The sequence below is a fragment of the Vibrio sp. Y29_XK_CS5 genome (assembly GCF_024181835.1).
GTDB lineage: Bacteria > Pseudomonadota > Gammaproteobacteria > Enterobacterales > Vibrionaceae > Vibrio > Vibrio harveyi.
On the sequence record NZ_JAMZAM010000001.1, the window covers coordinates 2,114,595 to 2,172,265 of the forward strand.

The following is a 57,671-nucleotide window of genomic DNA, read 5'->3' on the forward strand; positions in this document are numbered from 1 at the left end:
GGCTTACCAAGAGTTTATGTCGAGTAAGCTTGGGACGTTGCCTGGTGTGATACAAACTCGTAGTGAAGTGGTCATTGAAGAACACAAGACGGGCTTTGGGGTGAATCCCGAGCTGCTTGGTTAAATTGCACAAAGTGTGCGAAACACAGATACAAAAAAGGAGCCAATTGGGCTCCTTTTGAGTTCTTAACGCGAGTTAATCAGCATTAGTGATTAGATGGCTCTTAGGCACTGACGAAGGTTGTCAGTACGCCGATCAGACCACCAAATACCCCGCCCCAAACGACGAGCCAGCCAAGGTGTTCTTTAATCATCTTCTGTACGATCTCTTTTACCAGCGCTGGCGTCAATTCACTTAGGCGCTGATCGATGATGCTTTCAATATTCTGTTTGATTTCATCCATCATTGCTGGTGACTCTAACTGCTCTTTGAGTGCTTCTTTGATGCTGTCGCTCTTGCTCAGTTCGATGATGGACTCTTGCATCTTCTCAACAAATGGCTGACGCATTGGTTGTAGCGCTTCTGCGCCACCAAACATCGCGAGCATGCCGCCAAATTGAGAACCTTCAATGACTTCCACTAGAGAATCAAAGGCTGGGTTTAAGTCGACTTTCTCGATCACTGGTTCTAGGTTGATGTTTACGCCGCCAGCCATTTCCTTGTTTAGGAAACGATCGATGTTCGCTTCGGTAAAAAATTGCTCCATCATCAAGTTTTTGATTGCCAATTTAAACTCTTCGAAACGAGCTGGAATGACACCTGAACCGTACAAGCCGGGTACTTTTTCAAACAGCATGTGAATCGCTAACCAGTTGGTGATAGCGCCAGAAAAAGCGAATAGACCCGCGTACCAAAGGTAATCATTTTGAATGTGGTATCCCGCGCCCATCATGGCGATCGCGAGGATATTAGTCAGCAAACTTTTGTTCATAGTGACCGATTATGTATGAATTGATGAAGTAATAAGTGGGCATGATTCTATACCTAACTGGTAGAGAGATGCTAGGTTGAGCTTGATTGGGTCTGCTTTTAGGCGGGATGAAATAGGTTAGCGCTAAAAAAACAAAACCCGACATTCACTGCCGGGTCACTGCTTTTTCTTAGAAATTCTAAGTGTACTTTTATTGTGTTTTTAGAAGCGGAAGACCTTACAACAAAGTTGGCATTTCCAGCGCTCTGAGTAGCCGAATAATTTGTCTGCCCAACTTGGTTTTACTTGTACGATCTGCATTGAACCACATTTACACATAAGCTAATTACCTTATTATTAGATTAATAACTAAGCCATCAATTGAGTATAGCTGTTTCTCAAAAAGTGAAATTACAAATGAATCCAGCTTGCTACTCTGCGTTGTGTCCACTACTAACGATTACGCAACGGGACGCCATACTACCAGAAAAAGTGTGACTTTCACCCACAAAATTGTTTTACATCTGAGAAAATTAAGTGATCGTCATCACCATTTGTGTGGGGTGTCTTCTTGGGGAAGCGGCTCGACATAGCAAAATCGAATGAAAAAACGGCGCTTATTGCGCCGTTTTAGTTTGGTGATTTACTGCAATTTAAGAACGTTAACCCTCGAGCTCTTCCCCAAGGAAGCCACCTGTTTGGTGCGCCCAAAGCTGAGCGTAAATGCCGTTGTTGGCAATAAGCTCTTTGTGTGTGCCTTGTTCGACGATGTTGCCTTTATCAAGCACAATCAAGCGATCCATTTGCGCAATGGTCGACAAACGGTGCGCGATGGCGATAACGGTTTTGCCTTGCATCAGCTCGTTCAAGCTTTCTTGAATGGCGGCTTCCACTTCTGAATCCAGTGCTGAAGTCGCTTCATCCAGTACCAGCAAAGGTGCGTCTTTTAGCAGTACACGTGAAATCGCAATACGCTGGCGTTGACCACCAGACAGTTTCACACCGCGCTCACCCACTTGTGCGTCGTAACCCACGTTGCCGAACGGGTCGGTTAGGGTTTCGATAAACTCGTGTGCGTGCGCTTGCTTAGTCGCTTTAATCAGGTCTTCTTCAGTCGCATCTGGGTTGCCATACAAGATATTGTCGCGGATTGAGCGGTGTAGCAAAGACGTATCTTGCGTCACCATACCAATATTCGAGCGCAGCGAATCTTGCGTGACGCTCGAGATTTCCTGCCCATCAATCTTGATGCAACCTTCTTCTACATCGTGGAAGCGCAATAGCAAGTTCACTAAGGTGGATTTACCTGCGCCAGATCGTCCAACTAAGCCCACTTTCTCACCCGGTTTGATATTAAGGTCGAGGTTGTTTATCACGCCCTTTTTCTCACCATAATGGAAGCTCACGTTATCGAAGTGAATGCCGCCTTGAGACACTTGCAGATCTTTCGCATCGGCTTTGTCTTTGATGTCGATAGGTTTAGATAGCGTCTTCATGCCATCTACGACAGTACCCAAGTTTTCGAATAGGGCACCGACTTCCCACATGATCCACATCGACATACCATTGATACGCAGGGCTAAGCTGATAGCAATTGCAATAGCACCAACGCTAATCGCGCTATCCAACCACAAGTAAATCGATAGCGCAGCCACCGAGAACACCAATAGATAGTTGGAGATCTCTACCGCTACGTCGAAGCCAGTCACCAAGCGCATTTGGCGATAGACGGTATGCAAGAAGCCTTTCATGCCTTCTTCGGCGTACTCGGTCTCTCGTTTACTGTGCGAGAACAGCTTCACAGTTTGAATGTTGGTATAGCTGTCGACAATGCGCCCTGTCATGGTGGAGCGTGCATCGGCTTGCTCAGTCGCCACGGCCTTTAGTTTCGGAACAAAGTGGACCTGAATCGCGATGTATGCCATTAGCCACACCAACATTGGGATCATCAAGCGCCAGTCAGCCGCCGCCAGCATCACGATAATACTGGTGAAGTAAACCAAGACATAAACAAACACGTCCATCGTCTTCATGACGGTTTCTCGCACCGCCAAAGAGGTTTGCATCACCTTGGTGGCGACACGCCCTGCAAAATCATCCTGATAGAAGTTCAGGCTTTGATTTAGCAAGTAACGGTGCGCAAGCCAACGTACCGACATTGGGTAGTTACCCAGCAGGGTTTGGTGAATCAGCAGTGAGTAAACCACGACCAAAATCGGCATGACAATCAGCAATAAAGAGCCGTAGAAAATAAGGTCTGCTTTGTTGTCTTGTAAAAAGGTTTCTGGATTGCTGGTGGATAGCCAATCAACCAACTGACCCATGGCACCAAACAGAGATACTTCTACGATCGCCACAATCGTCGACATGATCGACATGATGATCAGCGGTTTCTCAAAGCCGCGCGTGTAATGGCGCAAGAAGGCGTAAATCCCAGTTGGGGGTTGGTCAGGCTGTGATTTGGGGAACGGCTCGGTAAAGCCTTCAAATCGTTTAAACATAACTCATCCTAAAGTTAAAGCATTGCCACGTCAGAGGGTGAATCCGTCAATTCTTCCTGCCTTGGACGAGGCAGAAATCCTGAACGTGGAGATAAGACATATTGTGGTCTGCTAGCCAGAAAAGCAGACGTATTTGCGTATGTGTGAGAGGCGAAAAAATAGTCTAACCGATTGCCTTTTAAATGTAACTAGTTGGTTATAAAGAATTCGCTAGTGCATTATTCTTGGGATGACCATTCACGCGTCACAAAACAGTAAATCGGCAAAGTGACAATAAAAAGTCGGGTTAATCCGGTCTTATACCAAAATATTTACTTTTGGTTGATGGATTTATTATTAAAAACAGCAAAACTTCGGTTAACAATAAATTTACAATCTCATCATTCTAGTGAAAAGGAATATATTGGATGCTATTACACGAATCAGTGCCTCAGAATGCACATGGAAAAGAAGAAAGCACGCAAAGTGCTCTGCGTCATACCGCAAATTGCGTTGTGATGGTGCCACCTAAAGAGTTTCGTTTTAACGAAGAAACTGCGCAAGACAACGAGTTTCAACACCAAGTTTCGCTAACTCAAGAAGAAGTCTCACGTAACACCATGGCTGAATTTTCCGCGATGGTTGAAACCTTGCGTAAAGAAGGCGTGCAAGTGGTTGAGTTTGACTACCCTCAATCTGACACAGCCACGCCAGATGCGGTTTTCCCTAATAACTGGTTTAGCACCACTCCAGAGGGCACTTTGTATACCTTCCCGATGGCATGTGAAAACCGTCAGCATGAAGTTCGCCCAGATGCGCTGGTCGCCGCATTAGCAAAAGCGGGTCGTGAAGTGCATCAACAAGATTCATTAACCGAATACCTCGGAGAAGAAGCCTACCTAGAAAGCACAGGCGTGATGGTGTTCGACCACTTCAACAAAACCGTTTATGCCGCGCTTTCACAGCGTTGTGATCGTCTGGTGTTAGAAGATTATGCCAAGCGCATTGGTTACGACCGCGTGATTTCTTTCCAAACCCGTTTGCCTTCTGGCGCGCCGATTTACCACACCAACGTAATGATGGCGGTGGGAGAGCAGTTCTGTGTGATTTGTGATGAGGTGATCCCTGAGTTTGAGCGTCGCTTTGTGCTTAAATCATTGGCGAAAGATAAGCAGGTGATCTCGATTTCTCTTGAGCAGATGAACCAGTTCTGCGGCAACATCCTTCAGCTGGAAACGGTACGCGGCGATAAGGTTATTGCTATGTCTCAATCGGCTTACGATGCGTTCTCACCAGCACAAAAAAATCAACTGGCGACTCACGGTAAATTGCTGCCATTCGACGTTTCTACCATCGAATCGATTGGCGGTGGTTCTGTACGTTGCATGTTAGGCGAAGTGTTCCTACCAAGCCGCAAAGCCGTGCTGTAAGCCATTTCTAAATTTCCCCCAAAAAGCACCATGTTGAAAGATGTGGTGCTTTTTTATTGATGGGCTCCAGCGGATTTACGACATTACCTTGTGTAGAGCGGCATTGGCGAGTGAAGTCGTTTTATGCACTCTGGCAATAAAAAGCTCGGCACATGCTAACGCATCACTTGCTGCGCTGTGGTTGTAGTAAGCAGGGAATCCAAGGTTCTCCCTGAGGTCATCAAGCTGAAAGCTGGCAGGGCTATGAACAAGGTTTGATGATAAGAATCGTCGTTCGAGCTCCATCGTATCGATAAAGTAAAAGGGAAGTTTAACGATGCCAAACTTTTTGCTGAGGTAGCGCAACAGGAAGCCTTTCTCAATGAATGCTCCATGAGCTAACACCACTTTTCCTGCCAAGGCTTCAAAGAGTTTATTCATCGCTGCATCGATAGTGAGCCCTTGGCTGAGGTGCTTGGGGGTTAATTGGTTCACGCTGGCACTTTTAGCGGTGATGTATTGCCCGTGTGAAATAAAAAGCTCGTCAACGGTCGACAGTTCGATCTGTTGAAAACTGAATGGCACTAAACCAATAGACAAAATCTGGTCGTGTTTAAAATCGAGTCCACTTGTCTCGAAGTCAATAGCGACATATTTAAGCTGTTGAAGTGGTGACGTGACAGAGGGTAATGGAGTGCTGAGATAGGTTCCCCAACCGCCAATCCATTCACCTTGCTCTTCGATATGTTGTCGAAGTGTCTCGATGTTCTCCAAGTGGAACTTGTGTTTTAGACTCGTCAACATGGCTTATTGGTTTCCCTTTACAAACCTAAGCTTTGCGACGTCTTGCAAATTACCGATGATTTTAAACGCTTCTTTGAGGTGCTTCCTTTCAAAACTGCTGAATTGATCGGGGGCGATGTGGTTATCGGGTATATGCCCGTTTTGTATAGCATGCAATTGATGGCGGAAGCGAACTTGGCTGATGAATCGCAGCGCTTCAATAATGCTCTCGCAGGCATCTTCAGAAATGGCTTTATGAGTCATAGCATAACGAAATCGCTCCTCTGTGCCAGCAAGCTTGCATCCTACCGAGAGGCTGAAAATTCGCGCTAAATCTACGATGAGATTCAAGGCGTACTTTTTGATGTTTAAGGTATTGCTGTGCTCCCCACCTTTCTCTACCACCAAGTTATTAAAGATGCTCAGTGGTGGTGAAATGTTAATGGCATCTCGCGTCAAGCATGGCAAGAAGCTCGAATTGTGTTGAATACAATCGTTGAGGTGATCTTGTAACTCCTCGACTAACTCATAAGAGCCATAGATGGCGCGGGTCTCTAGGAACACACTGATATTCAATAATTGATTGTACTCCGGGCTAGAAACCCATTTATTGTAATAGTGCTTCCAACGTTGCAGAGGCTGACACCACCGAGGAGATGCCGCCATATATTTACCATCGCAAAGTGGGTAGCCACAAGCCGCTAGAGCGTTGCAAACTCGCATCGCAAGGTGGGCAAAGTACAGTTGGTGCTCTTGGAATTTGTCATCTTCAACGACGATGGCATTGTCTTGGTCAGATAAGAGATGCACTTCATTACGCGCATGAGAACCTGCCACCATCCAAGCATACTTACAAGGCGCAGGACCAAGTACCTTTTCCGTTAGTTCAATGATTCTGCGAGTAAACGCATCCATGATCATCGACATGATTTTGCCTTGTAGGTTTGAGGAGGTGCCGTTTTCAACCAGCGCCTGAAAAATCGATTCTTTCTCGTCGCGCAGCTTGGCAAGAGCTTCGATAGAATCAGCGTAGCGAATCTTCTCAATCAAAAACAACGATTGGGTACGGTGGTTGTGTACTAAGTGGGTGGTCGTAAGCAGTCCGCATACTTGCCCTTTTGATATGACAGGCAGGCTCCGGATATTGTGCTCTAGCATGAGTGAAATGGCTTCAATGATCCGCTCGTCTTCATCGATCACGGTTACAGGAGAGGTCATGATTTGGTGAACTGGCGTCGTGAGTTGGAGCCCTTTCGCCACCACTTTCATGGTCATGTCTCGATCGGTAATGACTCCCACCAATTCACCGCTTTTTTCTACGACAGCACAAGAGCTTTTAGGACGAGAACACATTCGTTCTGCTACGTCTTGGATTGGGGTGAGATAGTCCACAGACGTAATGTTTTCACTCGCGATGTCTTTTACAGTTCTGAAGAATAAACTTTTGTTTTCCTTGTGTTGCGAGTGATTGACAGCACTGTTTAGACGTTTTGGTGCTTGTGGATCAAAGCAATCTGTCGTTGCGCTTGCGCTGCTCATCACCTTACGCACAGCTTCGTAGGGGATGGAGTAAAGCAATGTGCTGTCTAGTGCGTAGACCTGATAACGTTGTGATTGAAGGGAAGAATCTTGAAAGAAGGTAAACCCAAACTGGTCATTTTCTCCCAATCGAGCCAACAAACCTCCTGTCGAGTCTTTTTGCTCAATTGCACCTGAGCGAATGAAGTACAAGTGCGCCGACTGACTTAGAGTTTCTTCGTCGATGGTTTCTCCCTTAGCTAGGTAACTAACCACTACGAGATCGGCGAGCTGCTCAACGATCTCTGTGGGGAGCTTATCAAAAGGGTCGAGCTTCTCTAAGAAGTGCAGGATATTGAGTGTTGCGGAGGTTTTCATAAGGACAGCTTCTGGTTGTTATAGGAGGCTCGACTTGAGCCTCCTGTCGATATTATTAAGTGACATCGCCTTTCGGCTTTACCTCGAATTCATCGGTTACTTAGCATGGCGTAAATTCAACTGTGCATCGAACAGTGATGCTGGTTCAACCGCCGTACCGATAGACTCCAAATGTGCTTGCTTAAGGCTTTCATCGGGTACTTCGGAGTAGTTCGCAGTGCCGTTTTCGATCATGGTATTGATGTACTTGGCTTGTGGTGCAACAGAGAATTCTGAGCCCGTCATCCCGATGATGTAAGGCATAATCACACGACCGTAAATGCCATCATCCTTCATAAACATAAATTCATTTGCGCTTACGCCAGTGTTGACTGGATTCCAGAAAGTGAGCCCTTTTAGATGGTTTGGTTGGTTGCCAGAACTCGCGCCCCAGCGACCATAAATCCATCCGCCCTTCATGTTATCGAATAGGTTGTGCATGGACTGCTCACCGTGCAAATCAATAGAGGAGTCAGCGGCGTATTGGCTGTTTTTGTACACATTGGCAATCGAGTATTTCGATACGCCAGGCGCATGCCAAGCGTGAGAGTTGTCGGTAATGTTTTCAATTAAGTTGTAGTTGCCGTACATGATAGTGAAAGCAAGGTGTCCCGGCGTTCCGGACAGCGTGACGTCATCAACCGTCACATTGTAGGTATTCCATAGCACGCCTCCTTGGTTGAAATCGCGTAGTTCAATGTTTCTTACCCAGCTGTCATGAACTCGATTAAGTGCTAACAAGCTATAACCACTGTCGTGCAAGGCACTTTCATGATGGACAAATTCTTCGTGCCAGTTGCCTGAAATCGTCATGTTCTCAATCCCGACGTTTTCATAAGAGGTGACTTTTTTCACTTGCCAAGCGTCGGCTTGATCGAGCGTATGTGCAACTGGGGTAGAGAATGTCAGAACATTGCCATCAATAGCTGCAATGGTATGTTTCTCGCGTTTATCGAGCCCTTTAACCAGATTTGCCCAAACTGGCGTGTCTGGTGCTGAGGCTTTGTACTCGATGAGGTACGGTGAGATTGCATCGTTGATTGCTGGCTCGCGTTGAATCAAAGCAGAAATTTGAATACTGTCGCCGACAGAAAAACCTGCACTACTGTCTACCTGAACAGAAAAGCTTGAGCCGCCTTCAAGCGTTTGTGAAAGCTCAATAGTTGCGGCTGTGGTTTCGGTGTCGCTTCTTGCTCCGAGTTGAAACATGTGTGGCGTCGTCCATTTTTTGGATGGATTTTCTGGCTGCAAATAGGTGTCCATTTTGAGCACGGTTTTACCAACGCCATCGCCTTTCACCACAACATTATCCAGATCGACGAAAATCGGCTGCTTGTTCTTAATATCATCCACGTTATCTGGATCGATGAGGGCATCATCTGCGGCATTATTGATGATGTAAGTGCCTTCAGGAAAATAAAGCACAGCGATTTTTGACTCAGCGGGATTCGTCGTACGGCTTTGTTTCATCGCTTCAATAGTGGCTTTTATCGCAGCTTTATCGCTGATTGAATCATTCGGTATTGCCCCAAAATCTTGGACATTAAACACATGGTATAGAGCATCCGTTTCTGTTGGGGCGGGTGCCGGTAATGGCGTATCGCTGAATTTATAACCAGCAAAGGAGTAGTCTTGAAGAATGCGCTCTTCAGGTAGTGTTGTTGAGGTATCCAACAGACCTGATGCTGAATCTCGGCTGGCAACAAAATCCGTCCAGTATTGGCTGGTGTTTTCGACACTCGATTCGCTATTACAAGCGACAAGCAGCAAAGCGACAGAGAGAGTTCCTATTTTGTATCTCATGGAATCATTTCCTTGTTATTGGGGGTACACGTTTTTTATGCGTTGTTTTAATGCTGGAATGGCGTGCTGGTAGAAAGCGCGCAATCCTGAGCAGAGGTAATTTTGCGGAGAAGATTCTTTGTTTGAACGCACCCTGTCTTTAGGGCAACCGCCAAAACAGAACTTAAGGTATGGGCATTGCTGGCATTGTTGAGAAAGTGAGTGGGTCTTATCGAGACCAAAAGATTGTTGTTTTGGGTCGCATGCCATTTGCGCCAAGTGTGTATTTTTGACATTACCTAAGCGGTGGCTATCTTCGATGTAGTGATCGCAACTGTAGACGGAGCCTTCCTGCATTATCGCAAGAGCACGACCACAATATTGGCTTGTCACACAGGATGAAGAGGGATGATTCAGTAGAACGGCGAGGCAGTCCTCAACGGTTGGAATGTAAACCTGACCAATATCGTTTTTCAGCCATTCATCAAAGACGGTTGTCATGAATTCGCCCCAACCTTGTGGGGAAACAGAATAAGGTTCTTTAGTGGTGACAAGGCATGAAGAGCGCATTTCTAGCTCGGCTTTATCCACGATCGGGATAAATTGCATTTGTTTGGTTTTCACTTCATCACGCAGGAAGCGATAAATCTCTAGTGCAGAGTGTGTGCTTTGGTGAGTCACACAAGTGAGGGTCGCAAAAGGGATGTGGTATTTATGAAGCAAAGCCGCCGCATTGAGCACCTTTTTATGTGTGCCTCTACCTGAGCGTGTGTGGCGATAATGATCATGAACCTCTTGGGTTCCGTCGATGCTTAACCCTACGAAGAAACGATGAGTTTTAAGAAACTTACACCACGGCTTGTTGAGCAACATTCCGTTGGTTTGCAAATCGTTATGAATGGTTTTACCAAGTGGGTTGTGTTTTTTTTGCAGCTTGATGATGGTTTCAAAGTAGTCGAGACCGAGCAGTGTTGGTTCACCACCTTGCCAACTAAAAACCACTTGTTCGGTGGGTTGAGCTTCAATGTATTGCTTAATGTAGAGTTCTAATGTTTCGAGCGGCATTGAGTTCGCAGTCACTTCTTTCAGCATTTCTTCACGACCGAGAAAATAGCAATAGTCACACTGAATATTGCAGGTAGATCCTGTCGGCTTTGCCATGATGTGAAAAGGGTAAGATGACTGCATTCCGCGTTTCCTTTATTTCTAGACTTATTGTTGTTTCACAGAAAAAGACCTGCTCCCGAAGGAGCAGGCTTTGTCTTATTTGAACCAGCCTTCAACTTGAATACCGACTTGGAATTCGGTGTCGTTGTTATCACCGAATGCATGATCGTCTTCATAGTCTTGGAAGTAAGTCGCGAATACGCGCAGTTCAGGGCGAGCCCAGAAGCTCTTAGATGGCGACCAAGTTTGAGCAAGTGTTACCTTGCTAGCTGATTGAGGGGTGTCATCGGCAGTCGTCGCATCGAAGTAGCCTAGCTCGAGTACGGTTTTATTGTTGTCGTCCCAGCTGTATTCAGGGCGAATAACCGCTGAAAAAGTCGTTTGTGTTGTGGTCTGGTTGATCTCGATATCGTCAATTGAAGAGGTCCAGAACAGAGAGTGAGCAAGTACAACGTCGTCGGTCAGTTTCAACAAGCCATAGTTCATTACTCGGTAAGCGGACGCATCTTTTTGCACTTCTGCGAAGTAGTTTTTACCTGCATGGTCGTTAAACAGCGCTTTGGAGAAGCCGTTGGTACCGTATTGGAAAACCGTATTGTTCTTACCCCATTTACCGCCGTAGGTAACCAAGCCAGTAGCCATCACACCATCTTCGGTTTGCAACGTAAATTCATCCGACTCATTTGGCATACCGTAGTCAAGACCGACTTCCAGCTCAGCGTTTTCCCATAGTTTGATGCCTTTATAGCGAATGTCGAAAATGTTGACGTTGAGCTTGTTGTTCTTTGTGCCTGGATCATCAAAGTTTTGGCCTTTACGATCTGAGCGGATGGCAGAGACAGACAGCAGACCGTCACCAACAGGAATGTAATCAATACCGCCACCAGTACCAGACACATTCCAGTAGTAGGTATCAATGATGTGGTTATCGTGACGTTGGTTGTAGCGCTTACCTGCCCATACAGTAGATTCTGGTAGAGAAGGTATCAGTCCTTTCACCGCTACGTTTACTTCTTTGAACATGAAGTCAGTATCGCTGTCATCCATGGCTTCCCAATCGTTTGAACCATCTGACTGGTAAACAAAACGAGATTGGAAATAGACATCGTATTGATCGGTTTTCGCAAGCTGGGTCCCCAAGCCTAAGCCCAGATAAATGTCATCTTCGTTGCCGAGGCGACCAAGTTTCTGTTTGTTGTAAGACACCATCGCACCATTGCTTGAGCTAGAACCTGCACCTGCACGAAAATATCCAGAAAAATCGATATCTTGCGCAGCAACACCTTGGCTGCATAAGGCAATTGATGTCATGAGAAGAGAGGTTTTGATCGTAGAGTGGTTCACATTAATTTCCTTGTTCTATTTATTTTTCAAAGACGAAAGTCACAACAGAAATTAAGTGATTATTTTTTTTATTTGAATGAAGAAAATTGCTGAGGGATGCAAAAAATGAAACTCTATTGATTCATATATTATAAGCGTGATCGCCCTCAATTATTGGCTCTGTGACATTATTCACAAATTGTTACCTAAATAAGGAAAATTACCGAAGTAGTTTCTTTTTTTTCATTTTTGCATGTTTTTACACATTGAATGAAGCTCTCATATCTTCATAAACTGGCTCCAGATAAAAAATACGTGAAATAAAATAATCAACCTGGAACGAGTCGCAATGATAGAACATGCATATCCCTCAAAAAGGTATAAAAGCACTAATTTTGAAGAGCAATTAACAAAGGCTGTTTCTTCAATTAAAAATAATATCCCTCGTATTGGCATTAATAACCCTAAGATCGGCAATGAAGATGGTACATGGCGATACTGTGGTCCTTCAGATTGGGTTTCTTCATTTTGGACGGGTCAGTTGTGGCTTTGCTACCAGCTGACAGGTGATGAGACGTTCAAAAATAGCGCAAATATGCGTAAACCTTATTTTAAAGAATTACTTATCAACCCAAATTGGCATGATCATGATTTAGGTTTTCAATATTCATTAAGTTGCGTTGCTGGTTATATGTTAACCGAAGATGAAGAATATAAATCAATGGGTATAGAAGCTGCTCATAGTTTATATCAACGCTACCGTCGACTTGGTCAATATATTGTTGCATGGAATGAAACTCACATTCTTGGTCCTGAAAAAACTCAGGGAAAAACAATTATCGACTCGCTACAAAATACGGCGCTGCTTTTTTGGGCAGCAAATCAAACCAATAGTGATGTATTAAAAGATGCAGCAATTAATCACTCAAAAACAATGGCTAAGCATATTGTTCGTGATGATTTCTCTACTTTTCATACCTTTAACTTTGATCCGCTGACTCAAACGCCAATCAAAGGTGAAACCTTTCAAGGATATGCAGATGACTCTTGCTGGGCTCGAGGTCAGTCGTGGGCTATTCATGGTTTTGCTCAAACCTACCTTTATACCAAGAATCCTGAGTTTTTGGCGCTTGCGAAAAAGCTAGCGCTGTTTGTCACGCCTTACCTGCAAGATGATGCGGTTCCTGTATGGGATTACCGTTTACCAGAGTCTGAGCACCCATACAAAGACAGTTCGGCGGGGGCTATTACAGCAGCAGGGTTCTTGTTGATTGCGAGCCTTTGTGAGGACGAGCAAGAGCGTGATTTCTTCGAGCAATGGGGCATGCATTTAGTTCAAGGATTGATCGAACAATGTGATCTAACGGCAGACCCTTCTGCTCATGGCTTACTTTCTCAAGGCGCATCGTTTGTCGCAAAAGACTTGGCAAACAACATGCTGCCGTACGGTGATTACTACTATCTCGAAGCATTGATGCGTATCTGCGGTCATCAACGCTACTTCTGGTAAGGAAACTGATAATGATTTCTGGATACGATATTAGCGCGATTGTTTTTTATTTTATTTTCATGGTCTTGCTTGGGTTTATTTTCCGTAAGCAAGTTGCCAATACCAGCGATTATTTCCGTGGAGGCGGCAAGATGGTCTGGTGGATGGCGGGCTCTAGTGCCTTTATGACTACGTTCAGTGCTTGGACCTTCACTGGCGCGGCAGGTAAAGCTTACATTGATGGTTTTGCGGTCGTTTGGATTTTTGTTTTTAACATTATCGGCTATCTGATCTGTGCGCGTATTTTCGCCCCTCGTTTTCGACAGCTTAATGTAATTACACCGATGGAAGCGATTCGTCAGCGTTACGGTGCGAAGACAGAGCGTTTCTACACGTTTATCTACATGATCACTGGTCTGATGGGTGGTGCAATTACGCTGTATGCAGTTTCAATTTTCATCTCTGCGGTGATTGGTATCAACATTCAATTGGCTATTGTGATCACAGGTGCAGCCGTTGTTTTCATGACCATTACAGGTGGGGCTTGGGCTGTTGTTTCAAGTGACTTCTTACAGGCACTATTGATTGTTGCCATCAGTGTTGTGACCTTTATTGCGGTGATGAACAACGTAGACAGCGTTACCGATATTACTGATCACTGGCAGGGGGCTGCGCTTTGGACGGGTAATGGCATCCACTACCAAGAAATCTTCCTACTGTGGATTGGCGCTATCTTTATTCAACGTGTTATCGACATGAACAACATTGGTCAGTCAGTTCGCTTCTTGTGCGTGAAGGACTCGGCTCAAGCTCGAAAAGCGGCTTACCTTACCGCACTGTTGTTCGCATTTGGTAGCGTGATGTGGTTTATCCCTCCAATGTGGTCTGCAAGTGCAGGTCTTGACCTTGCGGGGATGTACCCACAACTAGGTGCAAAAGCGAATCAAGCGGCTTATCTATCAGCAGTTCAGGTTCTTCTTCCTGCGGGTATGGTGGGGTTAGTGGTTTCGGCAATGTTCGCCGCAACAATGTCGACACTGGATTCACGCATTAACTTTGTTGCTGCATCGTTTGTGAAATCTATCTACAAGCCAATGTTGAACAAAGATGCGACGGAAGAGCAAGAGTTGCGCGCAAGTAAGATTTCGACTGGTGTGATGGGGTTGATTGTCATTGGCTTCGCGCTGTTCCTTAACGAATTACGTGGCATCAGTTTGTTCTCCATGATGATCATCTTTGCGGGTCTTGTGAATATTCCGATGATGATCCCTCAAACTCTTGGCATGTTCATCAAACGTGTTCCTGATTGGGCTGGTTGGGCGACCGTTTGTTTCGGTTTCGTGGTTAGCTTAATCAGTAACAATGTCTTTAACGCTCAATGGGTATCAGAAACGATTGGCGTAGCGCTAACAGGACGTGAGCTTGGGGACTTGGGTGTGGTTATTACCCAGTTTATGCACGCCATTATCACGGTTGGCTTCTTCCTTTGCACAGGCTTGTTCTACAAAGCGCCTGAAGGGGAAAGAAAGAGTGCGATCGAACAGTTCTTTACGAATCAAAAGACACCAATTGTCTCGCCAGCAGGCATGGAAGAGTCTGATGTGATGCAGTGTCGAATTTTGGGGCGCTTAACGCTGATCTTTGGTGGCGTCATCACTGCATTCTTCTTAGTTCCGAACGAGCATGCTTATTACTTCTTAATCTGTGGTCTGTTCATCATGACCGTCGGAGGCTTGATTTACTCTCAAAGCCTTGGAAATAAACAAAAAATCGCAAGTGTTACACAATGATAGGTGAAAGAAATATGAACACACGTCAAGGCATTCATAAAGCACACGCAAAAACGCTAGACACTCAACAGTTACGAGAGGAGTTCCTTGTTGAGAGCATCTTCGAGGCTGACAGCTACACCATGACGTACAGTCATATCGACCGCATTCTGTTTGGTGGTGTGATGCCGCAGCAAGAGAAAGTTTCTTTCGATGGTATTGGTAAAGATTTCGGTGTGGATTACTTACTAGAGCGCCGTGAGATGGGCATCATCAACATCGGTGGCTTGGGCTACGTTGACGTTGATGGTGAGGTTTACGAGCTAGAAAACCAACAAGCGTTATACATTGGTAAAGGTGCAAAATCGGTGTCATTTGGCAGTGAAAGCGAAAGTCAGCCTGCGAAATTTTACTACAACAGTGCACCTGCTCATGTTGCGTACCCTACACGTAAAATCACTCAAGCAGATGCGATGCCAGTAACGCTAGGAGATAGTGAAAGCTGTAACGAACGAACCATTTATAAATACATTGTGCCAGATGTGGTTGAGACCTGTCAGCTAGTGATGGGGCTAACCAAACTGGAAGCTGGCAGCCTATGGAACACCATGCCTTGTCACACACATGAACGCCGTATGGAAGTGTACTTGTATTGTGATATCCAGCCGGAGCAAGCCGTGTTCCATATGATGGGTGAACCAACAGAGACTCGCCATATATTGGTTCATAACGAACAAGCGATTATCTCTCCGAGTTGGTCTATCCACTCTGGCGTGGGGACCAAAAACTACAGCTTTATTTGGGGAATGGTTGGTGAGAACCAAACGTTCGACGACATGGACCACATTAAAACCACCGATCTTCGCTAGGAGCAAAACATGGAATTTAAACTGACAGATAAAGTCGCGATTGTGACAGGTTGCGATACAGGCTTAGGGCAAGGCATGGCTTTAGGGCTAGCCCAAGCGGGGTGTGACATTGTTGGTGTGAATATTGTTGAGCCAACAGAAACCATCGAAAAAATCCAAGCAACAGGTCGCCGATTCATCGATATCCGTGCGAACTTGATGAAAACGGATGACATTAGCTCGATTGTGGATCGTGCTGTGACAGAGTTTGGTCGTGTCGATATCTTGGTTAACAATGCAGGCATTATTCGTCGCAACGATGCGTTGGAATTCTCTGAGCAAGATTGGGACGATGTAATGGACATTAACGTTAAGTCGGTGTTCTTCTTGTCTCAAGCGGTTGCGAAACAATTTATCGCACAAGGCACCGGCGGGAAGATCATCAACGTGGCGTCTATGCTCTCTTTCCAAGGCGGTATTCGAGTGCCTTCTTATACAGCATCGAAAAGTGGTGTTATGGGGATTACCCGCTTAATGGCGAACGAGTGGGCAGCACACAACATTAATGTGAATGCGATTGCCCCAGGCTACATGGCGACCAATAATACCGCTGCATTGCGCGCCGATGCAGATCGAAACCAAGCGATCTTAGAGCGTATCCCTGCACAACGTTGGGGTTTGCCTGAAGACTTGGCGGGTCCTGTGATTTTCCTAGCATCACCAGCGTCTGATTACGTGAACGGTTATACATTAGCTGTCGATGGTGGCTGGCTCGCTCGCTAATCTCGTACTCCCCAAATGCCTGCACTCGCAGGCATTTTCTTTCTGATTTTATTCCCGAGCTTCTTTCGGAATTGTTACGTTACTTTCGGTGTTTTCGATGAAAAAAATAGCCTTGATCGGCGAATGTATGATCGAGCTCAGTGGGCAGCCTTTTGGGCAAATGACTCAGAGCTATGGTGGTGACACATTAAATACTGCGGTTTATCTCAGTCGCCTAAATCCTGATTTAAAGCCTGCCTATATCACGGCGCTAGGTGAAGATTCGATTTCTCAACACATGGCAGAAAAATGGCAAGTAGAAGGGATTGATACTCAATATGTATTGATTGACCCAGCACATCCAACCGGGCTTTACATGATCCAATTAGATGATGCTGGAGAGCGCAGTTTCGCTTATTGGCGACATCAATCGGCGGCGTCTCAATTACTCAAGCATGAGCAATTTTCAAAGATTGAACAAGCGCTTATGTCCTTTGATTTTCTTTATCTATCGGGCATCTCTCTTGCCATTTTAGATGACGAGGACCGAGCCAAACTTATCTCGATTTTGACTGATGCTCGTCACCGAGGGGCTCGAGTTATTTTCGATAGCAATTATCGTCCGAGTTTATGGAGCAGCAGGCTCGATGCTCAACATTGGTATCAAGCCATCGTCAACATCAGCGATTACTTATTGCTAACCAGTGATGATGAACAGGCTCTGTGGGGCGATAAAAGCCTTGAGACCACCATTCAACGACTCAATCAGCAAAGTAAAGCGGTCGTTGTTATCAAGCAAGGAGCGGACGGTTGCAGTGTCGGATCTTTAGCAAACTGGAACAATTCTGTGACCCATCATCCTGCTAGCTCGGTGGAAAAAGTGATTGATACCACCTCAGCTGGTGACTCGTTCAATGCTGGCTTTATTTGGGGAATAAGCGAAGGTTTAGAGCTCGGCACGTCATGTCAAATTGGCAACTTATTGGCTAGCAAAGTCATTCAATATAAAGGTGCCATTGTACCGTCACCAATAACTGATCTATTAAGAGACAAATTGTATGAATAATTTAGGTGCAAAACTTGCGTCTTATAAAGTAATTCCTGTCGTCGCGATTGAGCGCGCTGAAGATGTACTCTCGTTAGGCAAAGCCTTATCTGACAATGGCTTGAACGTCATTGAAATCACGTTTAGAACCCCAGCTGCGGCGGAGGCTATTGCACTACTGAGCGTTGCTCAGCCTGATATGTATATTGGTGCTGGTACAGTTTTGGATGCAGAGCAAGTCGAGCAAGCGACTCTAGCTGGGGCGTCATTTATTGTAGCGCCGGGCTTTAACCCAGATACTTTGCAAGCGTGTGCTGCTAAAGGCATTCCATTTATTCCAGGCGTTTGTACTCCGAGCGAGTTGGAGCAAGTACGACAGCAAGGCGTTCGTTTAATGAAGTTTTTCCCTGCAGAGGCTGCAGGTGGTGTTGCCATGCTCAAAGCCCTTTCTGGTCCTTATAAAGATGTGCAGTTCATGCCAACTGGCGGGGTGAACGAAGGCAATATCAATCAGTACTTAGCGTTACCGAATACGGTGGCATGTGGTGGTACATGGATGGTGCCCCAATCATTAATTGAAAACCAAGACTGGGAAGAAATAGGGCGCTTAACGAGAGAAGCCGTGAAGGTGGTTAATCAACAGGAGAAGCAGTAATGGCGGAGACTAAACGTGTTGCCGTTTTATTAGCGGATGGTTTTGAAGAGGCAGAAGCGGTGGTCTTTATTGATATTATGCGCCGACTCAAAATTGAAGTGGACGTATTATCGATACACGATCGCAAACCACTGAGCTCCTATTTCAAAACGTTGATTTCTGCAGACTACTTGCTGTCAGAAAAAAGTGCAGAGCTGTACGATGCGGTGATGATGCCGGGCGGTCCAATGGGCACGGACAATTTGACGTGCAGCAGCAAAGTGATTGAGTTTCTAAAAATACATATCGCAGAAGATAAGTGGATCTGTGCACTGTGTTCATCCGGTGCCAAAGTACTGGCAGCAAACAAGCTTCTAGGGCAGCACCATTACACAACGGGTGGTGGTCTAGAGAAGAACTTTTCTGATGGCGTATATGTTGATCAGCCTGTGGTTGTCGACGCTCCTTTCATCAGTGCGAAAGGGTTAGGGGTGAGCTTTGAGTTTGCTTTTACGGTTGCTGCGAAGCTGTTCCAAGACAACAAAGACGTTGATTGGCAAGCGGATCATATTTATTTCTCAAACTGGCCACTAAACCATTAGTGTCTGTTGACCTTTCGAATAGCCCCTAGTCATCCACGGTTAAGAGCTTAATACTCCACAAAACCTTTGCCCATCAGACTTCGTTTGCTTTTGATGGGCAAACACCAAACTGTTTTTTAAACGCGCGACTGAAATGGAAACTGTCGTTGAAGCCGAGTTCGAAAGCGACGCGTTTTACATTGGTTCCGGAGCGTTTGAGCATCATCATGCTCGCGTCGAGTTTCAGCTTCAGGTAGTACTGCTTTGGGGTCACGTTGAGGTATTTTAGGAAGAGTTTTCTTAAGTACTGTTCTGTATAGCCTGCTTCCTGCGCAAACTGCTTTATCGCAATATTCTCACCGATATTTTCACTCATTTTTGCCACGATTTCATGGACCGTTTTTTCTTGACTGGTCATCGATTTCGATTGGTCAATTAAGGTGAGCCATTTATAGAAAACAAACCCAAAGCCTGCGACTGCGGCATTGAGTTTTATCGGTGACTTAGAGGCAATAAGCGCTTTCACTTCCGAAAGAATGCTTGGGTAATCGTCGTTCTTTAATGCGATAGGCTCTTCAAAAGGAATCGGGGTTACGCCCTGCATCAAAAACTCGAACCAGTTTAGATTCCAAACGATTCCATTTGTCCAGTAACTATCGATGTTTCTACTGTCGATGAAGGTTACACTTGGTGCAGAAACCGTGAGAATTTTTCCGCTCTTCATCTTGATGCATCCACTGCCTTGGATGGTGTATACCGCCACAATAGCATTCGGAAGCATAGGCAACATACGGTCTCTTGGCCATTTGATGTGGTAGTTCATGTCGGCATGTACATCCCACATTGAGCGCAGCGTAATGCCACATGAATCTGCAGATTGTTCGATAAGGAGCGGCTGATTTTTCATTGTTTCGCTTTTTACATTCAACAGGGATTTTTACTATGGTTTATAGTACCAATCACGACTAACTTTAGGAATCAGTAGTCCGTGATAAGGCTTGAATAATAGAGCTCTATCACCTTTGCATATTTTTGAGGCCTAGATGATTTCTGATTTCTTAAACCCAAAAGAAAGAAAGGGCGCTTTCTATAGAAACGACCAACAACAGCCCAATATCGTGTTCATTACTGTCGATATGATTTCTGCGGATTGTTATCACCCCCAACGTCCGCTTTCTGGCGTGATCAATACGCCAAACATCGAGTCCATTGCCACGGAAGGTACTTCATTTAGTTCGGCATTTACTCCCAGCCCTTTATGCGGCCCGGCAAGGGCCGCTATTTTTACTGGCATGCACCCTCCCTATCTTTCAAACGGTGAACGTACGCCGGTAGGAATGAAGGTGGATCTCGAGCTCGATGACATCATTTTCCAAGATTACCTAAAACGTGTCGGCTACTCCCTCAAACATTCAGGTAAATGTCACGTTGGTGTAGAGAAATTCGTTCGCACCTTTGGTGAAAACGTGCATGCTTGGGATCGCTGGGGACCACCAGTAGAAGACGATGATCGCTACCTAGCATACCTCGCGAATATGGGCGTACAGTTACCAAGATACCGCAAAGAGCTCCGTGGTTTACAGATTGATAAGTTGTCTCCTGCAAATTCATTTGGCGGTTGGATTGAACAGCAAGATGGCAGCGATTTCCCGTTAGATGCGCATTACTCAGTGTTCTTGGCGAAGTTGGCTGTGGAGCAAATAAAAGCATCGAAAATCCAAGCGCCAGCTAAGCCAATTTTCACTCAATTAGAATTCTTCGACCCTCATCAGCCTTATTCTGTGCCAAGTGGTTTAGAGGCGCGTTACGAGCAAATCAAAGCCGCCATTACCTTGCCTGACAGCTTTACCATGCAAGAAGAGGGCAACCCAATTTATGCACTCTACCAGCAATATTGGGGCATGTATGATGCTGAAGTTGCGAAGGACTATATTGCTTGTCATTTATTGCAAGTAGAGGTGGTGGATCACGCTATCGGTCACTTAACACGCTTCCTCAAAGAAGAAGGGCTATGGGATGAAACTGCAATTGTGTTCTCTGCTGATCATGGTGATATGAATGGTCGTATGGCGATGGCGGATAAAGGCTCGTATTTTCAGCCAGATATCTTCCGTATTCCATTGGTGATTAAGCCACCTAAATCTCAGCAAACCATGTTGAAACAATCCGATGAGACTGTTTCTGCGATTGATGTGGCGCCAACCATCCTCGGATTTGCAGGTATTGAAATTCCATCACAAATGGAAGGAGATAACTTGCTGAACGTGATGCAAGGTAAGGCTCGCCGTCCATTAACGCAGGTTTACCAAACGGGTGTACATGTCGGGTGTAATTACGGCTTTGGTTTTCAGGTAATGCTAGAAGGTAAACCTTATTTCTACGGTTATAACGCAACCACGGGTTTTGAAGAATTACATCATTTAGATAAAGATGATCAGTCCAACTTGTTCGACTTGGATGAGTATCAAATCCATAAAGAAGCGATTGTGTTGCAAGCGGCTCAGTTGTTGCAATCTGACCCTCGTTGGTCTGGCTACTGGTCGTCATATCGTCTGCATAACGCCCGTTACCTGCCATCGGCTGGTGGCGATATGCAAATGCTGAAACCACAATAAATAACTAAATGACTGAGAGAGTGAGGAGGTACTCACTCTCTCTGATGCTTTGAGTATGTCTTGGAAAAAACAGGGGGAAGACCCCGACTATCGTTTTACACTTGCCAATGAGCGAACCTTTTTGGCTTGGGTACGCACCGCACTTGGCTTTTTTACCGCAGCTATTGCCGTAGACCAACTAGCCACAAGCCTTAACGATACCCTGTATAAGCCATTAATTTGCTTATCCTTATTGACGATTTCTATTCTTTGCTCAATTTTCGCTTACGCAAATTGGCGAGGGAATGAAATCGCCATGCGGCTAAATAATAACCTGTCTTATTCTCATGCCATTAAAGTAATACCGATCTTAATGGTGGTGGTGATTACCTTCTTGCTGAGCAGTATCTATCACGATGTCTTTGTTGGATGAGACCCAATTAAAAAGCGATGCCGGCCTGCAAGTTGAAAGAACGGTTTTATCTTGGCTGCGCACTTTGTTTGTGTCGGCTTTGATCGTGTTGTCGATCGCTAAGATATTGCATGGCTCAATTTCTTGGTTATTGGCAGTTTCTTTGGTTTGTGCCTGTTTAGCTTGCCGTTATGTCTATGCATCTGGTCTTTGCGTCGCGACTAGAGGAACCCGTTGGAAAGCGGGAAAGCATAAAGTGATTGCCACTTCTTTAGTTTTATCGGCGTTTTTCTATGGGCTCCATTTGCTTGAATTGATCTAACCTTTGCTGTCCTTTCGATGTTGAAAACAATCAAAAATGCCACTCGATGTTGAGTGGCACTCTTTAACGGGTATTCTTGAGGTACTTATTCCAGTGTGACTGCCTCGGCATCATGTGCACTATTTCGTTGATCATGACAGCAATGGGCGTGGTGTTCCTCATAACCATCATAAGCGCATTCACCGATACTGTTTCTCGGACACACAGAATATTGGCTTCGACCAATGAGCTCTGTTTGACATATTGGACAGTACTTTTCCATAGCAACCTCCCACAACTAACGATTGAAAATTTCGTCCGTAGACACGAGTACAAGAGTAATTTTAGACCCTAGATTATGACCGTGATGTGAAGGTTTTGTGTGCGGGTGAGAGAGTATTCGCTGCCCTGACAGCACTCTGACAGAGTGCTGCGTAAGGTAAATTTTCATTTTTTGACCAGGGTTCTGATTTCAAAAGAGAAAAGGCAATTTGAACTACGCTTATATACTTGATGCTTGGCTGTATGCCGCTCTATTTTTGCAGTGACTTTTAGAAGCCATATCACAAACATAATTATCCTCGTTCTGAACCAACCAGTTGGGTTATTTTCGCTGCTTATACTTAAGCTTCAATCCGTTGGTTGAACTAGTGAATATGGAGATAATAATATGCCAATGAAGGTACCTAAAAACGCGACATTTAAGAAACACGGTATTGGTAATCACCTTTACTTATGGTCAAAAGAGAAGGGAAAGCCAACCTCGGAACATTTGATCATTAGTGCCCATGGACGCACCTCTAGTAAGAGCCCAATCAAATTAGCCGCCAATGAGAATCTCCAGTTCTATTGTGAACATGGATACACGCAAGGCGGCAGCATGGATATTCGCAGGCTCGCTTCGGGTTATGTGAAGCCAAGGCAAATTATTACCAGCACTGATCTGGATAAAGATTATGACCTGACCAAGTATCAAAGTGCGGACGAGGCGGAAACTTACGCTTACATTGCGCAAGGCATGCATGACCTTGAATCGTATTATCGTGACGTGTTAAAGCTGAACGATGAGGTCGTTGAACAGTTTCTGATGCAGCACAAAGGCACCGTTCAAATGGATGTATTGACCATTCGTAACCGTAGCTGCGGCACTCCACCAACCTTATTTGAAGCTCTCAAATTGCTCCAAGACAACGACATCAAATACAGCACCATCCATTGCTCGTTTTGTCGTGGATTACAAAACGGAACCAATTTTGGGCAGCAAAACCCTGTTCCTTTGGGTAAGTCGATCTTTGATTAGAGCCAAACTAGGTTTTGATAAACGTAAGGTCAGCTGTAGAGCTGACCTTTTTTCTGGATAATTTTATGAGGCTCAGTAGCTAAGCTCTTCTTTTGGAAATGTGCCTTCACCATTAGAAACGATCGCGTCTATTTGGATAGAAGCGTCCATAAAGATTTCTGATACACCGATAACAGTGCACGCTGGAAGCTCTTTATCAAAGTAGCTTGCTAAAATATCCTCCACGACTTGCAAGTCGTTGATATCTTTTAGCTGAATATTCAGCTTCACGATGTCGTCCATTATATGGTGTACGCTTTTGATGATGGCTTTGATGTTGTCTAAGCATTGCATGGTTTGCTCGCCTACGTCATTAGCAATGACTTCGCCACTCGACGGATGGATTGGCAGTTGTGCAGAAACGTTATTGTAATGCGAGAAAGCGACAGTTTGAGTTGAGAACTTGCTGATTGGTGCCGCCTCTGTGTTGTGGGCGCGAATCACAATCCCATGTCGATCTTCAACGGCTTGTGGTGGCGTTCCGTCTCCATGAGAAACCGTCGCGTCTATTTGCACTAAGGCGTCCATTGGTAACCCATCAGCTTTGATGATAGTACGAGCGGGCACGTAGGCTACGCTTCTTGCTATCGCCGAGTCTGGAAAAAATGTGCTGTAGACTTGATTGACAGCAAAGGCGTCGTCGAGACTTCTCAGATGGATATTGAGTTTAACAATGTCATCAAAAGGGACATCAATACTGTTCAGTATGCTCTTGATGTTTTTTAAACATTGTCGAGTTTGCGCTTTGATCCCGCCTTCAGCAATATTGCCTGTTTCTGGTTCAATCGGCAGTTGGGCTGAAATGTGGTTGTAATGTGAGAACGAAACACTTTGGCTCGACAGCAAACTGGCTGGGGCTTTTGCTGTGTTTCTTACCAGCTTGATCAGCTCGCAAGGTTCTTGAGGGTGTGTTCCTTCACCGTTCGAAATGAGCGCGTCGATTTGAACTAAAGCGCCTTCCAAAGGCAGTGCAGCAACGGCAATTACGGTTCGAGTTGGAAGGTGGCTGATGAAGTATTGTTTATAAACTTCATCGACAGCATCTAGATCGGTCATAGATTTAAGATAAATCGTGATTTTAACGACGTCATTTAAGCTGTGCTCGATGCTATCCACGATTGATCTAATATTGCTTAAGCATTGCTTAGTTTGCTCTTTGATGCCCCCTTCCACTAACTTTTGGCTTTCTGGGTCAATCGGCAGTTGCGCTGAGATATTGTTGTAATGGGAGAAAGCTACCGATTGAGTTGAGCCGTCGTTGATTGGTGCTTTTTCTGTATTTCTAGATACTTTGATGATTTCGCCGTGCATTTCGAATGTTCTCCAATTCTGGCTGCTATAGGACCGCTATGGGTGCATTCCTATAGGCAATAGATAGCCAGACCAACCGCTCAAAATAGAGGCAAGTCTGGCTATGTGTGCCGAATAAAAACGTTAGTTAGTGAATGAGATCGTTATAGGGTGCTGAGGAAGGTCAGGATTTTGTCTTCGTGACGCTTGATGGTTTCTTCGCTTGGTGTGATGGCATCTTTATGAGTGAAGTAAACCAAGATGGCCATTTGCGCCGTTAGACGGTTCTCTGCTTCGTCGAATGCCACAGAGTATTCACTTTCTAGCGCACCGCGAGTGACTTCCTCTTTGTCGTTTGCTGGTAAGCAGTGCAGAAGCATTGCACCTGGCTTCGCTTTTGCCATAAGTTCTTCCGTGATCACGTAATCAGGCATGAAGGCAGCTAAGCGCTCTTCTTTCTCATCCATTTGAGTGACCCAGTAGAAGCTGTCGCCGTAGACCACATCACAATCACTGATTCGCTCTACGTCATCGGTGATCTCAATATGACCGCCAGACTCTTTGCAGAACGATTCTGCAAGCTCGACCCATTCTGGTTCCATGTGGTATTTAACTGGCCCAATTTGTTTAAAGCCCATGCCGTATTTCGCACAAGTTAGCATCAATGAACGGCATACATCGGTAGCGTCACCCATGAATGCCAAAGTCAGTTCATTAAGCTGACGACCATCAGTGATGTGCTCGCGAATGGTAAATAAGTCAGCCAGCATTTGCGTTGGATGGAAACGGGTATCTAGGCCGTTGATAACCGGTACGGTAGACATGTTTAACAAACCATCTAGCGTTTCAGGGCTGTTAGTGCGAGCCATGATCACATCACACATGCGTGACAAAACACGTGAGGTATCATCAATCGATTCTTTGCCGCCAAGATGGATGTCTTTTGGCGATAGGAACAAAGCGTGACCACCAAGTAGCGTTGCGGCAACTTCAAATGAAACGCGTGTGCGAGTCGAGCCGGCTTCGAAAATCATCCCTACTGACTTTCCTTTGAACAGTTGTGGGACAGCATTGTCTTTTCGCGCTTGTTTTAGGTAGCTCATCAACTCCATCATGTTGTCCATTTCTCGGACTGAGAAATCTTTCATAGACACCATATGCTCAATGTTTGCTTTGTGTAGGTCAGTTGCACTTGAAGAAGGTAATTTCATAATCATTTTCCTATTTTCATTTGGGGCTTACTTAAGCTCGCCCCTTTTATTTTGAGTCGCTAGATTCGTATGGACTTAAACTTGAGGCACTTGCTGAGTAATGCAGTGAATATTTCCGCCACCGAGCAAAATCTCACGAGCAGGAACACCGTTTACTTCATAGCCTGGGTAGAGCTCCTCTAGGAGCGCAATCACTTCTGCGTCGTATCGCTTATCGAGTAGAGGTAGAACAATCTGGTTGTTCGTGATGAGATAGTTCGCGTATGAGGCGGCTAGACGCTCACCGGCTTCACGCTCCATCCCTTCTGCAATATCAATCCCTGCCGCTTCCTCTTTTGCCATGTATAAAGGACCTGGCATTGGCAGCTTATGGATTTTGATTTTTCGGTCTTTCGCGTCTCTTTGATTGGTGAGGCAGTCGTAGGCTTCGCGACTGATTTCGTACTGCGGATCATTCGGGTCATCACACCAAGTCAAAACCACTTCACCGGGTTTGACGATGTGGAGAATGTTATCGACGTGGCCATTGGTTTCATCGTTGTATAAGCCACGAGGTAACCAAACTATTTTCTCCACATTAAGGTGCTCACGGAGAATTTTGCTCAATTCTTCCTTACTTAGATCTGGGTTACGGCTCTCGTCCAGTAGGCATTCTTCTGTGGTGTACAAGGTGCCTTCACCATCGATGTGAATTGAGCCGCCTTCAAGAATTATCGGTGCTCTGTAACGTGAATCAGCCGTAATTTCACACATCTTCTGAGCCACTTGATCATCGCGCTTCCATGGCCAATACAGACCATCAACAAACCCACCCCAAGCATTAAACTCCCAGTCGACACCGCGACGCTCACCGTTGTCATTTACGACGTAGCTTGCGCCGATATCCCGCATCCAAGAGTCATCGGTCGACACTTCCAAAACGCGAATATCATCAGGTAAGCGTGATACGGCATTATCATATTGCTCTGCGCTTACCAACATGGTGACAGGTGTGGTTTTGTTGATTTGCTTGGCTACTTCGGCAAACACTTTTTGGGCGGGCTTCGCACCGTTACGCCAGTTATCCGTGCGCTCTGGCCAAGCCATCCAAATTTCACTTTGGGGTTCGTGCTCACCAGGCATTCTGAACCCGTCTTGCTTTGGTGTGGTTTCTAATAGCTTTTTCATTGTCTATCTCCTGAACTAAGCCTCAGCTTTTTGTTCCACTTGTTGATTTTTGCGTTTCAAGGCACCGAGTAAGATCCACTCGCCAATTAATATCGTGGTGATGACGCCGATTAATACCGGAGCTGTGTAGTTCCAATCGGCAACGGTTAGGTCAAGTGCTTCTGGGAAGATGAAAAGCACCACCGCTTGTAAAATCACGAAGAAGCACACAATGGACATCACAAACTGCAACCCCATGCCGCCAGGGACTTTAAATGGGCGTTCGCGTTCACCATCTACCAAGCGCAGTTTCAGATAAGCAGGGAACATAAACAGATAAGGCAATAAGAAAATGCAGCTTGAAAAGGCAAAGATGGACCAAAACAAGTCGTCATTACCTTGAGCAAATAGGGCGTAAGACAAGATCACCACGGTAGAAACCGTGCCAGTAATATTGTTTGCACCTACTGGAGAGCCTTTATCCGATACCTTTGCAACAACTGCCGGTAGTTCGCCTTCTTGCGCTGCTTCTGCGGCGGCACGGCTTGCGCCCATTGTCCAACTCACCATGTTGCCGATGAGCGTTAATAGAGCGCAGACACCAAAGAAATACACCATGGCATTGCCCAGCGGACCATCACCAAACAGGGTTTTGAAGGTATCGATTAAGCCTGCAACCAAGCCGATGCTCTCAACAGGTAACGCCATCAGAATGCCAATGGTGCCGAAGATGTAGAGGAATGCAGTGATACCAATAGAAAGGAATACGGCTTTTGGCATATCGCGTACGTCTTTCATCTCTTTGGTCATAGTTGCAACCAATTCGAATCCCATTAGGTTGAATACAATGGCAGGAAGAAATGCCACTGCTGAATCAAGCGTAGGAACCATTGCTGCAAGCGTGAATTCATTCGCCACGCCGTGTTTCATCGCATAGATAAAACCGCCTACACCCAATGTGCCAATCACCAAGATTTTTAGAATTGCACCGATGTTGGTGACCCAAACCCCAATGTCTGCAGAGACGTTACAGATCCAAACGGTAAGCCATGTGAGCGCAATACAAATCGCAATTTGTCCCCACAATGAAAGGCCGGGCATAAACAGCTCGGCGAACATACCTGCGAACATGATGTATACCGCTGGCATCCAGAGACCGACGTTGATCCAATAGAACCAAGTGGTACGAACTGCCCATTTAAAATTGAACGCCTCTTTTACCCAGTCATAAATACCGCCGTCACCAGGGTAGGTAGTGCTTAGTTCCGAGGTGATGAATCCATAGGGAATGACAAAAAAGATCAGCATTACAACCCACCACCCGATTGAGCTGACCCCTATACTGGCGGATGCCGTGAGTGTGTCGACCACAAGTACTGCACATAAAGTAAATAGTGCAATACTCATGACCCCCATTTTTCCTTGAGTTTCGTTGCTCATTGTTTCGCTCCTTAACTACCGAATATGGCAATTATTAAAAGTGAAATTTATGTAACGAACCTTGATGCGAATTTAATATCGGCTTTGGAGAGGTTAATTGCGTTGTAAATTAAAAGAAGTTAGGCATTTTTAGGGAAAAAAAACGTAATTATCGAAATACTTGTTCTTGATCAATTTATGAAATTCAGATTTTTCTTACTTAGCTAAGCACAAAAATATATACGAGATCACATATCGAGTTTCAGTGCGCTAGTAATAATGAGTTCGTGATATCAATAAGGTTTTCTAAGCCAAAATTTGGATAGGAATCGAATTGTGATTTTTATCTCCAATCCTTTGCTGTGAATTCAATACAGTGAATTGAGTCTATTCTGACGTCACTTATTTGGAGATTTAGATATGTCAAAACCTATTATTGTTGTAGCTGTTGGGGGTAATGCTCTATTGCAACGTGGAGAGGTGATGAGTTGTGAAAACCAACAGAAAAGTATCGCGCAAACCGCGACCTCATTGGCTGAGCTGAGTAAAAACTACCGTTTAGTCATTGTGCATGGCAATGGCCCTCAAGTCGGTCTACTTTCTTTGCAAAATAACGCTTACAAAGATTGTCCTCCTTATCCTTTCGATGTTCTTGGAGCAGAGACGCAAGGCATGATTGGGTATTTGATTCAACAAGGTCTTAATGCTGCGATTGAAGACCGCTATACCACGACAATACTGACGCGAATTGTCGTCGATGAAAACGATCCTGCCGTTGCTGACCCTTCTAAGTTCATTGGTCCAGTTTATACCGAGGAGCAAGCGAAACAACTTGCTGAGGCAAATCATTGGGTTGTGAAACCTGATGGCTCGCATTGGCGCCGTGTCGTCCCTTCTCCTAAACCACAAGAGATCTTAGAAATCAAAGCAATCAAAGACTTACTTGAGAAAGAACACCTGATTATTTGTGGTGGCGGTGGGGGTGCTCCAGTGATCGAAAAAGACGGGGCATATGTCGGTTTTGAAGCGGTTATTGATAAGGACATGACAGCCGCATTAATTGCAGAACAAATTGGGGCGGAGCATTTACTGATTCTGACTGATGGCACCCACGTTTGTCTTAACTGGGGAACACCACAAGAGCAAAAGCTAGAGAATGTGACTATTGAGCAAATGAAGCAATATTCTTTCCCAGCAGGATCGATGGGACCGAAAGTCGATGCATGCTGCCAGTTTGTTGAAAAAACAGGACAAAGTGGTCATATTGGCGATTTATCTTTTGCGTTAGAAATCATTGAAGGGAAGTCTGGTACACATATACAGCCATAATATGCAAATACGTTAATTCACAAATCAATAAGGTCGCATGTCAAAGTTACGGTCGCTTTTGGCGGACATTGATAGTGTGACCTTATATATTAGGTTTCAATTAAAATTTGGAAGGACAACATCACGATGCGAAAAGTTAGTACGGAAACAAAATTGTTGAAAATTAACAAAGCAGTTGTCCGCTTGATGGAAAGGCGAGAAGCGACAGATATTTCGATGTACGACGTTGCTAAAGAGTGCGGAATGGCAACTTCAACGGTTTATCATCATTATCCGAATATAGAAAACTTATTTCATAACTTATTGGAGAATGTTTTTGTCGATTTTGACTTACTATTAAAGCAATGTATTGATGAAGAACAAGTTCTACATTGGACCGATATTAATCGAATGATAGAAACCGCTTATGTGAATTATTACAATAACAATCCAATTGCCAAAAAGTTGATATTGGGACGCCACACGTTTGCAGAGTTAGGTCATGCAGATACAGAGCATGATCTTGAGTTAGGACATCAAGTTGAGATGATTTATCGCCAGTTCTTCGATATTCCTCAGCTACCTCAACCGATTAATATTTTTGCTATATCCCTGCAAGTTGCCGACAAAATCTATTCTCTCTCTTACCGCAAATATGGCTACATCACCCCAGAACTGGCAAAAGAAGCCCTTCGCCTGTCTGAGTCCTATCTTCAACTCTACATCCCCCCAATTTGTCAGAAGGTCAATTTTCATTCGGCGTAAGTTGGTTAGCTCTTGTGAATTAGCATATTTAACAAGTTTCATTCTGATTCGTCTTAGTTTGATACAAGCGATATATGGTCAGTAAGTTGGTGATGATAAATGTACTCTCGACCAATGAACCACCGATAGAGCCAAGCCAAATATTGTGGCTTACCCAGCAGAAGGAATTAAACAAAATTAAGCTACGTAGAGTGATGCCTTGTTTGGAAAAGAGTGCCCAAGTGGCGACGGACGATCCTATTACTGTAAGTAGCTCAAAAAAGTGGGTGATGTTTGGTAGGGTCATCAGCCACATAAGAGCAATGAAGAACCACATCACTTTGCGTGATTGGGTTTTGATTGAGGCGAAACTGCGAATGCCATTAATGATCACGCCAATGGCAGCGACGGTTGCGCCCATTAGGGTAAAGTGAATACCCATGATGAAACAAAACGCCATCATCTGATAGCGAAAGCGCATGTCGTCTTTTTGCCAGAATGCCATCACGCCAACCATAAACGCGATGCCACCAATGCCTTGTGCTAACCAGTTTTCCATTTATTTCCCTAGAGTGTTGCAAAGTCATCTCGTTAAGTGAGTAAGCGAATGAGCATCCTTCAAAGTTGCCGCCCTTATAGAGTTTGATTCACTCTGTGAGTAGATCCTGAATCACGCTCGTGCCTCGCTTTTCAGGATGACGAATAGGGAGATATTTGTCATATCGTCATTCCGACGAGCCTAGGCGAGATCAGGAATCTACTTATCGCGATAACCCAATCAATTGAGCCATGCTTTGAATGAATCAGCCCTCCACAAAGGGAGGCTGGGCACTTTATCTAAATCGCTAAGGGGTTACCCAAGAGCCTTGAGATTACTTACCAATCATTACTCATTCACAAGCGCTACTGCTTCGCGAGTTAGGCGAGCAAGCTCTTCCCAGTTGCCCGCTTCGATCAGTTTCTTATCTACCATCCACGTACCGCCACATGCTAATACGCGTGGGATAGCTAAGTAATCTTTGATGTTCGCAGGGTTAATGCCACCAGTAGGCATCAGTTCGATGTCGGTGTATGGCGCAAGCAGTGATTTCACCATGTTGATACCGCCGGAGGCTTCGGCAGGGAAGAACTTCAAGGTGGTTAATCCCATTTCCAGTGCGGCTTCAACTGTGCTTGGGTTGTTCACACCCGGTACGATATCAATCCCGATTTCTTGGCACGCTTTAACGGTATTTGGGTTAAAGCCAGGCGATACGATAAAGGTTGCGCCTGCTTCTTTTGCTGCAATTGCTTGCTCGCGGTTCAGCACCGTACCTGCACCAATCAGCATGTCTGGCTGGGTTTCACGCAATAGGCGAATCGCTTCTGCAGCCGCTGCTGAACGGAAGGTGATTTCAGCAGCTGGTAGTCCGTTTTCTGCCAGTACTTTACCCAGTGGGATAATGTCTTCTGCTTTATCTATGGCGATAACAGGGATGACTTTCAGAGCTTTCAATTGTTCTTTAATACTAGACATGAGTGTTCCTTAAACGACGCCAAGCGCCGGTTGTGTGAATGCTTTGGGAATGATGGCACCGCGATGTTGAATCACAGCACCTGCCAGTGCGTTACCTCTTTGACATGAGGTCGCGAGATCGGCGCCAGCAAGGTATGCTGATAAAAAGCCACCATTGAATGAGTCGCCCGCCGATGTGGTGTCCACCACTTGAGCGACAGGTTGGGTTGGCACGGCTTGTGGAGCAAGAGCCGCGCTCGAACCCTGATTTGTTGAGTCTTGAACTAAGCAGCCATCTGCGCCGAGCTTGACGATGCATTTGCCCACACCAAGAGAGGTAAGGCGTTCAATGGTTTGCTCTGGTGCTTCGTCACCCCAGATCAATTGTTCATCATCAAAAGTCACCAAGGCAACGTCCGTCAGTTGATACATGGCTTGGTACACATTTTTGACGGTTTGATTATCGTCTTGAGGCCATAGCGCTGGGCGGAAGTTACTATCAAACGCGATTTCAACGCCTTGGGCTTTAAGTTCGACCAATAAGTTGAGCAGTGAAATTCGGTCTTCTTCTGGCAAGATGGCTAAAGAGATACCGCTGAGAAACACCGCATCCACTTGAGTTAATGCTTGTTTAACCATTCCAAAGTTTGGATGTTGAAGTAGGTAACGTGCGGCTGATTGATTGCGCCAATATAGGAACGTACGCTCTCCTTGATCATCAAGCTGAATCAGATACAAACCCGGCGTGCGAATCTCATCGCGCAGCACTAAGTCTGTTGAGATGCCTTCGTCTTCCCAGCGAGTCAGCATGCCCGTACTGATTGGGTCATTGCCAAGCGCCGTAACGTAAGAGACTTTAACTTCATCAGGTTTGCTATTGGCTTCGCAGCCGCGGCTCAAATAAACCGCAGCGTTGAGCGTATCCCCACCAAATGTTTGATGCATTGAGCCGAACGGTTTGCCATTCAGCTCAATCATACATTCACCAATAATGGCGATGTGCTTCATTGGTTACGCCCTCTCTTCAAAGTAGCGTTTTGCGTTACCAAAACAGATGTCTTCGACCATAGGGCCAAGCAACGATAGGTCATTCGGAACTTCGCCGTTCTCTGCCCAACGACCGACCATGTCACACAAGATGCGGCGGAAGTATTCGTGACGAGTGTAAGACAAGAAGCTGCGCGAGTCCGTTAACATGCCGACGAATTGGCTGAGCAAACCAAGTTGAGAAAGCTGTTCCATTTGGCGTTGCATACCGTCTTTCTGATCGTTGAACCACCAACCCGAGCCAAACTGCACTTTGCCCGCGATGCCGCCACCTTGGAAGTTACCAATCATGGTCGCCATCATTTCGTTATCACGAGGGTTCAAACAGTAAAGGATGGTGCGAGGCAGCTCATTGGTTTGGTCCATTTCATCCAATAGATGTGCCAGTTCAAAAGCAAATGGGCGATCGCCAATCGAGTCAAAGCCAGCATCAGCACCTAGTAGTTGGAACATGCGTGTGCTGTTGTTGCGTTGTGCGCCAATATGAAGCTGCATGACCCAGCCCAATTGTGCGTAGCGTTTGCCGAGCCAAACTTGAACTGCGGTAGAGAATTGCGCACATTCAAGCTCTGACAGTACTTCGCCACTCAAACGACGAGCCAGCAACGCATCTAAATCAGCTTCGCTTGGAATTGGCGCGTAACGGACGATCTCAATGCCGTGGTCTGCCGCACGACAGCCATGTGCATCGAAGTGTGCCAAACGTTTATCAAGCGCACTCAATAAATCATCAAAGCGGCGAATTTCAATGTCTGCTACTTCGCCCAGGTTGTGCATGTAATCCGCAAACACGTCCAATTCAATCTTGAACGCTTTATCCGGACGCCAACTCGGCAGTACTTTAACGTTAAAGGTGTCGTCTTCTGCGATCGCTTTGTGGTGTTCTAGTGAATCGATAGGATCATCGGTTGTGCCTGCCATTACGACGTTCATTTGCTGCATGATGCCGCGAGCTGTGAACTCAGGTGTCGCAAGCAGCTCATTACATTGATGCCAAATCTGGTCTGCTGTGTCTGGGCTAAACAGCGTATTGGTAATGCCGAATGGGCGACGCAGTTCTAGGTGCGTCCAGTGGTAAAGCGGGTTGCCCAAGGTTTGAGGAACCGTCTTCGCCCACGCCATGTATTTGTCGTAATCGCTCGCATCACCCGTAATCAAACGCTCTTCAATGCCTGCCGAGCGCATGCCACGCCATTTGTAGTGATCGCCTTCAAGCCAGATTTGACCCAAGTTATCGAACTGACGATTTTGCGCCACTTCCGCTGGGTTTAGGTGGCAGTGGTAATCATAAATTGGCTGGTGGAACGCATGCTCATGGTACAAACGACGTGCAGTTTCGTTTGAGAGTAAAAAGTCTTCACACAAGAAATTCTTCATCGTTAACTCCTATTACAACGCAGCGACAGTGGCACGAGCACCGTTATCGATTAGAGATTGGTAAGCACTGCTCACCGCATCAATCACTTGTGGGTTTTGACCAAGCTCTGCAGGGAAGATGGCTTCAACCGCGAGCAACGCAGGCACAACAGAAACGTTCAAGCCGTGTTGGTCGCAAATCTGACGTAGTGTCTCTGCCATTGGATCGCGAACATCAATGTCGTTGCCTTGCTCGTCCACGCCGGATACGTAGCGCATCCAACCTGCAATTGCTGTTGCCAACCAAGAGAAGTTAGAACCTTGAGCAAGATGGAATCGTAAGCTGCCACCCATGCGTTGCGGGATCTTCTGGCTGCCATCCATCGCGATTTGCCATGTTTTGTGTTTCAAGCTTGGGTTAGTGAAGCGCTCGATAAGCAGCTTGGCGTAGCCTTCTAAATCGGTGCCTTCTGGCATGGTCAGCGAAGGGGCTTGCGCTTGCATCATCATATCGAATGCCGCTTTGCGGTAGCCTTCATCTGTCATGGTGTCAGAGATGTGCGCGTAACCGCCAAGGTAACCTAGGTAGGCTAGGAACGAGTGGCTACCATTTAGCATGCGCAGCTTCATTTCTTCGTAAGGCACAACGTCGGCAACAAATTCTGCGCCAGCCACGTTCCAATCCGGGCGACCTGCCACGAAGTTATCCTCGATAACCCATTGGCGGAATGGTTCACAAGCGATGCCACACGGGTCTTCGCAGCCAAGTAGCTCAGCGATTTCGGTCAGTGTCTCTTCGGTTGCTGCTGGCACAATGCGGTCAACCATGGTGCAAGGGAAGGTAACGTTGGTTTCAATCCAGTCACGCAATTCTGGGTCGAGCAGTTGAGCGAACTCAAGTACCGCTGCTTTTGCTACGTGACCGTTCTCTTGCACGTTATCGCAAGACATCACGGTAAATGGCGTCAGACCGCGTTCACGGCGCATCTTCAGCGCTTGCACGATGTAACCCAGTGCCGATTTTGGCTCCGTTGGGTTGGCAAGGTCAGCAATGACTAGCGGATTGTTTTTATCAAGCGTGCCCGTCGCTGGGTCGGCGCAGTAGCCTTTCTCGGTAATCGTCATTGAAACGATCGCCACTTGTGGCTCTGTCATTTTTTCTAACACCACTTGAATGCTGTCGAGGCTTGGGTGGAGTGATTCGGTCACTGATCCAATCACTTTTACCTCTGTCGATCCTGCGCCTTTTTCTGCCACTGTATAGAGGTGGTCTTGTGCGCGCAGCGATTGAATTAACTCTTCACCACCAAATAGGTTGATTTCGCAAATGCCCCAATCCGAGCCTGTTTTGCTTAGCATTTCATTGGTGAATAGAGCTTGGTGCGCTCGGTGGAATGCACCAAAACCAAGGTGAACAATACGGCTTTTAAGCGTTGAGCGGTCGTAGTCCGGAAGCAGAACGTGGTCATTCAGAGTGGAATTCGAAATAGTCTTCATTTTGGTATCCCTTTTCCCGCAGGCGAACCTGCGGGATGGTTTATTTTAATCATTCGAATCTAGAGGTCGTAACTCTAGAGCTTGTCACTAAGCGCTTAGTAGCCAAGAACAAGGTTAGGCAAGAACAGGCTTAGTTCAGGAATAAAGGTCACTGCCATTAGTGCCGCAATCAGTGCAACGTAGAATGGAAGTAGAGGCTTAATCACTTTGTCGATGGCAACGTTCGCCACAGAACAACCGATGAACAACGCGCTACCTACTGGTGGGGTACAGATACCGATAGCCAAGTTGAACGTCATCATGATGCCGAAGTGCACTGGGTCGATGCCCATATCCAGCGCGATTGGTAGGAAAATTGGTGTAAAGATCAGTACCGCTGGTGTCATATCCATGAAGATACCAACAATCAGCAGAATGATGTTGATGATCAGAAGAATCATCAGTGGGTTATCTGAAATAGCCAGTAGAGCGTCTGCGATCATGTAGGGAATATCAGCGTTTGCCATTGCCCAAGACATACCCATAGATGCGCCAACCAACAGCAATACGATAGAGGTGGTGACTGCAGATTCTAGGATGATCTTAGGAAGGTCTCGCCATTTCACTTCACGGTAAATCAGTACTGCAAGAGCGAAGGTGTACACCACCGCGATAGCTGAGGCTTCTGTTGCGGTGAAGATACCGCCGATAATGCCACCCATGATAATCACAATCAGTGCCAGAGATGGGGCTGCTTTTAAGAACGTATCCCAAACCATTGCAAGAGAAGGGCGTGCTGCGATTGGGTAACCACGACGTTTCGCAATGATGCCTGCCACCACCATGATGCTCAGACCCATCAAGATGCCAGGAATGTAACCTGCTAGGAACAATGCCGCGATAGACGTACCGCCAGACACTAATGAGAACACGATCAGTGTGTTACTTGGTGGGATCAACAAACCAGAAGGACAAGACGTAATGTTTACTGCGGCAGAGAAGTTTTCATCGTAACCGTCTTTCTTTTGCAGTGGAGACATAGTACCGCCAACCGCTGCAGCAGAAGCAACCGCTGAGCCAGAAATAGAGCCAAACATCATGTTCGCCATCACGTTTACGTGTGCTAGAGAACCAGGAAGACGGCCACCTAAAACTTTAGCAAAGTTAATCAGGCGAAGTGCGATACCGCCTTGGTTCATGATGTTGCCCGCCAAGATAAAGAACGGGATTGCCAATAGGGCGAAGTTATCAAGACCCGCCGCCATACGCTGCGCCACAACGGCGATAGCAGGCTCTAAGGGTAAGCTCATTAAAATGGTCGCTAACGACGACAAGCCGATAGCAAAAGAGACCGGTACACCAATCGCAAGCAGGACTGCGAAGCTACCGAATAGGGTAAGAATTAATTGCCATTCCATTGTGGAACCCTCTATTGATCAAGTTGGGTGTCGGTGAGTAGGGCTTCACCAGACGTCAATTGTTTGATGCGGTCAAAAGCAAATACCGCAGAGTAGAAGATCATCAGTGCACCACTAATTGGAAGGCAGAAGTAGATGTAGCCCATTTCCAAGCCTAGTGCTGGCGTTAACTGACCCGTAGCCAGTGTTTTCATCGCCAGTTGAGTACCGCCGTGAACCAATACCACGTAAGAGAATAGGGCAATGGCAATTTGGATGACGATTTCATTGATGAGTTTGCGTTTGCCTTGCAGCTTCATTGTCAGCAAGTCGATAGCAAGGTGACGTTTCAGACCAGTAGTGTATGCGGCACCAATAAGGGCTACCCACATAAAGAGATAACGAGCAAGTTCATCGGTCACGGTACTTGGTCTACCAATAACGTAACGAGATAGCACTTGCCAGACCACGCAAAAAACGAGGAAGGTCGACAGAGAGATGGTAAAGGCGGCCAACCCTCTATTTATGTATTTGACCAATTTATTCATTTTAGTTTCCTTTCAGTAAATACGCGTATCTCATAACAATTGGTTTACCAATGTAAGAATGTGTTTCTGTGTAGGGCAGTAACATACGCTAATCTTTCTGGTCGGATTATAAGTTAGCCGATTTGGTTGTCACGTGAGCAGGTTCACAAATGGATTGGTTGACCAATTTAAGGGTTCTTATTGTGATTTTGGTCAATCAATTTGCTTTTTTGTTTTGACGATAGGTTTTTCGATCGCCAATAATGACCTCGAAACAAGAAATACCGTGAAAAATTAAAACTACCCTACATATTGGACAACCAATCCAAGGAGAATAGAACAATGATGACGCGTAAGACTCTTTTAAGCGCTGTAGTAGGTGCTGCAATGACCTTCGGCGCCACTGCTTCTGCTTATGCTGCGACCACTTTGAAGCTAAGTCACAACCACCCTCGTGACCATGCAGTACATAAAGCAATGGACTTTATGGCAAAAGAAGTTCGTGAAATGACAGACGGTGAAGTTCGTATCCGTATCTACCCTGATGCGCAGCTAGGCACTCAGCGAGAATCGATGGAGCTAATGCAAAACGGTGCTCTGGATATGGTGAAGAGTAACGCGGCAGAATTGGAAGCTTTCTCCCCAGCTTATGCGGCATTCAACATGCCTTACTTGTTCCGCGATAAAGACCACTACTACAAAGTGACCGACGGTGAAGTAGGTCGTGAAATCCTGAATTCTTCAGCAGACAGCGGCTTTATTGGTGTGACTTACTACGATGCTGGTGCTCGTAGCTTTTACACCAACAAGCCAATCAATACGCCTGAAGATCTAAAAGGTCTGAAAGTGCGTGTACAGCCGAGCCCATCTGCGATTGCGATGGTAAAAGCGTTAGGTGGTAACCCAACACCATTGGCATACGGTGAGCTATACACAGCATTGCAACAAGGCGTGGTGGATGCTGCGGAAAACAACATTCCATCATTTAGCTTGAGCCGTCACAGTGAGGTATCGAAATACTTCAGCCTAGACGAGCACACAATGGTGCCAGACGTATTGGTTATTTCGACTAAAACGTACGACAAGCTAACACCTGAGCAGCAAAAAGCACTGATGAAAGCAGCAGCAGACTCTTCTGAATACATGAAGAAATTGTGGGCTGAGTCAGAAGCAAAAGAGCGTACAAAAGCTGAAAAGATGGGCGTAACTTTTGTTGAACCAAATAAAGCGGCATTCGTTGAAGCGGTTCAACCAATGTACGCGGACTTAGAAAAGACAAATCCTGAATTAAATGAACTGGTTGAGAAGATCAAAGCAGTTAAGTAATTCACAAAGTAATTAGTAATAAACAATCGAAAACAAGGTGTTACCACATTCTGGTACATAGAGGTTGACCAATTGTTATTGGTCGTTATGATGGCGTGAGAAGTTAGATGGAATATAGTGATAATATCATCATGATGCCTTTTGAACCGAAAAGACCGTATCAAGAGATCGGTTTAGTCCTTAGACAAGAACTTATCAATGGCCGTTACGTGGTCGGAGATAGGCTGCCGCCTGAGCGCGATATCGCAGAACGTCTCGACGTTAGCCGCACAGTAGTGCGTGAAGCGATCATCATGCTGGAGCTGGAAAACCTTGTCGAAGTGAAGAAAGGTTCTGGGGTGTATGTTATCAATATTCCATCTCAACCGAACTCCCGTGAGAACGTGATCAGCGATGATGCCGGTCCGTTTGAAATGCTCCAAGCTCGCCAGTTACTTGAAAGTAACATTGCGGAATTTGCAGCGATGCAAGTGACGCCAGGCGACATCGTGAAAATGCGTGCAGCCCTTGAGTTAGAACGAGAAGAACTCGCCAGCGGTACCGCAGATTGTAACGGTGATGAGAAGTTTCATATGTGCATTGCAGAGGCAACTCAAAACTCTGTGCTGGTGGACATGCTGAAGCAATCTTGGGAGCGACGTGAGAGCAGCCCAATGTGGAATAAACTTCATTCTCACATTGCTGGTCAAGACTACCGTGAAGAGTGGTTAGACGATCACGCCAAAATCCTTGCCGCATTGCAGCGTAAAGATCCAATCGCTGCAAAAAATGCCATGTGGCAACACCTTGAAAACGTTAAACAGCGCCTGTTGGAGCTGTCTGACATCGATGACCCGAATTTTGATGGTTACTTATTCAGTTCCAACCCTGTTGTTCTGCAGGGCGCTGAAAACGGTTAACCACATTGCCGGCTTCGGTCGGCTCTAGTCAGCGCAGCTGCATTATCGTGGCTGCATATTAAGAAGTCGTTGTGCACTTAGCTTGATAAATTCGAGCGGGCTGAGTGCGTCTTAAAAAAGGTGAGTGTCATGGAACAAACTTGGCGTTGGTACGGTCCGAATGACCCTGTGTCGCTAGACGATATTCGTCAAGCAGGCGCAACAGGCATTGTGAATGCCTTGCATCACATTCCAAATGGTGAAGTGTGGTCTAAAGAAGAGATTATAAAACGTAAAGCCATCATCGAAGAGAAAGGCTTAACGTGGTCGGTGGTTGAAAGTGTTCCTGTTCACGAAGAAATCAAAACTCAGACGGGCAACTTCCAACAATGGATCGACAACTATAAACAAACGCTGCGTAATCTTGCTGAGTGCGGCGTAGATACGGTCTGCTACAACTTTATGCCAGTACTCGACTGGACACGTACAGACCTCGAATTTGAAATGCCGGATGGCTCTAAAGCGCTACGTTTTGACCAAATCGCTTTTGCGGCATTTGAGCTGCATATTCTTAAGCGTCCGGGCGCAGAAGCGGATTATACCGAAGCTGAGCAAGCGCAAGCCCTTGAATACTTCAACAGCATGACGGCGGATCAAATTCAACAACTGACAAGCAACATCATTGCTGGTTTGCCGGGCGCAGAAGAAGGTTACACGCTAGAAGAGTTCCAAGCACAATTGGACCGTTACTCGGGCATCAGCAAAGACAAACTCCGTGAGCACATGGCGCACTTCTTGGCAGAACTCATGCCAGTGTGTGAAGCGCATGGTTTGAAATTGGCGGTACACCCAGACGATCCACCGCGCCCAATTCTTGGCCTGCCACGAATTGTGTCAACCATCGAAGATATTGATTGGTTGACTGAAAAAGTACCAAGCAAAATGAATGGTTTAACCATGTGTACCGGTTCTTACGGTGTTCGTGGTGACAACGACCTAGTGAAAATGATTAAAAAGCACGGTGACCGTGTTTACTTCACTCACTTGCGTTCAACCAAACGTGAAGAAAGCAACCCGATGACATTCCACGAAGCGGCGCACCTTGATGGCGATGTGGATATGTACAATGTGGTGATGGCAATTTTGGATGAAGAACAACGCCGCGCAGAAGTGGGCGATCACCGTTTAATTCCTATGCGTCCTGACCATGGTCACCAAATGCTGGATGATTTGAAGAAGAAGACCAACCCAGGCTACTCAGCCATCGGTCGCTTGAAAGGTCTTGCGGAAGTGCGTGGACTAGAGATGGCACTAAAACGCGCTTTCTACACTAAGTAATTGAATTTATTAAGCACACCAGAGAGTGCCATCAAACCATATTAATAAAAGCAAAAAACCGAAGCGTAATGCTTCGGTTTTTATTTAAGCTGATTAGGGATGAAGGATGTTAATCGTCGTCATCCGGCACAAACTCTAAAATATCACCTGGTTGGCAATTTAAATGCGTACATATGGCTTCCAAAGTGGCTAACTTAACCGCCTTAGCACGACCATTTTTGAGTACCGATAAGTTTTGTTCAGTAATACCAATGAGCTTCGCTAGTTCATTAGAGCGCATCTTCCGTTTTGCCAGCATTACATCCAAGTTGATTACAATCGCCATATACCATTCACTTAAATTGTCAGCTCACTTTCTTCTTGTAGCTCGACTGCTCTATCCATCACTACAGCGATGACTCGGACAATAAAACCGATGACCATCATAGTAATGTCGCTGTCGTCTACTTCCGCTGACACATTCCAATTCCCGTCATTGTACGACAAAGCCAAGCTAAGAAGCACGTCCATCGTGACTTCAATAAACGGTGTTGCGATCAGTAAGTAGCTGAGTTTCTTGAAACACTCCGTATTTTGGCGTTCAAAAATCTGCCCTTTCTCATACAAACGGAAAAGGACGATGAGCTGCCACAGTAAGGCCACTGTCAGTAGTGTTGAGATCATGCTTGGGAAGTAGCCAATTATAGAACGCGTAACGGAAAGAGGGAGCGCCACTTCAATAGGAAAGGTGGCGTGAAACCACTCCGCATCAAACATAGTTGCCCCAAACCAAAAGACGGTATTGAGCACAACCGTGAAGATCATAGAAAACCAAAATAGGATAAGTAGCTTACGACTAAAGTTGCTTATGGAATGTTGAGACATGACAAACCTCATATCAGATTTAATTTTCGCTCATCCTAATCAGTTAAAAATAATATCGCAATAAAAACTTATCGTTTTACGATAATTTTTTATTGCTTTTCTTAATGCGAGTATTTAATGTTGCCAAGTGGATTTATAAAATTGATGAATAAAGGTACGGAGAATGAATAAGGCGATTTTTTTTACAACGACGTTGCTAACGGTATCTGCTCCTAGCTTAGCTGAGGGTATTTTTTTGGATGATTTGTCCAAAGACTACAATCTCGAAGAGAGCAATACATGGGAGAGTTCTCCATACGCGCTGGATACAACGCCAAAACATGACGCTTTTACCGATGATAAATGTACGCGAGGGACAGAAGAGCAATTCACATCTCTTGCCGATGCGAACAAAAAGAAAAACGTCGAGTGCTACATCACGCATTTTCCAAACAGCAACATTAAAACCCGCATGCAGTCGAACGACGATGGCGATGTTAGTGTTGGCTTCTCATGGGATTTTGATTAACCACAGTTATTTATTGTGAATTTTTGCTCTTTAACACTATGATTCTTAGCGTAAAAAGTGATCGAAAGTCACTTTTATAATGAAGAGTTGCAAATAATCTGCGTCTTTTTCTTTGCGATGTCGTCTTATTAGACACAACTATTTTGACCGGAGAATTCCATGTTCAAGCCGCAACCAACGCGTTCAGACATTAAAGATAAATTCATCAAGCACGATAGCCAAATGCTCAACCAAGTGTACGGAACAGACCAAGTCGTACCGTATTGGATTGCCGATATGGACTTTCCTATTGCATCACCTATTTCGCAAGCGATGCAGCAACTTGTCAGCCGTGAAACCTTCTCATACGAGTTTGATAGTAAGACGGTTTTTCAGTCCATTGCTGATTGGAATAAGGATTTGCATGGTCTTGAGCTTAGCATTGATAACTTTGTTCAAGTGCCGGGCGTACTGAGTGCGATTGCGCTACTGATTCGCGAGTTCACCAAAGAAGGTGAGGGCGTTCTGATCCAGACACCGGTTTATCATCAATTCCGACGTTTAATTGAATCTGCGGGTCGTACTGTTGTGGGCAACACAATGAAAATTGAAAACGACTACTACGTGATGGACTTTGAGCTGCTTGAAAATCAGTTGAAAAGTGGTGAAGTGCAAATGATTTTGCTGTGCAACCCTCATAACCCAGTGGGGCGTGTTTGGACCAAAGCAGAACTAGAGCGCATGGTGGCGTTAGCTGAGAAATACAAGGTGATGATCATCAGCGATGAAGTGCATGCCGACATTGTGTTTGAAGGTTCCAACTTTACCAGTATGACTTCATTAGGTTATGAAAACAGCCTGACGATCATTGGCTCGCCGGCGAAAAATTTTGGTTTGAACAGCATCTCTAACGGTTATATTTACAGCGACAACCAAGCACTTTTCGAGAAAATCAAAGCAACGTCAGCTTCACTGTCTATCGATCATGGCAATGCGTTTACCACTTACGCGACGATTGCGGCTTACCAACAAGGTAAAGAGTGGTTTGAAGGTTTTTATGCCTACACGCAAAACAATCGTAACTGGATTATTGAGTTTATTGAGCACAACTTGCCACTGGTGAAAGCGTTCCCGCCACAAGGAACCAACCAAATTTGGTTGGATTTTTCTGGTTTAGAATTGGAACCTTCTCAGTTAAAAACCTTGCTGACAGAAGAAGCCAAAATGGCGCTAACGCCAGGTATTTGGTTTGGTGAGCCCAATGAAAACTACTACCGCATGAACTTCGCTTGTTCTTTAGAGCAAATTCAAACCTCGTTTGAGTTGCTTAAAGCCGCTGTCGATAAACGTAAATAAGTGAAGTGGTAGGAGAATGAAACGATGACACAAACCATCACTAAAGGTATCAAAGCGCTAGCAGATGGCGCGGTTGAGTCTGAGTCTTAGCGGTCTATGTCATACTTGCCATACGGTTTATATTTCGATTAATATCGAATTATCTTTTTATGTATAGAGACCGTCGTATGTTAGCAGAGTGGTTGACGCACAAAGAGCAGCTCAAAAACTACATTGTCAAACAGACCAGTGATCCAGATTTAGCCGATGACATTTTGCAAGAGGTGTACATCAAGGCGAGTCAAAAGATCGACCAGTTAGAAGCGCGAAGCAAAATTAAAAGTTGGTTATATCGCATCACGCACAACGCGATCATGGATCACTATCGTACGCAGCAAAGTTATGAAGAGCTGATAGACAATCAGATTGAAGAGGAAATGCCGATAGAGCTGGAGAATCTACAAACCATGGGGCATTGTTTGCGCCCAATGTTTGAGTGCCTACCAGAGAAATATCGCCAAGCCATGATTTTGTCTGAACTCGATGGTTTGCCTCAACAAACGGTAGCAGATCAGTTGGGGCTTTCGCTTTCTGCGACGAAAAGCCGAATTCAGCGCGGTCGAGTTAAGCTCAAAGCCTTGTTAGTTGAGTACTGTAATGTTGAAGCTGGGCGAGGAGGTATCGTTGATTTCTCACCAGAACCGCAGTGCCTTCACATGGCTCAAATGTATAGTGCTGAAGTGGCATTAAGCTAAAATATCCGCTCGATTTACAATGTAAAAGCGCAGAGTTTTGGTTCTGCGTTCACATTTTTAAAAGTTGTGGTTATTGAACGTATTAATTCTGACAAATGTAACGAATACATTCGATGATAACTCCGGTCTCTTGATTAGGGCGCGACATGTGAGGGCAGCAATGCCCTCCACTCCAACCTGTGTCGCGCCCGCTTTACCGTGAACAATGTGAAGTAAATAGGACTGAATAATGACAACGACGAAATTTACCGCAGGTGATTTGTTTCCCTCTATCACTCTACCAACGTTAAATGGCGATACAATCGTGCTAGGTAAGCCTTCAGAGAATGTCGATTGGCGTTTAGTGGTGGTTTACCGTGGCAAACATTGCCCTTTGTGTACTCGCTATCTCAACCAACTAGAGACACTAAAAGCGCGATTCTTACAACTCGGGATGGATATCGTAGCGGTGTCCGCAGATAGCCAAGCACAGCTAGAGCAGCATAAGGAGCAACTGACCGTCACGTTCCCAGTGGCTTATGGTTTGACAGTAGAGCAGATGCAAACGCTAGGTTTGTATATCTCGGAGCCTCGCTCAGAAAAAGAGACAGACCATCTCTTTGCAGAGCCAGGTTTGTTTGTGGTGAACAGTAAAGGACAAGTTCAGTTAGTCGATATTTCCAACGGTCCATTCGCTCGACCTGACCTAGAAGTCTTGCTCTCAGGGTTGGCGTTTATCCGTAACCCAGAAAATGATTACCCTATTCGTGGTACCTACCAAGCGGCAATCTAATCACTGTTTTGGTTTGAGGCATTAAAAACCAACAACGTTCGCAGACTTCCTCTTCTAAAATTGGATTGTTCGTCTCCTAGATTGTGGTAAAGTCCGCGCCTGCGATTTACCGCATCTTTTACTGCCTCTTCAATCAAAAGCACAAGGTTAAGCTAATGCCATTTTCTACTCTCTCTTTGAGTTCTGAGCTGATTCACGCACTGCCAAAAGACTTTAAGAAGCCAACTGATATTCAGGCTTTGGCTATTCCTGAGCTACTCAGTGGTAAAGATGTGTTGGCATTGGCAAATACAGGCAGTGGTAAAACCCTTGCGTATGGTTTGCCTTTGTTGGAAAAGCTAAGTGTAAATCCAGAGCAAAAAGCGCTGATTCTAGTACCTACACGTGAACTGGCGACACAAGTGAGCGAGGCGATTAACCAAGTTGGTCAATCTATTGGTCTCAACGCAGTGTGTTTGTGTGGTGGTGTTGATAAAGAGCAGCAACTACAAGCACTTGCGTCAAATCCCCACATTCTTGTGGCGACAACCGGTCGTTTAGTTGATCTGGTGAACAACGGTTTGGTTCTGAGTAATATCCATTATCTAGTGTTGGATGAAGCGGATCGTTTGCTGGATATGGGCTTTTGGCCAGACGTGCAAAATATTGCAGGGCAGATTTCAAACCAGCGTCAAACCGCGATGTTCTCAGCAACGTTTTCTGATGAGTTGAAGGGCAAAGCCAAGCAACTCATGCACGCACCAAAACAGGTAGCAGCGCATCAAGAAAACAGCACCAATCAAGCTATTGCCGAAACGCTGTATCTCGTCAACAAAGGCAGCAAAACCAAAGCGTTGGTTGAACTGATCAAGCAAAATGCATGGGCGCAGGTATTGGTATTTATTGGCGCGAAAGAGAACGCTGATGGTTTGGCGAAGAAATTGAACAAAGCTGGAATTACAACCAATGCGCTGCACGGTAATAAGAGCCAAGCAGAGCGAGAAGAAGCGTTGGCGCAGTTTAAGTCCGGGCAAACACAGGTGTTGATCGCTACCGATCTATTAGCTCGCGGTATTCACATCGAGCAACTACCAGTAGTAATTAACTTTGAATTGCCAATGCATGCGGAGACTTACGTTCACCGAGTTGGGCGCACAGCCCGTGCGGGCGAGCAAGGTGTTGCAATGTCGCTGGTCTGCCATGGAGAAACCGAAGCGCTTACAGCGATCCGTAACTTGACGCAACGTGAATTGCCAACGCAAGACCTTGAAGGTTTCCCTGTAACGGATAAGCCATCAACAGGCGAAAGCAAGCGTGCTCCACGTGATAAAAAAGCCAATCGCCGAACCAATGCCAAAAAGAGCATTAAGCAGTTTCAAGGCAGACCGAAACGCCAAGCGCCTAAAGCTAAATGAGCAAAACCAAATAAAAAAAGCCATCGTAATGATGGCTTTTTAATTAAATGGAGTGTGTGTCTAAATAGGGGTAGTGCTTAGAAGTTGTAAGAAACTGTCGCGCCTACTGCCCATTGGTTTGCACTGTCTACGATAGAAGAATCGCCGATGCCACTACCTAGACGAGTGTATTGTGATACTTGGCTGATTTGCCAGTGCTCAGTGATTGGCACTACCAGTTTGTAACCTAAACCGTAGTTTACGGTTGCATCGCCTTTGTATGCTTTGCGGTTTGCACGTGCTTCTTTGTCTGTTACACCGAAGTAGTAATCAACGTAATCTTTGCTTTGGTAAGACACGCTCGCAAATGGTACGAAATCAACATTACCGATATTCATGATATGGAAGTAAGTAGCACCACCTTGGAAGCCTTTGTAAGCGCCTGATACATCATGTTGTAGGTAAGTTGAGATCACGTTGTTTGGATCAAGTCTGAAATCTGCGTTCAAACCTAGATCGATCGCGATATCACGTCGTTTCGTACCTTTTAGGCTTTTCGCTACATCGCTATCACGAGGTACACCGCTACCTACCACGTAAGCACTCATGTTAAGTAGTTCATCGTTGTCACCTAGGAAACGGTAGTTAATACCGCCTAAATCAGCGTTGAAGTCTTCACCATGGTAGCCACCGTTTAGAACTGGCGCAGTGTTGTGTTTTTGGTCTTTGAAAAGATCGCTCGCTTGTACTACGCCAGCTTCGACCATCCAGCCACCTTCGTTGTTGTAGATGTTACCGTTACGAATGTAAGTATCACCCGCTGTTGCCGTGCCTGCAGCCGTCAACGTTAATAATGCAATAATTGTTTTGTTCATTGTTCTGTCCCAGTTGTTTGGTTTTGAACACTGTACAAAATAAAATTGTAACCCTCTATCAGCAGAGCGTATGGAAGTGTAATGATGACTTTAAGAAATGTATGGTTTCGCTTAAAAAACGCTAAGAAGTAGAACCATGCCCGCTGTGAGGGCATGGTTGAGACATTGGTATAGATGATCTCTATCGCCGTTGAGATGGTTTAACTGGGTTTGCGGTGAAGGTACTTCATGACTTTCCCTTGCTTCCACATCATAACGCCTGTGATAGCAACGACGGGAACAAGTACAAATAACGTTAACGTCATGAACATTTCATTTGCCTTCAGCGGTGAATAAAGCGCTGCACCCACCAACAGCGCACACAATATATGCATCCATCTTAAAACCAATCTTACTAACTGTCCGCTCATTGCCTTTCTCCTTTGCTTTGTTTCAATACACGATACAGAGCAAAGTGATGACGGTTTTGGCTTTGAGATAAAACGCCTAATAGCGTTATAAGTGAACGTATAGGATGATGAATGGTTTTATGCTGAGCAGATAACTTTCGGAATGTATCTAAGACCCAACATTGAGCACCCGTCTTCCAAGTAGCTATCGGTGACAACATCGAAGCCGAACTTGCCGTAGTAGTCTTTCAAGTGCGCTTGTGCGGATATAAAAATGCTGTCGGTCGGGTAGATCTTTCTTGTCGCATCGAAACTCACTTGCATCAATTGGTTGCCGATGTTTTTCCCTCTGTAATCTTCTGCGACGATAACGCGACCAATACACACGTCATTGGCATCAGAGTTCAGCAAGGGTAAAACGTCAACGGGGTATCCGAGTTTCGGAGGCATAATACGACTATAAGCCACCAGACGTTCGTTATCATATCCCATCACGTGGTAGGTGTCGGGATGGTTATCTTTACCATCCAAATCGCTGTATGGCGTGTTCATGTCTACGATGAAAATATTGATTCTTTGCTGCAAAAAATCGTAAAGCTCTTGAACAGACAGGTCTGCGAATTTCTTAATTCTCCATTCGAGCATCATGCTTCCCCTTGTATTATTTTGGGTACAACATAAAGAGTATTTGTGCGTGATTCATTAACCTTTGTTAATTGCCAAGCTCCAGCTTAAATACAGATTTGCTGTATTGAACGACTAAAAAGCAAAAGCCCCACTGACTTGGTTGTGGGGCTAATATTGCAAGGGATATGCTCCGATCTATCGGGAAGTCAGAAAGGAAGTTAATCCGCAGTCGGACCAACCAAACGCATTTCCCAATCTTCGACTTCACCGGTTTCTAAGCGGCGTTCGACAAGCTTGCCCCAAGATTCAACCAATGGAAGTTCCGCTAGCTGGCTTAGCTCCGTTTTATCTAGGCAACCAGTAAATACTGCGCCCATGATGCGAGCCAATGACCAGTCTGGGTAAGGTCTTTCGCATAGAATAATTTCGTCACCTGCGCCGATATCGCCTTCTTGCAACACTCGGAAGTACCAGCCTGTTCGAAGCGTGTCTTGCAGTCTTCTCGCCATGTCGTTTTGCTCGAAGCGCACGTTGAGTTTCCAGCAAGGCATGCGCCCTTGGGATACTTCTAACAAGGTTGAGCCGATGCGGATCTTATCTTTCAAGCAAATGGATTCTTCTGTTACGCCACTTGAGCTTAAGTTTTCGCCGAACGCGCCAGCTGCTTGGAAAATCGCTTTGTCGCCCAGCTCTTGCTGCCAAACCGGATAGTGCTCACTTGGGTAAATATGAAGGGCTTTTTGAATCCCACCATGAAAGCGCGGATCGCCTTGTTCGTCACTGGTAAAACCCAGTTCTGTTGCGTGCTGGCGCTGCGGTAGAACCTGTTTGTTAATCGCACTTTTCGCACCGTGTGCAAAGGCAACGGTTTTACCTGCTAATACGCTGTTAACTACGCCTAACTTCTTCATATTCTTTCCTTATCGCTAAAACTGATTTGCCAAACGGCGTGAGACAAAATCACGTTATCGCTCACCCAATGATTTGAATACCGGAATCGCTGCCAGTACTTCAATGCGCTTTTCTGTGCTTTTTAAGTAACGCGTTTCGCTATCTGAAACCAACACATGACGTTGATAACCTTCCGCTTTAGGAAACTTGGTTAACACGGTTTCAAGCAATGCTTCGCACTTGTCTTGGTTGATGTTATCAATATCGACTTTGATTAAGAGTTGGTTTTCTTTGGATATTTCAACTTGATATCGCATACGTCGCACCTCACGGCTTCATTCACTTTGCCGAGCATGATAGCCTAGTGAACTTGTGTCAGAGTAGGGATGTAAGGACAGTTAATAATGCCAACCCGCCAAATCGATTCTCACTCCGGTGTCATGACCTCCAATGAGATGATGGCTGCCAATCCTCATTCACCAGCTTTGGTTAAGACCATCGACATGCCCAAAGGTTACATTGATGCGATGCACCAACACACATGGCATCAAGTCATCTTCCCGATCAAAGGGTTATTACAAACCAAAACCGATCACTACCAACACCTTGTGCCTCATACCTCTGCGCTGTTTGTACCTGCGGGTATTCAACATGAATCCATCGCGCTAAGCCATACGACATTTGTCGGTATCTATCTAAACCCTAAGTTTGGTACTGAGTACGAGCATCAAGTTAGAACCATCACTCTCACGCCGTTCTTAAACGAGTTGTTACAGGAAATACGCCGCCAGTGCGAAGGGCTCGTGAGTGATGAGGAAGTATCACGATTGCTTGGCGTGTTGCATGATCAAATCATGAAAGATAACGTGCAGACCTTTCAGTTACTGCTGCCAGAAGACCGACGCTTAAAGCTGATATTTGAAGCGCTGACCGACACGCCAGCATTGGATTGGTCACTCAAACAGTGGGGAGAGACAGTAGGCGCATCTGAGCGAACATTGTCGCGCCTGTTCTCCAAAGAGTTCAACACCTCATTTCAACTTTGGCGGCAACAAATTCGGCTGATTTATTCGCTCTCTTTGCTAGATGAAGAGCTCTCGATCCAAAGCATTGCCGATCAAGTGGGGTATCAAAACGACTCTTCTTACATCAAAGCGTTTAAAGCCTATTTTGATGTCACCCCACAACAGTTTCGCGTGAATGGTCGACGGGGATAGTGAGTCCAATCTTGCCCACGAAATCAGTCTCGTCCATCACACTACTCTAACGGTAACTGGAAAGTACTCTTAATTTCCTTTACGGAGACGTTAGATTGAATGGCGCTGATGCCTTTCACGCGGCGAATAGCACTGATGTGGTCAAAGTATTCGTCTAAGTCTCGAGCCACCACTTGCACCATATAATCCGCGCTGCCTGCAATGCAGTGACACATTAAGATCCAATCGGTTTCTGCGACAAAGTCTTCAAAAGGCGTGGTGTTTTCTACCTCATGACTACCGAGGGTAACCAGAGTAAAACCAGAAACTTGGAAACCGAGTTTTTTACGGTTCAGCTTTGCAGCGTAACCCTCAATGTAACCTTCCTCTTCCATTTTCTTCCAGCGTCGCCAGCAGGGTGTTTCACTCAGGTTGACGGTCTCGGCAAGCTTAGAATTGCTCATGCGACCATCTTTCTGAATATGGTCAAGGATGGCGAAATCAGTACTATCTAATTCAAAGTTGGTGGATTCTTTCTTTTTCATAATTGTTTTAGAAATAGTCTGCTCAAATTGACTTTTATCGTAGCGCAGATAGCAATTTTCTTTCTACCCAAATCGTTAAACTGTTTCCCATATTCGTTGATTACTTTTTGGGAGAGAGTGCATGAGTGCTCAATTGCTAGCGGCATTTTTGTTGTTTGCCGTTTCTATTTCTTTAACGCCGGGAGCAGGTAACGTCGCGCTGTTAGGTATTTCAAGCCGATATGGGTTTTCTGCGACCGTGCCGTTTGTATTGGGCAATGCAGTCGGGGTGATCATCATGTTGGTTGGTGCAAGTGTGGGGCTTGTCAGTTTGTTTACCCTTTACCCAGATTTGTACACAGCGTTGAAGTGGATTGGTGCGGCCTACCTGCTGTATCTCGCATGGTCGATTGCCACAATGGAACTCGACAACGATTTGAATGCGAAAAAGTCTGGCTTTTTATCTGGCGTTTGGGTGCAAATTCTAAATCCCAAAAGTTGGGTTGCATCGCTGACGGTGTTCTCTCAATTTATCTCGCCAAACAATGATTACCTGACTCAAGTGGTGATCATTATCAGCGTGATGGTAGGAACCGGTGTGCTGGGGATGTTTGCGTGGGCGTACTTTGGCACCGTATTGAACCGCTTTATTCAGTCACCACAAAAGGTGGTGTGGGTAAACCGATGCATGGGCAGCAGCCTCGCTTTAGTGGTGGTGTTTATGCTGAGTCAGCCCGTTTAAGCTCTTATCCAATTTGACGTGCGCGCCGAGAAAACGTTATATACCCGTTTCGCTATGGCGCGCCATACTTCCTCTAGCAGTCCCGTGGTATCCAAATGAGCTTAACCAAGACCAACTCGCATAAGACAAACACTCGCGTTAATCAACTGAGCTTTGGTTCGCCAAGTGTATCATTGGTGATGGAGTATGTTGAGCTAGAGCCACTGGCTTTGGATAAAGTTCGTGTGCAAATCGAAGCCACAAACATTAATCCAAGTGACCGATTGTCGATTCAGGGAGTAGGGCAGTATCGTCGCACCCATGTACCGCCGCGAGTCCCAGGCTTTGAAGCGGTAGGGCGAGTGGTTGAGATAAACGATCCGCATCAAACTGAATTTCAAATTGGGCAAAAGGTGCTGGTGGCACAGAGTGGGGCTTGGCAAAGCTATGTCGATGCGCCTGAGGAGAATGTCTTTGTAGTGCCGGAAGATCTTGAGAGCGGCTATGCTTGCCAGTTGTATATCAATGCCCTGACGGCTTGGGTGATCACCACTCACGTTGCCAAGTTAGGTAAAGATGACGTGGTGATCATCAACGCGGGCAATTCTGCGATTGGTAAGATCTTCGCTCAGTTGTCGCACTCACTTGGATTTACTTTAATTGCGATAAGCTCCGCGCCAGAGCGTTATCCATTCGATTCCATTGCAGTGTTAGATAGCAAGCAAGATCTGCAGTCTCAAATCGATGCCCGAGACCTGCCTCAACCCAATGTTGCATTCGATGCCATTGGCGGCAAGTTGGGTACAGAACTCATCCAAATTGCGCGTAATTCGGGAATATACATCAACTATGGAACGCTTTCACTCACCCCTTATGAGCCAGCTTTCTTCGCTTGTATGAAGCAAAACAATATCGACTTCAGTACGTTCTTTTTGCGCTATTGGGAAGAGTCAGTTGGTAAGACCGTTCGTAAGCAAATCTTTGCTGAGATGCTAGAACACTTTATGGAACACCAGATACAACTCGATGTGGATTGCTATCTTCCGTTAGAACAGTTCCAACGTGCCTTCGAGCTGATAAAAGATGAGTCGGTCACGCTGCAAGGCAAAATCATTCTGACCATGTAGTAGATGTATTCAAACACCTTGAGGTTACTGGGTAAATTGAAGAATAAAAAAGGGATGGCATTCACCATCCCTTTTGTGTTCTAGCCAAGAGCAATTGAGGTGCCTTTAACTCGCGATGATTTCATCCATTAGGCGATCGATTTGTACTACGACTTGTTCGCTGGCGTCTTCCATGGCGTTAATTGCAGTCACCATGCCTGCCATGTTGCCAGATTTGGCTTGGCTCATTGCTTCACGTCCACCGTCATGCACGCCTTTGTGTGGTTCTTCAAGCAATGCATAGCTTCTTAAGTGGCTGTAAGCCTTGCCATCGCCACGGTAGTACCACTGACCCAAGCGACACTCAGAGTGGCTATTAACGGTTTCACCAAACGCGCCTTTTTGTAGGAGACGATAGATATTGTTCTTCCAAATAGCGTGGTCGAGTTTGACCGTATCCAAGAAAGCGCGTGTGGAAGCAATGTGGATCACCTGTTGCATGTGTTCCGATTTCACGACCACTTCGTTGACAATAGAACCAATCTGCGCAGAAGAGGCAGACACTTCCTCAGCACAAGTTTGGTTTTCATCAATCGAGGTTTTAATTGCGTTCACTTGCGTTAGTACTTGGTTAACCAAAGAATCAATCTGCTCACTGGCTTCGCTGGCTTTGCCTGCAAGGTTTCTTACCTCATCTGCCACCACGGCAAATCCGCGGCCTGCTTCACCGGCTCGTGCTGCTTCAATCGCTGCATTTAATGCCAACAAATTCGTTTGGTCAGAAATCTCTTGAATAGTCGATACAAGAAGGGAAATAGAAGTGGCAGTTTTATCTAATATTTGAACAGATTCAATGCTTTGTGAGGCTTGCGTACTGATCTTCACGGCTCGGTTATCAAGACGAGCAAGAGCTTGATGAGTCTGCTTAAACATTTCATCTAGTTGTTGCAGTTCTTGGTTTTCATGCGCCATAGATTGCGCACTCTCCACCATCTCTGTTCGAATGGTTTGGAGCATATCTCCACCTTTCAAACTGCTCGACATCAACTCATCACTATTGTGGTGTTCCTGTTGAGCGGAGCGAACAAGCTGCTGAGCCTCTTGGAGCTGATTTTCCAGAGCAGCAACGTCAGTTTGGTACTTCTGTTTGAGGTCTGCTAATTCTTGCTTTAGCAGCTCATTTTCTGATTTGATTCGTTTTAATCCAAACATAGGTTCTATAAATGTGACAGGATGTTAAAAAATCCATGCTAATCGAGTTGGATATCGAATACACGATCACTTTCATATCTTTGCTTGGTGTAATCACACTTTTTCGGTAGGGCTTTATACAAACAAGAGGTCTCAGATTTTGTTGCTTACCTGATAACCTCTGTTCTTTCTATCCGCTCATGAGCCGTTTTTAAAGCTCTTGCATCAATTGGATGTAGTTACCACAGGTATCGTCAAGTACCGCAATCATGACCGTGCCTGCTTCTCGTGGCTCAATTGAGAACTGCACGCCAAGCTCAGTTAATCTTGCATATTCTTTATTCAGGTCATCGACCGCAAACGACGTCCATGGGATTCCGGCTTCTTTCAACGCGTCTTGGTATATTTTTGCTGGACCAAATGCCATCGGTTCTAACAATAATTCCACGCCAGATTGCTCTTGTGGAGAGACCACTGTTAGCCATTTGTGCTCACCAATTGGTACTTCTGTTTTTTTAATGAAACCAAGGATATTGGTATAGAAATCGAGAGCTCTATCTTGATCGTTAACAGGAACGCTGGTTAGGGAAATTCTGATCACGGGTATTCACCTTTACTGTTTTGGAATAAGTAAAAGATAGCGAAAGCTTGGCTCAAAAACTTATTCTAGATTGCTTTTATATATTTTTTGAAACGCTTTGGGGGAGTAACCTGTGCTCTTTCTAAAGACACTCGAAAACGTGGTTAAGCTCTCATAGCCAACCTGAAAACAAGTATCCGTAATCGAGTGACCTTCCTTGAGCAGCACTTTGGCTTTTTTAATCCGCATATCCCTTAAATAGCTTCGCGGCGTGACACCATACATCTGTTTGAAAATCCGCACATAGTGAAAGCGTGACATAAAAGCCGCTTTGGCTAAGTCGTTTAGCTCGATGTTTTCTGAGTGATGCTTTTCCATAAATGCCTTGGACTGCCTGATCAGGAGGTACTGTTTTGGGCTCAACGGCATCTCGTTGTACACGCGATCGATTTCTTGTTCATAAAAGGTTTTTGGGCGAGATGGCATCGTATTTCACAAAGCGAAAGAGAGTGGTTTTAGTCTAACACTGGAAGCAGATTCGTGGAGGTTATCTACTTCTCACTTTACTCAAAACCGTCCAACACCCACTTCCTCGCACTTTTTTGCTCTTTTCTGTTGAGTGACTTACTGACGATGCCTGGTTCATTCTGAATAAAAATAAATCACTCATTAACGTAAAGAATGTAAATGAGATTAATTATCATTAATGTTGTGTATTATGCTTCGCACCACGTTGTTGTTTATAAAATATAAGTAGTATTATGAAACTGAAGTCACTATCAGCAGCCATCACCGTTGCCATTGCCTCTTTTGCTGCTCACGCTTCCGATGAAAATATTGTTGTTGTCGGTTCTGCCCTTGATCAACTTGTTCAAACTGAGATTAACGCTGAAACGTTAGAGCTCAAACAAGCGTCGGATATTAAAGACGTATTGAACACCATGCCGAGTGTTACGGTTGACGGTAACGCTCGTTACTCTCGTAAAGTTTACATTCGCGGTATGGAAGACAAATTCTCTGTCGTAACCATTGATGGTGCGCGTCAAGAAGGTCAGCTATTCCACCACTCGGGCGACCAAACGTTCGATCCTGCGATGCTTAAGTTAGCTGAAATCACGCTAGGTGGTAACTCTGTACTGTCTGGTGCTGGTGCGATTAACGGCTCATTTAAATACGAAACGAAAGATCCCAGCGATCTACTTTCGGAAGGCGAAAGCGTCGGTGCTCGCGTTAAAACGGGGTATCAAACGGCTTATGAGCGCTTCACGACGAATGTTGCGGTTTACGCGCAGTTGAATGATGAACTTCAGTTGATGGGTATCATCAATTACTCAGAAGACGGCGATCTTTACATTCCTGGTAAAGATGACGTGACTTCAAAGCAAGGTGAACTGAAATCTGGCTTGGTGAAGCTAGTCTTTGTTCCAAACGATGCTAATGAATTTAAGCTTACTTTTAACACCTACCAAGATGGCGGTAAGCGTCAGCTATCGGGTGAAAAAGCAGGCGCACTTTACCTGCATGATGATCACAACTACAACTCACTTAACCGTGATACCGTGACGTTCGAGCACCGTTTCGATAATGGAAGCGACTTGGTTAACCTAAAAACCAACTTGTACTACAACCGTCAATACATGGAACGCGACGCGTTAGTCGAAGAGTACGGCGATTGGAAGAAGGTGAACGGCGCTTGGGAATTCACCAAAGATGGTGACCTATCGATTCCTGATCGCGAATACAACGTGACGACCATTGGTGGTGACGTCCGCAATATCTCTTGGGTTGGTGAACACGAGCTGACTTACGGTTTCGAAGGCTACAAAGCGGAGCAGTGGATTGACTCTGGTTTAGGTCACTACACCTCAGGTTCAAAACAAGGTCAAACGAAGAACTACGACATGGATGGCGGTACTGTAACGGCTTACGGTATTTACGCTCAAGATGCGTTTGAGATTAATGACTTCCGTTTCGTAACTGGTCTTCGCTACGATGTTCATGAGCTGGGTGGCGTGTTTAAAGGTAAATACGATCAACTATCGCCTAAGTTCCAAGGTGAATACCAAACCACAGACAACCTAAAACTTCGTATTGGTTACGGTCGTCTATTCAAAGGGGCTTCATTGCCAGAAACGCTAACCATGAAAGCGGCGAGCGATGTTAAACAGTCTGATACCAAAGCGATGACGGGTAACAACTACGAAGCAGGCTTTGATTACGACATGTCTGGTTTGCTGATGGCAGACGATGCAATCCTTGGTTTTACTGCTTACCAGTATGATCTAGATAACCAAATGCACCCAACCAAAAACAACACAACTTTGGTAAACCAATACGATGTTGAAGTTTGGGGTGTAGAGACGGTATTCACCTACAGCATTGAAGACTTCGCGCTTTACGCAAACCACTCATACTCTGATGGTGAGCAAACGAGCCTGAAGAATGGCAAGAAGAGCCACATGA

57 protein-coding genes (2 of these 57 cut by a window edge) are annotated in these 57,671 nt (G+C 45.5%); 27 read left to right on the plus strand and 30 right to left on the minus strand.

Translation table 11 applies throughout. The features are described from left to right. Positions 1–124: the 3' portion of an Lrp/AsnC family transcriptional regulator gene (locus tag NL647_RS09485; RefSeq protein ID WP_005449899.1), read on the plus strand. The gene continues 353 nt to the left of window position 1, outside the view; only the last 124 of its 477 coding nucleotides appear in the window; its start codon lies off the left edge, out of view; the stop codon is at positions 122–124. Positions 125–224: 100 nt separating this feature from the next. Here NL647_RS09485 and NL647_RS09490 read toward each other — a convergent pair whose 3' ends face one another. Both NL647_RS09490 and NL647_RS09495 read right to left on the minus strand, forming a co-directional pair. Then, entirely contained in the window at positions 225–932 is a 708-nt protein-coding gene (locus tag NL647_RS09490; protein ID WP_005449901.1) for a DUF445 domain-containing protein, read from the minus strand. A 641-nt stretch (positions 933–1,573) separates the two neighbouring features. Then, positions 1,574–3,412, minus strand: coding sequence for an ABC transporter ATP-binding protein (locus NL647_RS09495; protein WP_253650053.1), 1,839 nt, complete (start codon positions 3,410–3,412; stop codon positions 1,574–1,576). Between the two features lie 407 nt (positions 3,413–3,819). Here NL647_RS09495 and NL647_RS09500 point away from each other — a divergent pair, with 407 nt between their 5' ends. Next, positions 3,820–4,821 (plus strand): arginine deiminase-related protein, encoded by a 1,002-nt coding sequence (locus tag NL647_RS09500; protein ID WP_253650054.1) that lies wholly within the window; start codon positions 3,820–3,822, stop codon positions 4,819–4,821. A gap of 75 nt (positions 4,822–4,896) precedes the next feature. Here the strand turns inward: NL647_RS09500 and NL647_RS09505 are convergent, their stop codons facing one another. The 5 genes from NL647_RS09505 to NL647_RS09525 form a co-directional block, all read right to left on the minus strand. Beyond that, entirely contained in the window at positions 4,897–5,604 is a 708-nt protein-coding gene (locus tag NL647_RS09505) for an exonuclease domain-containing protein (RefSeq protein ID WP_253650055.1), read from the minus strand. 3 nt (positions 5,605–5,607) lie between these two features. Next, positions 5,608–7,479: a DUF294 nucleotidyltransferase-like domain-containing protein gene (locus NL647_RS09510; protein ID WP_253650056.1), complete on the minus strand. Its 1,872-nt coding sequence runs from the start codon at positions 7,477–7,479 to the stop codon at positions 5,608–5,610. Between the two features lie 96 nt (positions 7,480–7,575). Continuing rightward, a complete protein-coding gene (locus NL647_RS09515; RefSeq protein ID WP_253650057.1) occupies positions 7,576–9,321 on the minus strand; it encodes a DUF4955 domain-containing protein in 1,746 nt (581 codons plus the stop codon). Between the two features lie 15 nt (positions 9,322–9,336). Then, positions 9,337–10,488 carry an anaerobic sulfatase maturase gene (locus NL647_RS09520; RefSeq protein ID WP_253650058.1) on the minus strand — a complete coding sequence of 384 codons (1,152 nt, stop codon included), beginning with the start codon at positions 10,486–10,488 and terminating at the stop codon, positions 9,337–9,339. A 75-nt stretch (positions 10,489–10,563) separates the two neighbouring features. Next, positions 10,564–11,811, minus strand: a complete 1,248-nt coding sequence (locus tag NL647_RS09525; RefSeq protein WP_253650059.1) for a carbohydrate porin — start codon at positions 11,809–11,811, stop codon at positions 10,564–10,566. Between the two features lie 328 nt (positions 11,812–12,139). On the opposite strand from NL647_RS09525, the gene NL647_RS09530 reads away from it, so the two are divergent. The 7 genes from NL647_RS09530 (at position 12,140) to NL647_RS09560 (ending at position 18,939) form a co-directional block, all read left to right on the plus strand. Continuing rightward, positions 12,140–13,300 carry a glycoside hydrolase family 88 protein gene (locus tag NL647_RS09530; protein ID WP_253650060.1) on the plus strand — a complete coding sequence of 387 codons (1,161 nt, stop codon included), beginning with the start codon at positions 12,140–12,142 and terminating at the stop codon, positions 13,298–13,300. An 11-nt stretch (positions 13,301–13,311) separates the two neighbouring features. Next, positions 13,312–15,069, plus strand: a complete 1,758-nt coding sequence (locus NL647_RS09535) for a sodium/substrate symport (protein WP_005449920.1) — start codon at positions 13,312–13,314, stop codon at positions 15,067–15,069. A 14-nt stretch (positions 15,070–15,083) separates the two neighbouring features. Further along, positions 15,084–15,917: a 5-dehydro-4-deoxy-D-glucuronate isomerase gene (kduI, locus tag NL647_RS09540; protein WP_005449922.1), complete on the plus strand. Its 834-nt coding sequence runs from the start codon at positions 15,084–15,086 to the stop codon at positions 15,915–15,917. Between the two features lie 9 nt (positions 15,918–15,926). Then, entirely contained in the window at positions 15,927–16,679 is a 753-nt protein-coding gene (gene kduD, locus NL647_RS09545) for a 2-dehydro-3-deoxy-D-gluconate 5-dehydrogenase KduD (protein WP_005449923.1), read from the plus strand. Between the two features lie 97 nt (positions 16,680–16,776). Continuing rightward, positions 16,777–17,724 carry a sugar kinase gene (locus tag NL647_RS09550; protein WP_005449925.1) on the plus strand — a complete coding sequence of 316 codons (948 nt, stop codon included), beginning with the start codon at positions 16,777–16,779 and terminating at the stop codon, positions 17,722–17,724. After that, on the plus strand, positions 17,717–18,358 hold the full coding sequence (locus NL647_RS09555; RefSeq protein ID WP_017448222.1) for a bifunctional 4-hydroxy-2-oxoglutarate aldolase/2-dehydro-3-deoxy-phosphogluconate aldolase: 642 nt from the start codon (positions 17,717–17,719) through the stop codon (positions 18,356–18,358). The genes NL647_RS09550 and NL647_RS09555 overlap by 8 nt, the downstream gene beginning before the upstream one ends. After that, positions 18,358–18,939, plus strand: a complete 582-nt coding sequence (locus NL647_RS09560) for a DJ-1/PfpI family protein (protein ID WP_005449929.1) — start codon at positions 18,358–18,360, stop codon at positions 18,937–18,939. Before NL647_RS09555 ends, NL647_RS09560 begins: the two co-directional genes overlap by 1 nt. Before the next feature lie 73 nt (positions 18,940–19,012). Here NL647_RS09560 and NL647_RS09565 read toward each other — a convergent pair whose 3' ends face one another. Next, positions 19,013–19,825: an AraC family transcriptional regulator gene (locus NL647_RS09565; protein ID WP_005449931.1), complete on the minus strand. Its 813-nt coding sequence runs from the start codon at positions 19,823–19,825 to the stop codon at positions 19,013–19,015. 136 nt (positions 19,826–19,961) lie between these two features. Here NL647_RS09565 and NL647_RS09570 point away from each other — a divergent pair, with 136 nt between their 5' ends. The 4 genes from NL647_RS09570 to NL647_RS09585 all read left to right on the plus strand — a co-directional run bounded on the left by NL647_RS09570 (position 19,962) and on the right by NL647_RS09585 (position 23,525). Continuing rightward, positions 19,962–21,533: a sulfatase-like hydrolase/transferase gene (locus tag NL647_RS09570; RefSeq protein WP_230674918.1), complete on the plus strand. Its 1,572-nt coding sequence runs from the start codon at positions 19,962–19,964 to the stop codon at positions 21,531–21,533. A gap of 55 nt (positions 21,534–21,588) precedes the next feature. Further along, positions 21,589–21,945 (plus strand): YidH family protein, encoded by a 357-nt coding sequence (locus NL647_RS09575; protein ID WP_005449936.1) that lies wholly within the window; start codon positions 21,589–21,591, stop codon positions 21,943–21,945. Next, positions 21,929–22,246: a DUF202 domain-containing protein gene (locus NL647_RS09580; RefSeq protein WP_049535243.1), complete on the plus strand. Its 318-nt coding sequence runs from the start codon at positions 21,929–21,931 to the stop codon at positions 22,244–22,246. The genes NL647_RS09575 and NL647_RS09580 overlap by 17 nt, the downstream gene beginning before the upstream one ends. Positions 22,247–22,895: 649 nt before the next feature. Continuing rightward, positions 22,896–23,525 carry a putative adhesin gene (locus NL647_RS09585; protein ID WP_005449940.1) on the plus strand — a complete coding sequence of 210 codons (630 nt, stop codon included), beginning with the start codon at positions 22,896–22,898 and terminating at the stop codon, positions 23,523–23,525. Positions 23,526–23,597: 72 nt separating this feature from the next. Here NL647_RS09585 and NL647_RS09590 read toward each other — a convergent pair whose 3' ends face one another. The 4 genes from NL647_RS09590 to NL647_RS09605 all read right to left on the minus strand — a co-directional run bounded on the left by NL647_RS09590 (position 23,598) and on the right by NL647_RS09605 (position 28,651). Then, positions 23,598–24,875, minus strand: a complete 1,278-nt coding sequence (locus tag NL647_RS09590; RefSeq protein ID WP_005449942.1) for a RidA family protein — start codon at positions 24,873–24,875, stop codon at positions 23,598–23,600. 143 nt (positions 24,876–25,018) lie between these two features. After that, positions 25,019–26,065 carry an ornithine carbamoyltransferase gene (gene argF, locus NL647_RS09595; RefSeq protein WP_009706650.1) on the minus strand — a complete coding sequence of 349 codons (1,047 nt, stop codon included), beginning with the start codon at positions 26,063–26,065 and terminating at the stop codon, positions 25,019–25,021. Between the two features lie 75 nt (positions 26,066–26,140). Continuing rightward, positions 26,141–27,232, minus strand: a complete 1,092-nt coding sequence (aguA, locus tag NL647_RS09600) for an agmatine deiminase (RefSeq protein WP_049535246.1) — start codon at positions 27,230–27,232, stop codon at positions 26,141–26,143. A gap of 15 nt (positions 27,233–27,247) precedes the next feature. Further along, complete coding sequence (locus NL647_RS09605; protein ID WP_038897648.1) at positions 27,248–28,651, minus strand: APC family permease; 1,404 nt, start codon at positions 28,649–28,651, stop codon at positions 27,248–27,250. Positions 28,652–29,050: 399 nt separating this feature from the next. Here NL647_RS09605 and arcC point away from each other — a divergent pair, with 399 nt between their 5' ends. Then, a complete protein-coding gene (gene arcC, locus NL647_RS09610; protein ID WP_005449950.1) occupies positions 29,051–29,959 on the plus strand; it encodes a carbamate kinase in 909 nt (302 codons plus the stop codon). 126 nt (positions 29,960–30,085) lie between these two features. After that, a complete protein-coding gene (locus NL647_RS09615; RefSeq protein ID WP_253650061.1) occupies positions 30,086–30,703 on the plus strand; it encodes a TetR/AcrR family transcriptional regulator in 618 nt (205 codons plus the stop codon). 28 nt (positions 30,704–30,731) lie between these two features. Here NL647_RS09615 and NL647_RS09620 read toward each other — a convergent pair whose 3' ends face one another. From NL647_RS09620 to NL647_RS09650, 7 genes are all read right to left on the minus strand, one after another. Then, entirely contained in the window at positions 30,732–31,241 is a 510-nt protein-coding gene (locus tag NL647_RS09620; RefSeq protein WP_101905708.1) for a YgjV family protein, read from the minus strand. A 327-nt stretch (positions 31,242–31,568) separates the two neighbouring features. Beyond that, positions 31,569–32,198, minus strand: a complete 630-nt coding sequence (locus NL647_RS09625) for a bifunctional 4-hydroxy-2-oxoglutarate aldolase/2-dehydro-3-deoxy-phosphogluconate aldolase (RefSeq protein WP_005429019.1) — start codon at positions 32,196–32,198, stop codon at positions 31,569–31,571. Positions 32,199–32,207: 9 nt separating this feature from the next. Next, positions 32,208–33,185: a sugar kinase gene (locus NL647_RS09630; RefSeq protein ID WP_045416319.1), complete on the minus strand. Its 978-nt coding sequence runs from the start codon at positions 33,183–33,185 to the stop codon at positions 32,208–32,210. A gap of 3 nt (positions 33,186–33,188) precedes the next feature. Beyond that, positions 33,189–34,601, minus strand: coding sequence for a glucuronate isomerase (gene uxaC / locus NL647_RS09635; RefSeq protein WP_114320375.1), 1,413 nt, complete (start codon positions 34,599–34,601; stop codon positions 33,189–33,191). Positions 34,602–34,613: 12 nt separating this feature from the next. Beyond that, positions 34,614–36,077 (minus strand): mannitol dehydrogenase family protein, encoded by a 1,464-nt coding sequence (locus NL647_RS09640; protein ID WP_253650062.1) that lies wholly within the window; start codon positions 36,075–36,077, stop codon positions 34,614–34,616. 95 nt (positions 36,078–36,172) lie between these two features. Further along, positions 36,173–37,474 (minus strand): TRAP transporter large permease, encoded by a 1,302-nt coding sequence (locus NL647_RS09645; RefSeq protein ID WP_005449959.1) that lies wholly within the window; start codon positions 37,472–37,474, stop codon positions 36,173–36,175. Positions 37,475–37,485: 11 nt separating this feature from the next. Continuing rightward, entirely contained in the window at positions 37,486–38,001 is a 516-nt protein-coding gene (locus NL647_RS09650) for a TRAP transporter small permease (protein ID WP_005449960.1), read from the minus strand. 321 nt (positions 38,002–38,322) lie between these two features. Here NL647_RS09650 and NL647_RS09655 point away from each other — a divergent pair, with 321 nt between their 5' ends. The 3 genes from NL647_RS09655 (at position 38,323) to uxuA (ending at position 41,522) form a co-directional block, all read left to right on the plus strand. Further along, complete coding sequence (locus NL647_RS09655) at positions 38,323–39,306, plus strand: TRAP transporter substrate-binding protein (protein WP_005449968.1); 984 nt, start codon at positions 38,323–38,325, stop codon at positions 39,304–39,306. A gap of 107 nt (positions 39,307–39,413) precedes the next feature. Then, complete coding sequence (locus NL647_RS09660) at positions 39,414–40,205, plus strand: FCD domain-containing protein (protein WP_005449971.1); 792 nt, start codon at positions 39,414–39,416, stop codon at positions 40,203–40,205. A 129-nt stretch (positions 40,206–40,334) separates the two neighbouring features. Further along, positions 40,335–41,522, plus strand: a complete 1,188-nt coding sequence (uxuA, locus tag NL647_RS09665; RefSeq protein ID WP_253650063.1) for a mannonate dehydratase — start codon at positions 40,335–40,337, stop codon at positions 41,520–41,522. Between the two features lie 109 nt (positions 41,523–41,631). On the opposite strand, the gene NL647_RS09670 is transcribed toward uxuA, so the two are convergent. After that, a complete protein-coding gene (locus NL647_RS09670) occupies positions 41,632–41,847 on the minus strand; it encodes a helix-turn-helix transcriptional regulator (protein WP_005429033.1) in 216 nt (71 codons plus the stop codon). Between the two features lie 11 nt (positions 41,848–41,858). Continuing rightward, entirely contained in the window at positions 41,859–42,386 is a 528-nt protein-coding gene (locus NL647_RS09675; RefSeq protein ID WP_005449975.1) for a DUF2975 domain-containing protein, read from the minus strand. A gap of 163 nt (positions 42,387–42,549) precedes the next feature. Between NL647_RS09675 and NL647_RS09680 the strand changes: the two genes are divergently transcribed. The 5 genes from NL647_RS09680 to NL647_RS09700 all read left to right on the plus strand — a co-directional run bounded on the left by NL647_RS09680 (position 42,550) and on the right by NL647_RS09700 (position 47,129). Then, positions 42,550–42,894 carry a hypothetical protein gene (locus NL647_RS09680; protein ID WP_017818274.1) on the plus strand — a complete coding sequence of 115 codons (345 nt, stop codon included), beginning with the start codon at positions 42,550–42,552 and terminating at the stop codon, positions 42,892–42,894. Between the two features lie 159 nt (positions 42,895–43,053). After that, positions 43,054–44,229 carry a MalY/PatB family protein gene (locus tag NL647_RS09685; RefSeq protein WP_253650064.1) on the plus strand — a complete coding sequence of 392 codons (1,176 nt, stop codon included), beginning with the start codon at positions 43,054–43,056 and terminating at the stop codon, positions 44,227–44,229. Between the two features lie 167 nt (positions 44,230–44,396). Next, positions 44,397–44,963, plus strand: coding sequence for an RNA polymerase sigma factor SigZ (sigZ, locus tag NL647_RS09690; protein ID WP_253650065.1), 567 nt, complete (start codon positions 44,397–44,399; stop codon positions 44,961–44,963). Between the two features lie 229 nt (positions 44,964–45,192). Beyond that, positions 45,193–45,735 carry a peroxiredoxin-like family protein gene (locus NL647_RS09695; protein WP_005449990.1) on the plus strand — a complete coding sequence of 181 codons (543 nt, stop codon included), beginning with the start codon at positions 45,193–45,195 and terminating at the stop codon, positions 45,733–45,735. 155 nt (positions 45,736–45,890) lie between these two features. Then, positions 45,891–47,129 carry a DEAD/DEAH box helicase gene (locus NL647_RS09700; RefSeq protein WP_253650066.1) on the plus strand — a complete coding sequence of 413 codons (1,239 nt, stop codon included), beginning with the start codon at positions 45,891–45,893 and terminating at the stop codon, positions 47,127–47,129. Positions 47,130–47,206: 77 nt separating this feature from the next. Here the strand turns inward: NL647_RS09700 and ompV are convergent, their stop codons facing one another. The 5 genes from ompV to NL647_RS09725 all read right to left on the minus strand — a co-directional run bounded on the left by ompV (position 47,207) and on the right by NL647_RS09725 (position 50,207). Continuing rightward, complete coding sequence (gene ompV / locus NL647_RS09705; RefSeq protein WP_253650067.1) at positions 47,207–47,983, minus strand: outer membrane protein OmpV; 777 nt, start codon at positions 47,981–47,983, stop codon at positions 47,207–47,209. 200 nt (positions 47,984–48,183) lie between these two features. Then, the gene (locus NL647_RS09710) at positions 48,184–48,393 is read right to left on the minus strand and encodes a hypothetical protein (RefSeq protein WP_005449994.1); all 210 of its coding nucleotides are present in this window, start codon (positions 48,391–48,393) and stop codon (positions 48,184–48,186) included. A gap of 117 nt (positions 48,394–48,510) precedes the next feature. After that, on the minus strand, positions 48,511–49,017 hold the full coding sequence (locus NL647_RS09715; RefSeq protein WP_253650118.1) for a GNAT family N-acetyltransferase: 507 nt from the start codon (positions 49,015–49,017) through the stop codon (positions 48,511–48,513). A gap of 200 nt (positions 49,018–49,217) precedes the next feature. Next, positions 49,218–49,910 carry an MOSC domain-containing protein gene (locus NL647_RS09720; RefSeq protein WP_253650068.1) on the minus strand — a complete coding sequence of 231 codons (693 nt, stop codon included), beginning with the start codon at positions 49,908–49,910 and terminating at the stop codon, positions 49,218–49,220. Positions 49,911–49,964: 54 nt separating this feature from the next. Further along, entirely contained in the window at positions 49,965–50,207 is a 243-nt protein-coding gene (locus NL647_RS09725) for a hypothetical protein (RefSeq protein ID WP_253650069.1), read from the minus strand. Between the two features lie 84 nt (positions 50,208–50,291). On the opposite strand from NL647_RS09725, the gene NL647_RS09730 reads away from it, so the two are divergent. Continuing rightward, positions 50,292–51,107 (plus strand): helix-turn-helix transcriptional regulator, encoded by an 816-nt coding sequence (locus tag NL647_RS09730; RefSeq protein ID WP_061066116.1) that lies wholly within the window; start codon positions 50,292–50,294, stop codon positions 51,105–51,107. Between the two features lie 41 nt (positions 51,108–51,148). Here NL647_RS09730 and NL647_RS09735 read toward each other — a convergent pair whose 3' ends face one another. After that, positions 51,149–51,631: an Lrp/AsnC family transcriptional regulator gene (locus NL647_RS09735; protein ID WP_005434199.1), complete on the minus strand. Its 483-nt coding sequence runs from the start codon at positions 51,629–51,631 to the stop codon at positions 51,149–51,151. Positions 51,632–51,752: 121 nt separating this feature from the next. On the opposite strand from NL647_RS09735, the gene NL647_RS09740 reads away from it, so the two are divergent. Together NL647_RS09740 and NL647_RS09745 are read left to right on the plus strand one after the other, a co-directional pair. Next, positions 51,753–52,352 carry a LysE family translocator gene (locus tag NL647_RS09740; RefSeq protein ID WP_009695858.1) on the plus strand — a complete coding sequence of 200 codons (600 nt, stop codon included), beginning with the start codon at positions 51,753–51,755 and terminating at the stop codon, positions 52,350–52,352. 95 nt (positions 52,353–52,447) lie between these two features. Further along, on the plus strand, positions 52,448–53,458 hold the full coding sequence (locus tag NL647_RS09745; RefSeq protein ID WP_253650070.1) for a zinc-dependent alcohol dehydrogenase family protein: 1,011 nt from the start codon (positions 52,448–52,450) through the stop codon (positions 53,456–53,458). Between the two features lie 105 nt (positions 53,459–53,563). Here NL647_RS09745 and NL647_RS09750 read toward each other — a convergent pair whose 3' ends face one another. The 3 genes from NL647_RS09750 to NL647_RS09760 form a co-directional block, all read right to left on the minus strand. After that, the gene (locus tag NL647_RS09750) at positions 53,564–54,649 is read right to left on the minus strand and encodes a methyl-accepting chemotaxis protein (protein ID WP_009695860.1); all 1,086 of its coding nucleotides are present in this window, start codon (positions 54,647–54,649) and stop codon (positions 53,564–53,566) included. Positions 54,650–54,839: 190 nt separating this feature from the next. Then, positions 54,840–55,229 carry a VOC family protein gene (locus NL647_RS09755; protein WP_005450004.1) on the minus strand — a complete coding sequence of 130 codons (390 nt, stop codon included), beginning with the start codon at positions 55,227–55,229 and terminating at the stop codon, positions 54,840–54,842. Positions 55,230–55,289: 60 nt separating this feature from the next. After that, complete coding sequence (locus NL647_RS09760) at positions 55,290–55,694, minus strand: helix-turn-helix transcriptional regulator (protein WP_045485874.1); 405 nt, start codon at positions 55,692–55,694, stop codon at positions 55,290–55,292. A 275-nt stretch (positions 55,695–55,969) separates the two neighbouring features. On the opposite strand from NL647_RS09760, the gene NL647_RS09765 reads away from it, so the two are divergent. After that, on the plus strand, positions 55,970–57,671 hold the 5' portion of the coding sequence (locus NL647_RS09765; protein ID WP_053049242.1) for a TonB-dependent receptor. Its footprint extends 332 nt past the window's final position; 1,702 of the gene's 2,034 nt are visible here — the first part of the coding sequence; it begins with the start codon at positions 55,970–55,972; its stop codon lies beyond the right edge, outside the window.

Excerpts from the sequence above, each read along its gene's own strand:
- NL647_RS09510 (WP_253650056.1), bottom strand. The coding sequence starts at position 7,479 with ATGAAAACCTCCGCAACACTCAATATCCTGCACTTCTTAGAGAAGCTC.
- argF (WP_009706650.1), bottom strand. The coding sequence starts at position 26,065 with ATGAAATTACCTTCTTCAAGTGCAACTGACCTACACAAAGCAAACATT.
- NL647_RS09660 (WP_005449971.1), top strand. The coding sequence starts at position 39,414 with ATGGAATATAGTGATAATATCATCATGATGCCTTTTGAACCGAAAAGA.
- NL647_RS09555 (WP_017448222.1), top strand. The coding sequence starts at position 17,717 with ATGAATAATTTAGGTGCAAAACTTGCGTCTTATAAAGTAATTCCTGTC.
- NL647_RS09575 (WP_005449936.1), top strand. The coding sequence starts at position 21,589 with ATGTCTTGGAAAAAACAGGGGGAAGACCCCGACTATCGTTTTACACTT.
- NL647_RS09530 (WP_253650060.1), top strand. The coding sequence starts at position 12,140 with ATGATAGAACATGCATATCCCTCAAAAAGGTATAAAAGCACTAATTTT.
- NL647_RS09550 (WP_005449925.1), top strand. The coding sequence starts at position 16,777 with ATGAAAAAAATAGCCTTGATCGGCGAATGTATGATCGAGCTCAGTGGG.
- NL647_RS09620 (WP_101905708.1), bottom strand. The coding sequence starts at position 31,241 with ATGGAAAACTGGTTAGCACAAGGCATTGGTGGCATCGCGTTTATGGTT.
- NL647_RS09565 (WP_005449931.1), bottom strand. The coding sequence starts at position 19,825 with ATGAAAAATCAGCCGCTCCTTATCGAACAATCTGCAGATTCATGTGGC.
- NL647_RS09760 (WP_045485874.1), bottom strand. The coding sequence starts at position 55,694 with ATGCCATCTCGCCCAAAAACCTTTTATGAACAAGAAATCGATCGCGTG.
- uxaC (WP_114320375.1), bottom strand. The coding sequence starts at position 34,601 with ATGAAGAATTTCTTGTGTGAAGACTTTTTACTCTCAAACGAAACTGCA.
- NL647_RS09520 (WP_253650058.1), bottom strand. The coding sequence starts at position 10,488 with ATGCAGTCATCTTACCCTTTTCACATCATGGCAAAGCCGACAGGATCT.
- NL647_RS09715 (WP_253650118.1), bottom strand. The coding sequence starts at position 49,017 with ATGCTCGAATGGAGAATTAAGAAATTCGCAGACCTGTCTGTTCAAGAG.
- NL647_RS09645 (WP_005449959.1), bottom strand. The coding sequence starts at position 37,474 with ATGGAATGGCAATTAATTCTTACCCTATTCGGTAGCTTCGCAGTCCTG.
- NL647_RS09720 (WP_253650068.1), bottom strand. The coding sequence starts at position 49,910 with ATGAAGAAGTTAGGCGTAGTTAACAGCGTATTAGCAGGTAAAACCGTT.
- kduD (WP_005449923.1), top strand. The coding sequence starts at position 15,927 with ATGGAATTTAAACTGACAGATAAAGTCGCGATTGTGACAGGTTGCGAT.
- NL647_RS09735 (WP_005434199.1), bottom strand. The coding sequence starts at position 51,631 with ATGAAAAAGAAAGAATCCACCAACTTTGAATTAGATAGTACTGATTTC.
- sigZ (WP_253650065.1), top strand. The coding sequence starts at position 44,397 with ATGTTAGCAGAGTGGTTGACGCACAAAGAGCAGCTCAAAAACTACATT.
- NL647_RS09655 (WP_005449968.1), top strand. The coding sequence starts at position 38,323 with ATGATGACGCGTAAGACTCTTTTAAGCGCTGTAGTAGGTGCTGCAATG.
- kduI (WP_005449922.1), top strand. The coding sequence starts at position 15,084 with ATGAACACACGTCAAGGCATTCATAAAGCACACGCAAAAACGCTAGAC.
- NL647_RS09500 (WP_253650054.1), top strand. The coding sequence starts at position 3,820 with ATGCTATTACACGAATCAGTGCCTCAGAATGCACATGGAAAAGAAGAA.
- NL647_RS09740 (WP_009695858.1), top strand. The coding sequence starts at position 51,753 with ATGAGTGCTCAATTGCTAGCGGCATTTTTGTTGTTTGCCGTTTCTATT.
- NL647_RS09680 (WP_017818274.1), top strand. The coding sequence starts at position 42,550 with ATGAATAAGGCGATTTTTTTTACAACGACGTTGCTAACGGTATCTGCT.
- NL647_RS09515 (WP_253650057.1), bottom strand. The coding sequence starts at position 9,321 with ATGAGATACAAAATAGGAACTCTCTCTGTCGCTTTGCTGCTTGTCGCT.
- NL647_RS09710 (WP_005449994.1), bottom strand. The coding sequence starts at position 48,393 with ATGAGCGGACAGTTAGTAAGATTGGTTTTAAGATGGATGCATATATTG.
- NL647_RS09495 (WP_253650053.1), bottom strand. The coding sequence starts at position 3,412 with ATGTTTAAACGATTTGAAGGCTTTACCGAGCCGTTCCCCAAATCACAG.
- NL647_RS09640 (WP_253650062.1), bottom strand. The coding sequence starts at position 36,077 with ATGAAGACTATTTCGAATTCCACTCTGAATGACCACGTTCTGCTTCCG.
- NL647_RS09630 (WP_045416319.1), bottom strand. The coding sequence starts at position 33,185 with ATGAAGCACATCGCCATTATTGGTGAATGTATGATTGAGCTGAATGGC.
- NL647_RS09725 (WP_253650069.1), bottom strand. The coding sequence starts at position 50,207 with ATGCGATATCAAGTTGAAATATCCAAAGAAAACCAACTCTTAATCAAA.
- NL647_RS09625 (WP_005429019.1), bottom strand. The coding sequence starts at position 32,198 with ATGTCTAGTATTAAAGAACAATTGAAAGCTCTGAAAGTCATCCCTGTT.
- arcC (WP_005449950.1), top strand. The coding sequence starts at position 29,051 with ATGTCAAAACCTATTATTGTTGTAGCTGTTGGGGGTAATGCTCTATTG.
- NL647_RS09570 (WP_230674918.1), top strand. The coding sequence starts at position 19,962 with ATGATTTCTGATTTCTTAAACCCAAAAGAAAGAAAGGGCGCTTTCTAT.
- ompV (WP_253650067.1), bottom strand. The coding sequence starts at position 47,983 with ATGAACAAAACAATTATTGCATTATTAACGTTGACGGCTGCAGGCACG.
- NL647_RS09560 (WP_005449929.1), top strand. The coding sequence starts at position 18,358 with ATGGCGGAGACTAAACGTGTTGCCGTTTTATTAGCGGATGGTTTTGAA.
- NL647_RS09685 (WP_253650064.1), top strand. The coding sequence starts at position 43,054 with ATGTTCAAGCCGCAACCAACGCGTTCAGACATTAAAGATAAATTCATC.
- NL647_RS09605 (WP_038897648.1), bottom strand. The coding sequence starts at position 28,651 with ATGAGCAACGAAACTCAAGGAAAAATGGGGGTCATGAGTATTGCACTA.
- NL647_RS09695 (WP_005449990.1), top strand. The coding sequence starts at position 45,193 with ATGACAACGACGAAATTTACCGCAGGTGATTTGTTTCCCTCTATCACT.
- NL647_RS09745 (WP_253650070.1), top strand. The coding sequence starts at position 52,448 with ATGAGCTTAACCAAGACCAACTCGCATAAGACAAACACTCGCGTTAAT.
- uxuA (WP_253650063.1), top strand. The coding sequence starts at position 40,335 with ATGGAACAAACTTGGCGTTGGTACGGTCCGAATGACCCTGTGTCGCTA.
- NL647_RS09615 (WP_253650061.1), top strand. The coding sequence starts at position 30,086 with ATGCGAAAAGTTAGTACGGAAACAAAATTGTTGAAAATTAACAAAGCA.
- NL647_RS09675 (WP_005449975.1), bottom strand. The coding sequence starts at position 42,386 with ATGTCTCAACATTCCATAAGCAACTTTAGTCGTAAGCTACTTATCCTA.
- NL647_RS09490 (WP_005449901.1), bottom strand. The coding sequence starts at position 932 with ATGAACAAAAGTTTGCTGACTAATATCCTCGCGATCGCCATGATGGGC.
- NL647_RS09590 (WP_005449942.1), bottom strand. The coding sequence starts at position 24,875 with ATGCACGGCGAAATCATCAAAGTATCTAGAAATACAGAAAAAGCACCA.
- NL647_RS09580 (WP_049535243.1), top strand. The coding sequence starts at position 21,929 with ATGTCTTTGTTGGATGAGACCCAATTAAAAAGCGATGCCGGCCTGCAA.
- aguA (WP_049535246.1), bottom strand. The coding sequence starts at position 27,232 with ATGAAAAAGCTATTAGAAACCACACCAAAGCAAGACGGGTTCAGAATG.
- NL647_RS09585 (WP_005449940.1), top strand. The coding sequence starts at position 22,896 with ATGCCAATGAAGGTACCTAAAAACGCGACATTTAAGAAACACGGTATT.
- NL647_RS09505 (WP_253650055.1), bottom strand. The coding sequence starts at position 5,604 with ATGTTGACGAGTCTAAAACACAAGTTCCACTTGGAGAACATCGAGACA.
- NL647_RS09750 (WP_009695860.1), bottom strand. The coding sequence starts at position 54,649 with ATGTTTGGATTAAAACGAATCAAATCAGAAAATGAGCTGCTAAAGCAA.
- NL647_RS09535 (WP_005449920.1), top strand. The coding sequence starts at position 13,312 with ATGATTTCTGGATACGATATTAGCGCGATTGTTTTTTATTTTATTTTC.
- NL647_RS09700 (WP_253650066.1), top strand. The coding sequence starts at position 45,891 with ATGCCATTTTCTACTCTCTCTTTGAGTTCTGAGCTGATTCACGCACTG.
- NL647_RS09670 (WP_005429033.1), bottom strand. The coding sequence starts at position 41,847 with ATGGCGATTGTAATCAACTTGGATGTAATGCTGGCAAAACGGAAGATG.
- NL647_RS09650 (WP_005449960.1), bottom strand. The coding sequence starts at position 38,001 with ATGAATAAATTGGTCAAATACATAAATAGAGGGTTGGCCGCCTTTACC.